The sequence below is a fragment of the Cytobacillus praedii genome (assembly GCF_001439605.1).
GTDB classification, from domain to species: Bacteria; Bacillota; Bacilli; order Bacillales; family Cytobacillaceae; genus Cytobacillus; species Cytobacillus praedii.
The window spans coordinates 1-57,671 of sequence record NZ_LMBX01000021.1 but is presented as its reverse complement, the minus strand read 5'-3'; the positions used below and the strand labels follow the sequence as shown (position 1 = coordinate 57,671).

Here is a 57,671-nt window from a genome sequence, read left to right as displayed (position 1 = left end):
TCACCGAGGATACAGCTGAACTATTGGCAAAACAAGATAAAGTGAAGGTTCGACTCTATATTCCGGCTGATGTAAAACAAAAGCTTGAAGCACAGGAGAAAGCAGGGAAAGAAGTACAATGGCCGTATCAGGCGGTACAGATAAACGGATATATTTATCAAATTCAATTAGGTAAAACAGTAGAAGTGCCGCAGTCGGTTGCTGATATCTTAGAACAGTCAGGGTTGATTTAATTCACCCTGGCTTTTTTATTAGGGGTGAGTAAATGAAGCTATCTGAATTAATTAAAGAGGTTAATAAGGATATTGATGATTCGCTGTCTAATGCAGAGATTACGCAATGGCTCAATCGAGGACTCGATGATTTAACGCCGTATGTGAAGCACCAGAAGCACCAAACATACGAAGTGATAGCAGACCAATCGAAATACCCTTTGCCAACTGATCTTGTAAATATCGTTTATCTATTTGACGAGAGTAATAAACGTGTAAACCTCGTTCAGTTTGATGATTTCTCTTCAACAGGCTATAAAATGTGGGGCAATGATTTAATTTTGCAGCCGACTCCAAAATTAGATAGTGAAATGAATCTGTATTATCATGCGCGATTACCGCGGCTTGTAAATCCAGATGATATTCCAGTACTGCCGGAACAATACCATGATCTCTTAGTCTTATATGCAGTTGCAAAAGCAAAATACCAGGATGAAGAATTGGAAATGCAAAGCAGTGCATGGAGTGATTATTTAAGGCGAAAGGATGAGTTTATCACTTTCAACCAATCCAATGAGATCTACACTATTCAAGAGGTGTATTGGTAATGGCTAAGAAGTTACTCTATCCTTTAAGAACATTTGAATTAGGTATTAACGATAAAACAGCAGCTAATCTTATTCCGGATCAAGCAGTAGTTGATGCGGAGAACGTGGTATTTGGTAAAGGGCCAATATCAAAGCGTAACGGCTATGTTAGATATTCCACCCAACTTCCACAGCCTATCACCAAGCACTATCAGCACAACAGATTTAATGGAGATAGGGCTTATTTGGCTGTCAGTGATAAAAAGGTCTACAGTGAGTCAAACGGCAATCTGAGCGCGATTACAGGCTCTCTAACTAGCTCTGAAGTACAAATGATTAGCTACAAAGACCGTAATATCGGGGATGTTGTGCTGTTTGCGGATGGTGGTAAGCTTAAACATTATCAAGCTGGGATTGTTTCTGAGGTTACTCCCCATGTCCCAGTTGTGGAAGGCACCGAGGGAACAGGGGTGAATGAAGAACAAGACCCCGGGCTTAATGATTTAGCTAATCTCACTAATTTTAGGGCATTGGCTATAAAACAAGACAGGATTTACGCTGCAGCACACCCAACAGTTAAGAATCGACTGTCATTCTGTCATCATGACCCAAGGATTGGTTATGCAGTATACGATTACTGGCCAGCAATCTTTTTCATTGATGTTGCTACAGATAATAACGATGTGATTAATCAACTTGAGATATTTCGCGATGGTTTAGTTATCCTTTGTGAAAACTCTGTCTGGTTCTTACGTGGAGACGGCCGGACTATTGATGCGTTTGACCTTCAGAAAATCAATGTACCTACAGGCTGCATTGCTCCAAACTCTGTTAAGATGGTTGGCAATGACCTTTTCTACCTTGCTGAAGATGGTGTATATGCTATGTATTCCACAGATCAAAACTATGTGAGTGCAAGGCTCGTATCTACGCTTGTAAGTCAAGGAAGAGTGCTTTCAAGCATTGAGAACACGTTAAAATCTATTCCTTTAGCTGATAAACGAAAAGCCGTTGGACATTATTTTGACAACAAATACTATCTTTCATTCCCAAGTGGATTAACACTTGTTTACGATACAATTCTTCAATGTTGGACCAAGTTTACCAACATAAAAGCAAACTCCTTTTTATCCAAAGAAGGGGTTTTATTTTTTACTTCTGACTCTGGATACATTTACCGTTTTGACGAGAAAGTTTATTCAGATGATGGAGAAGCAATTTCCTTCATGCTAAAAACTAAGAATTTTGATTTTGATAAACCTGTTCAAGATAAAAAATTCCGCAAGTTTTGGACTATAGCCCAGCAATACGATGAAGAAGATTCTATATTTAATCTTGCTGCCAAAATTGACTACATTGATGTGGAAATTGAAGAGGTTTCAACAGATGAGTCAGAAGGTTGGGGAAAAGCGGAATGGGAAGGATCGTATTGGGGTTATCGTGACGTGGTAGAAAACGAATTAAGAATTCAACAAAGAGGAAAACACATACAGTTGATTATTACGAATGATATAAAAGACCAACCATTAACTATTCTAGAGATGGTTTTTCAATACAAGCTAAAAAAGCCATAAAGGAGTTGATTCCATGGCAAAAGTTGATCGATTATATAAATTTAAAAATGGCACCAAAACTAATGCAGATGAAGTAAACGATGAGTTTGATAATCTTGTTAAAGCTCATAATGATCAGGATGACGAACTGCAGAAAAAGGTAGATGTAACAGGTGATTTTAAAGGTACATGGAATGGGATCAAGTTAGAAGAAGCTGATCCAGCGATTGCCGGGCGAGTCACAGCGATGGAAAACATGGTCAAGGAAGAAGAAAAGGTAACTGTAACCCTAAAGCGTGGAGAGAACACTATTGAAGCTCCTGGACATGCTGCCCTTGTACCTGTTGAGATTTTAGGGGATGAAGTTAAGAATCACTCTCTTGATTTCAATCATTGGACCTTACATGCAAACGTAGTTAAAAACAGTCCAGATAGAGTTACCTTGAATGCTGCGAGTGCAAAAGAAGTAAGTTCCATTAAAGTTGAAATCAAACGTAATCAAGATTATGTGTATAGCATGAAGCATACTGGAGCGATTGCAGTTCTAGACTCTACAATGAGTGAAACAGCAGTGGTAGCTTATACAGCAGATCAATTAATTAAATTTAATTCTGGCAACCATTCAACTATTCACTTAGCATTCAAAAATAAGAATGATGAACCTGGTACTTTCACTTTTGAAGGACCAATGCTTATTGAGGGAACAGTTGAAAGAGAATTCGTTCAGAACTATCAACCTGTTAGAGGGCCATATATTGAAGTAGATAATGGCTCATATTTATATTTTGATGAGTATCTCTATAAAGGAGATAAGCTATATCAAGATGGGCAAGGAAATTGGCAAAAAAAGCAGAACAGAATTGAATGTGAATTAACTGCTGATACCGTTAAGAACCCAACTATCAATAGCAGTTACACAGGTGGTAAGGCTATAAAGATTCCGTTAAGTGATTTTGCTAAAGGGATTGATATCTACGATGTAGAGGTTATTAAATTCAATAACTCATACTTCACTCGTACAGATTCGGCTGCCAATATCACAAACAATCGATTTTACCTTGATAACGATAGTTTAATATTGTTTGTTTCTGCAACAGACACAGGCTGGCAAGATGATCCGGCACCACCTTCCGCAGGGCAACCTACTCCTGAACCATTACCTAGAAAACTTGAAATAATGGCTTTTATTCTAGGTTGGAAGATGGCTCATACGGATGGTACTACTCCTTATGTTGAAGCAAACAAAGCAACAAAAGGTGAAAAGAAATGGATTCGTATAATCGGTACAGGTGAGAGTTTATCTTTACCACAGGCTAGTTATTATGGATGGAAGCCTTTAAAAATCATTTACAAAACTACTACTGAACAGGATGTTCCTGCTAAGTATGAAGGTGCATTACGATTAGTAAAAGGTACAAATAAAGTTACTCTTGGTGAAGGTGTAGTATTAAGAGAAAATGCGAATCCTGTCCTGTCAGGAGATAAATATTACATTGGTAGTACTTCTGTAAATGGCTCTGAAACAAAGTACACGCCCGAGAAAGTTATTGAAGTAGTTAAAAGTGGAAAACACGACAACTGGACACTGAGTACAGATGCACAACTAGAAAAACCTCTTTTTGACTCTTTAAGTTTTTATAGTGTTACTTACAAAGTAAAAGATAAGTTTTCTTTTTCTTGTAATGTAAGAGAAACACAAGCGAAAGGTACAGTTAACTTCCATATGGAGAGTGACGATCAGGTTACTCAAATTGAGGAATTGAAAAGAAAAGTATCACAAATTGAGCAAATTACTGTTAATAAACTTGGTAAACCATATGGCATTCCAGTGATAGGCAAAGATGGCTACCCTCTTATGCCTGATGGCAAGCCTGTAGGAAGGCTGAGATATCAAAGGATTTATTGGGAAGTTTACACCACTGATAATATAGATGTATACCCTGCCCATGTATCAACGGCTGATAAGCCGAACAAGTATATTAAAACTATTCCTTTAGATGGAATAGTGCCAAAAATTATTAAAGTGTATTTTAGTAATATAGCAAGTAAGCCAATGGGTTCAAATATAGAGCTAGCTACTACTAGAAGGATGAACCCAACATACGGCTACGAAATAGATGTAGAAGAATGGCTTACTACAGGAAGAGTATGGGGTTTTAACAGAACGAGTAGTACTAGTGGAATCAGGCAACAGTATGTACAGTTTAATAAGAATATTGACCCTAGAGCTACTATTACTACTCCTGGACATGATAATACTCAGTCATATGGGCAGGCAGGGTATGTAAACCTGACTAAATTCCATAATCTTGACCCTTCTTTTAACAACCTTTTTCTTGAGTTTACAAACACAATCGGCAATACGACTACCGCACCTTCCAGAGTATATGTTCAAGTAGAAGTGGAGGTATGGGGAATATGAGTATTAAAATTTATCGTAAATCTGATTTACAAATTGTTTCCACGGTTCCTGAAGGAATAGAACCTGAAAGGGATTTTGAGCTAAACGTAGGAGGAAACATAGAAGATTATGGATTTATAGACGTTCCATACGCTCACTTTAAGTTAGAAAAAGTGGATGAAGTAGTAGTGGCAATAGAAACTAAAGCACCCCCTATTCCAGAACCTGAACCACAACCACCAACTGAAACAGAAATACTCATGGATTATGTTGTAAATGTTGATTACCGTGTGACTGCTCTTGAACTAGGGATCATTTAAAATTGGAGGAATGAAAAATGAATTTAACTTATATTGGGTGTAAATCTGTTATTGAGAGAAAATCCTATGTGACAAAGGAAGATATGCAACAAAAGTTAGATATTTTCCTACTTGGAGATCGCATAACCCAAGAACAATATACAGAATTAGCTACATCGTTAAACGCTGCTTAATGTAGGCGTTATTTTTTATGCCTGAAGGAGTTGATTAAATGGCAATATCACCTGAAAAACAGGCGGGGTTAACAGTTGGACACGAATATGAAAAGAATAAAATTATCAACGGATGGTACGATGATCCAAATAACAGGAAGATGTCAACAACTGATGATCTAAGGAATGCCTATATTTATAAACAAACAGGCAACTTCGACCATATTGGTAATTATGATCCTAAGTATGATGATCTAATGAAATATTACAATTGGACAACTGAACAGCGAAATAATATGAGCCAATCTGAAAGAGAAAAAACGATACAAGGCAAGGTGAATGAAGAGTATGCTAAGCCAGAAGTAACCTATACAGGCGGCGGAGGTAGTAGAGGTTCTTTCACACCTAATCAGAGAAATGCCTTAACCTATGGTGAAGCAGCAGACCGCGCTAAGCAACAACTTGATCCTCTTTATGAGCGTGCTCTTGATAATGTTCGTAAAACACGGTACCAAAACGAATTGAATGCTTCTGAGGTTGCGAGTGCTCGAGGATTGGCTCATTCAGGTCTTGCTGCAGACCAAATGAATAAGATTGGTATTGCTGCTCAATCGAATATATCTGATCTTGATGCTCAACGTGCTGCAAAGACTGCAGAGATGGCTCAACGTATGATGGAATTTGACCAAAACTTGGCATTGCAAGAAAGAGGACAAGCGCTTAGTGAATATTTGGGCATTGAAGGACTTAATCTCAACCGTGAACAGTTTGATTGGGGTAAATACACTAATCAACGTGATTTTGATTATGGTAGATCAAGGGATTTAATAGGTGACCAAAGATATAATCAGGAATCTGATTATCAGAGGGCAATTAATGATCGTAACTTTAACTATCAAAAACAGCGTGACCAACGTCGGGATGCTGAGTGGGAATCTGAGCAAAAGGATGCTCGAGCATGGCGGAAATATGCTTATGAAAATATGTCTGCTTCTGAAAAAGCTCAACTTGAATGGGCTAAGGCTCAATATGGAGAAGAACAAGCTTGGAGAATGTATGAAATGGAGTATAAGGGTAATCTTGATCAATCAATGAATCAAGCCATGATTGATTACTATAACAACGCAAATTTTAATACAGAGGTGAAAGGAGATGGTTGGATACCCAACTTAAAAGACTACAAGATTACTTCACGTCCTGGTACTAGAACACATCCTGTTACTGGGCAGAAAAACTCAAACCATAGAGGAATGGATATTGCAGTTCCTAAAGGTACTCCCGTTTCTTCTACTGTTAGTGGAAAGGTTGTATCCACATCTGGTAGCTCAAGTTATGGGAATACAATTGTGATTCAAGATGCGAATGGTCTTTTACACCGTTATGCCCATCTTGACAGCATTGGGGTAAAAGTTGGCCAGAACGTTTCAAGAGGAACTCTTGTTGGAAAATCGGGGAATACTGGACGTTCAACAGGTCCGCATTTACATTATGAATTAACTAATGCTAAAGGTGTCGTAATGGACCCATCGCCATATTTAAAATAAGAGAGGTGCGACATGCCTTCTAATTTCGACTCAAGTAAATACAAAAAAATATTTGAATCACGTTTCGGGGCCGGCTCATATGATGCCGGTCTTTCTAATGCGCGAAATATTGGAGCAACCAAGGCTCAGGTTGATATTTCTAAAGACGAATATAATCAGCGTTTAAAGGAATACCAGAAGGCTCAGAAGGAAGCAGAAAAGAAAGCTTCCAAGATGACCTACGAAGACGCTCTTGCTTATTGGAAAGAGCCTGAAAACAATGCGGCACTTCGTGAACAAGGAGCTAATAGGAATGCTGAGAACATTCGTAATGATCCTATGTTACAAGCGCAAATTAAAGAGCAAGGATTTACTGTTAGTGATTATATCAACGCTATGTATAACGCTTCTTCGAATGGGCAATTCCGTTCCGAAAGAGAATTTAAGGAATATACAAAGCAATTGACAAAGGATGTCAAAGCAGAAAAAAATAATGTTTATAAAAAATATAACCTTGAAGATCCTACTCCCAAAAAGAACGAGCAAAAAAAAGGTGACTTGAGTCTCTTAAAAAAAAACAGTGATAACAAGAGCAAGAAGGATAAAAACAATGGATCGTTATTAAATGACATCATGACTCCGTTAAAAAACTTTGGTCAAGCGATTAATCCATTTGATGATGTTAGCTTTACAGAAGCCTTTAAAAACAACGTAGATGATGCGGTGAGTACGGATAGAAGTAAATTTACCAAAGAATCAACGAGAGGGCTTACAAGGCTTGCTAACACAGCAACCTTAGGTACACTTGACCAAGTTTATAAGAAAACAAACGATGGCCAACGGGCAGCACAGTTTACAAATGAAGATAGATCATTAGCAGGAAAGATAACTGACTTTGGGTATGATGCATTGGGTTATCTTGTTCCTGGTATGGGAACTTATAAAGCAATCCGTGGAGCTGGTTTAGGATTAAAGCCAGGTTCAAAAGGTTTAGATAAACTTAAGCAATTAGCTCAAGAAGGTGCAATTGCTGGTGGAATAATTGGTGGGGGCGAAGTAGGTGTTCGTGAAGCTCTAAACCCACAAGATACCAACTACACAGATAATCTAAAACATGTATTTTTAGGTGCAGGACTAGGTGCAATCGCTGACCCTGCGTTATATGGTTTAGGGAAAGGAATAAGTAAAGCTGTTCAAACTAGCTTGGCACCCTTTGCTAAAGGGGATGTACCGACATTCTCAGGAGCACCTAGAGAATCAGTAATAAATAGTTTGCCAAATGGTAATCAGGCACCAAGTAATTCTGCAGCAAATAGCTTACCAATTAGTAATCCAGCCAATTCAAGGGTATCAAGCGAATTGTATAATCGTTTATCAGTTCTAGCGCGCCCTAAAGGTGAAATGCTTCCAGTCGATAACATTCCCACTGCAAATCGTTCAAGACAAACCACTAATAATCCAGAGGGTTACAATAATACTGTTCGAGATACTGATCTTCTAGAAAATGCGGAACTAATGAGAATGGTTGAAGATGCTGTTGCTGCAACGATTGAACAACCTTCATTGTCTAGGTTGAGTGAATTGCGGACTCCTGAACCTACTCAACAACCATCTTTAGCAAGGTTGAGTGAAATACAAAGTTCCCAACCAACCCAGCAACCTTTGCGTCCTGGAAGGGATTTCGAACCTATTGAATCAGGTGTAAATGCGTCTGAGCCACCATTGAATCGTGTAAGTGAAACACTATTAGATACTCAAGCACAAGCACAAGGTAATGCGAATTCCTTTAGAATGAAAATAAATGACACACCTCAGAAAAAAGACAGCATCTTTAAAGGTTTACGTACACAATTTATCGACGATGTTGCACCATTAGAAGCCATTGAAAAGCAAATAGCAGGAAAAGTCGGAAGCGCAGAGAATAGTTTATATAAACAATCAAGGCTATTTAAGGGAAGTCCTGAAAAGGCTCATATGATTGTCCAGGAGCAATTAAGTCCTATCTTCCGAGATTTACAGAAAAGTAAAATCAATTATAAAGATTTACGCGACTATGCCCTTGCGGTCCATGCGAAAGATGTTAACTCGAAAGGGATTAACTCAGGCTTCACGACTGCTGAAATTGACGATGTTATTAGCAAATTAGGTTCTGAACAGATGGAAGCAATGAGGCAGAAGCTATTAGGAGTTAATAATCATGTTCTTGATATGCTTTCAACAGGGGATAAACCTATTCTTAGTGGTGAGCAAGTGGCTGCCATGAAAGAAAAATGGCCTAATTACATGTCACTCTTCCGTTCATTTGATGATGATAAAATTGAATTCGCCAGTGGAATTAATAAGGCTATGACCAATGCAGCAAATCCAATTAAAAAGTTGGAAGGTTCAAGCCGTGATGTAATCGATCCGATGGAAAGCATGGTTAAAAATATCTTCAAGGCAGTGAATGCGGTTGAGAAAAATAAAGTGGCCGCACAAGTTGGAAAGTTAGCTGAAAAAGATGTAGAAGGTAACTTTATACGTCAGTTGGCAGATAATGAAGATGCAAGCCGATTAAATGTAATCAGCCTTTTGGATAATGGAAAGAAAGTAAAATATGAGGTGCCGCCAGATGTGTATCGAACATTAATGAACTTAGACAAAGAATCTACGAATACATTAATAAAGATACTTCAAAAGCCAGCTTCTTTACTTCGGGCCGGAGCAACCCTGACGCCTGAATTTAGTTTGCGTAACCCATTGCGTGATGTACCACATGCATTTATCGTGTCAAATTCGGGATTTAATCCTATTACTGATTTCCCTGTTGGTCTATGGCAGTCTATTTGGAAGGGTAGAACAATAAAAATAGGTAATAAAGAATTTAAAACTTCTGGCGATTTGTACAAACAATGGGTAAAAGAAAACGGTGGATATGGTAATATTATTTCAATGGATAGAGAACTGCATAAGAAGACCCTTCAAAAGGCTCTAAAAGAAGTGAATTCTAACTATGTAGATATCTTGGACCCCAAATCTTATACATCATTAATGAAGAAGTTGGCTAATCCTATCGGTGTTCTACGTACCATTGCGGATACGAGTGAATCAGCAACAAAAGTTGGTGAATTCCGTGCTGCTTTAAGAAAAGGAGTTACTCCACAAGAAGCAGCATATCGAGCAAGGGATATAATGGACTTTGGTCGTGCTGGGGTTAGTATTAGAGAAGCAAATAAAGTTGTAGCATTTCTTAATGCGAACATTCAAGGTAAGAGTAAGTTATGGAGAGCGTTTAAAGAAAACAAAGCTCAAGTCATTGGTAAATCAATTGCTTCAGTTACAATTCCGACAATTGGTGCAATCGTTGCTCAACACAAGCTAGCTAATGATAAGCAGAAAGAAATTCTTGATGATGCACCACAATGGCTGAAAGATACTTTTTACCTTGTGCCTATTCCAGGTACAAACCAAATTGCACGTATTCCCAAGCCTTTTGATTTAGCATTTGCTTTTTCTAACACTTTCGAACGCGCTGCAGACTTTGCTTTTAAGCATGACAAGAAAGCATTTGATGATTGGATCAAGCAAGGATTCTCGACAGCTGCAGTACCAACGATGTTAACTGGAGTTGCACCAATCGTTGAAGGGATGGCGAATTATTCATTCTTTAAACAAGGTCCAATTATTCCGCAACGTGAACAAAGCATGGAATTTCCTGACCAATATGATATCAATACAACTCAGACAGCAAGATTCATAGGAAACCAAGTAAATAAAGTCACTAATGGCCAAGGAGCATTTAGAAACTTTGGTTCCCCTAGGGTGATTGATAACACTATTCAAGGCTTTACAGGTGGTCTAGGAACATATGGTACAAGTGCAATAGATTGGCTTGTAAATAATGTTTCAAATGCTGACCGGCCGGAGAAGCCGACGAAAAGCATTGACCAATCACCTTTAACAAAAGCTTTCTTAGTGAATCAATCTTCAACAGGTGAATCGATTGACAAGCTTTACAAATTAAAAGATACACTTTCTAAACAACGTGGTTCTGCTAAGCAAAATGAACAGGAATATCAGAAAGAAGATCTTTATAAGTTTGTCAATGAGGTAACGAAAGACATCGCTGAAATTAACAAGGAAATAAGAGCAGTAGAAAACTCACCGGATTTATCAGGTGATGAAAAGAAGCGAGCAGTTGATGATCTAAACAAAATAAGAAATGATATTGCTCGTCAAATTATGCAACGACTAAATAACGTGGAGTGATTACATTGGCGTGGTATCACTGGATTGCTGCCTACTTGATTATCATAGGCGGTGTGCTATTTACAATTATTCCTGATAAACCTTTTTGGTTATGGGGAGTAATCGCTTTATTAATAATCGGAGGACTTCTTATGGGTGTGTTGTTACCTCACAAAGAAGATAAATATGCTAGTAATAATCAAGAGGGCTGATATTCAGTCCTCTTTTAATTTTGGGAGGGAATGAAAATGTGGGAAATGTTTAAAGAAGCAGCTAGTTTGTACGGGCTCCCCTTTGCGTTATTTATCGCATTATTGGTTTGGGTGTTGTGGAAGAACGACCAGCGTGAGGGTAGGTATTTATCAGTTATACAAACATTATCTGAAGATGTGAAAGAACGATTAACTAAAATCGAAACAAGAATTTTTGATGGAGGTAATAGAGAATGAATAAATTAAAGAACTACGGGCTGTGGGTTGCTATTGCAGCCCTTTTTTATATGATCCTTGAGGATTTAGGTTTCTCGATTGATCCTACTCGATGGGAAACATACGTAACCCTTATTATTGCGATATTGATTTATTTAGGAATTGTGAGCAATCCAAAGGATGGAAAATGGTTTAAAGATAAGGGTGATCAAGAGTGACTATACCTGTTCGAAAAATGCTTGTTCAATCTAAAAATCATAAAATCAAGTGTCCAAATATTATGGCAGCTGAATACATTACTGTCCATAATACTTACAATGATGCGAGCGCAAATAATGAAGTGCAATACATGATTAATAATACAAATCAAGTATCATTTCACTTCGCGGTAGATGATAAAGAGGTTGTTCAAGGGATTCCGGTAGATCGTATTGCATGGCATTGTGGTGATGGAAAAGGCTCAGGTAATCATAAATCAATAGGTGTAGAAATTTGTTACAGCAAGTCAGGCGGTACGAAATACTATCAAGCTGAAGGATTAGCAATACAGTTTATTGCCCAGTTGTTAAAAGAGCGCAGCTGGGGAATTGACCGAGTTAAAAAGCATCAAGATTGGTCGGGTAAATATTGTCCACATCGAATTTTAGATGAAGGTAGATGGCAATCGTTTTTAGATGCTATTAAGGCTGAATTAAATAAAAAGGATGTGGTTAATGTGGAACAAAAATTATCTGATGTTCAAGAAGCTGTTAGGCAAGAAGCGATAAGTCTTGGAATTACAGATGGAAATGATCCATTTCGAGTAGTGAATCAATATTATGTTTGGAATGCACAGATTCCATATGCTAAACAGGTTAAGGCATTGACCGAAAGGGTTGAGGATTTAGAAAAGATGATGAAATAAAAAAAAGCCCTTCTTTTGAGAGGGGCTTTGTTAATTTAAATCTCTATCAGTACCACCTTTGTCGTAATCCCAAATCCCATCATTATCCATGTCTCTATCGGTACCACCCTTATCATAATCCCAAAAACCATCATTATCAGCATCTCTGTCGGTGCCGCCAAGGTTATAATCCCATATCCCATCACCACCGGAATTGCTACTTTCATCATCAGAATCACCAAAGATGTTACCTGGATATTCTGTAGGTATATCAATGGTTCTACTGTTATTCTCCATTTCATCTACTCTTGAAGTAAGTATATTTATTAATATTTCATTTTCGTCGTTAGTGGATACTAATAGTTGGTAATCATCTTTTAGTGTTTCTAATTCGAGTGTTAGTTCCTCGTTTTCTGATTCTAATGTTTTAATTATATTTTCTAATTCTTCAATAGTTGTCTCATAATCAATAGATGCTTCTTGTTCTACAGTTGTTTGGCTACTACATCCACTCAGAATAAGTATTGATATCAATAATAATCTTTTCATTTTCATCATCTTCCTTCTTAGAAAGGTAAATCATCCGGTGGATCTATTGGTTCTATTTGTTTCACAAGCTCTGTAATATCGTGCTTCTCATCCCACACGACTTTATGAATTATTATTTTTCTACAGCCAAATTCTCTCCATCGTTGTTGAATCCACTCATAAGCAACAATTCCAACTGCCCAATCAGCATCTTTTTTAAAGTCTTTATCTTTAACGTAAAATGATGCTCGACTGGCACTAATGCTGTCTTCTACATTCAACTGTATTTCGATTTGTACCCTCATTCTCTCTCTTCCTTATCTTCAACCCAATGGTATAACTGATTGACATTTATCTCTAATAAATCTGCTAACAAAAACAACTCCGGTCCATTAGGATGTGTTTTTCCTATACACCAATTTGATAATGTCCCTCGCGATACATTCAATTGTTCCTGTATATATTCCCTTTTTAATTTACTATTTGCTATTAGTTCACCTATTTTACTTTGGTACATTTGTATCACCCAATCTAATAATTCGACAAGTCTGTCCTAATACCTTGAATAAATTTTTGTTCATTTTTGATTAAAAAATTATGCAAGACACGCATTATTTAGGCGAATATCCATACAATGCACTATACAAGGAAGGAGGGAAAGAAGTTGGACCCCTTTACATTCGGGATTACATTTGTCGGGGTATCAGGTGGAGTATTCATGATATTACATGCATTAGAGCAGTCCGGTCTTTCGATTAATAAGGACATGATTCACCTTATGATGGAAGCAAGCAAGTTTGGGGCGATCCTATGGTTGTTGAAAGAATTAAGCAAGGTATTCTTCTAAGAATGGTGCGAAAAATGAAGTGTTCATTGTAGTGTGCAATTTTTAGATTTATTGATGATTGGTTTGTTTAATTTTGTTCTTTATTTTAGGGCTTTAATATGTTATCACATATCTTTTTTATTCCATGTCTCTCATAAAAAATTAAGAGGGTGTTTTAGTGATTGAATGGTTCGTTTTGCCGTTAGCGATAGCTGGAGCTGCATTCATACCAAAGGGTAAAATGTCCGATAAAAAGAAAATGGAACAAATATTTATTAATTTAAAAATCGGGATAGAAAAAGAAGAAAACATGAAATACCCTAAATTAATTCGAAGAGTAACAAATGAAACTTATACCACTTATCTATACTCCCTCCCTTTAGGAATCCCATCGGAAACTTTTGAATCCTTAATGCCAGCAATTAAAGATGGACTAAATAAAGAAGTTGATTTTGAATTTGATGGATTACTAAAAATCCATGTGTATGATAAAAAATTGCCAACAAAATGGAATTACAATTATGAATTATTAAGACCAGGAACATGGGAAGTACCAATTGGGCAGAATCATCAAGGAGTCCTTTATCATGATTTTGAAAAGTATTGTCACTTATTAAATGGGGGAGTTACTCGATTTGGAAAAACTGTGTTTATGAAAGGAGTATTAAATACACTCATCCTTAACAATCCAGCAGATGTTGAATTTTATATTTTGGATTTGAAAGCAGGGCTAGAGTTTTACAAATACAAATCACTGCCACAAGTGAAAGAGGTTGCTTGTGATGTATATGAATCTGCTGAAGTATTAGCTTATCTTACTGAACAATTAAAACAGAAAGAGGTTATGTTTCGTGAAAAAGGTTACTCAAATATCATTGATACGCCCATTAAAAAGCGTACTTTCATTATCTTGGATGAAGGGGCCGAACTATCTCCAAGTATCGTCAAAACAAAAGAAGCGAAAAAATTCGCGGAGTTTTGTCAGGCAGCATTAAGTGAGATTGCTCGGATAGGTGGAGGTTTAGGGTATCGACTCATTTATGCAACTCAGTACCCTACAAAAGAAGCTGTCCCGATGCAAGTGAAGATGAACATTGTTGCGCGGTTATCCTTTATTTGTGCTTCACAAGTAGCTAGTAGGGTGCTTTTAGATGAAACTGGAGCTGAGGATTTGCCATCTATTCCAGGAAGGGCAATTTACCTTATTGAGAAGAAAAGAACCGTACAGGTGCCGTATATTGACGATAAGATGATGTTTAAAATGATGGAGGAAAGAGAAGATGAAATACTCAACTCAGGAAAGGATAGAAAGCCTGTTAACGACAATAGATCAACTGGACATGGTGAAGATCAAACACCTTCAGCAAATTCATGATTTAAAAAGTTATCGTAATGCTTGCCGAGTAGTAAAGCAATTAGGGCCATATGTTAATGAGGCATATTATATGAAGGAAAAGGTTATTTATCTGAATAAACAGGGAAAAGAATTAATCGGTTCAACCAAGGAAGATAACAAAAGGCACTTCATTGCACACACTTTTCTAAGAAATGAAGTGTTCATTTATTTTAAATGCCCGCATGACTGGAAAAATGAACATCTGTTAGAAACCATATTAGTTCCAGAAAATTCTTTTGGAATACAGTTTAAGCATGTTAACTTAGGGACAAAAAAGAAAGTAATCAGTGATGCTTCATTTAAACGTAACGGATACTTACATTTAATTGAAGTTGATAATGCAAGGAAGATGATTGATAACAAAAAGAAAATTGAAACCTATAAAAATGTACTGCCAGCTTTTAAAGAACAAACCCCTATTCTTTACTTTTTTACTACAACAGAGGATAGAAAAAGGAAGTTAAAGGAACAATTACAAGGTGTAAGAAATCAAGTTTTTACATTTAAAGATATAAGATGAATCCTCGAAGAGAACAAAGGTAAAAAAAGATGGCCACCGTTTGACCACAACGATGACCACACGCTTGTTGCAAAACATGCAAACAAGGATATAATACTAGGAGTAAGAACTTCTGAACATGCTGATAACGCTACATTATGCATTTTATGCACGTTACTAGGTGTAAAGAAAAAATATTGACAAATAATTATATGACAGCTATAATTACCTTTGTTGCCTTGGGGTGATTCGTATGAAATGGACTTTAAGTCAGTTACAAAAATATCGAAGCAAGGATTTTCCGTTTGATGAAACTGTCAATGTCGATGAGATCAAAAACACTGATCCAACGATTAGAGACGCTTCACCAATGCATATAACGGGTCGAGCAGATATTGACTCTGCTAAGGTGACTTTTCATTTAAAAATAAACGGTCACTTAATACTTCCTTGTTCTCGTACTTTAGTTGACGTAAAATTCCCAATTAATGTGGAAACAACAGAAACTTTCCTCTTAAAAGGTTTGGATTATGAAACCGAAGAGGAGGTTCATCAGGTAAAGGGTGAAGTGATTGATCTTATGCCGGTCATTCAAGAGATCCTAATACTTGAGGTTCCCATGCAAGTGTTCTGCACCGATAGCAGTGAAGAAGGCGCTCCGCAATCCGGAAAGGATTGGGAGGTTATTCAAGAGCGAGACAAAGAGGAAAGAATTGATCCTCGTCTTGCGGGACTTGCTCAATTTTTTGATCAAAATGATCCTTCTTCCGATTCATAAAAGCGGAAGAAAACAAGTAACTATTTGAAGAATCCAGCATGATCTGGCCTTCATAACTTTTTAAGGAGGTGGGAAGAATGGCTGTACCTTTTAGAAGAACTTCTAAAACTGCAAAAAGAAAGCGTCGTACCCATTTTAAATTACAGGTACCTGGTATGGTATCATGCCCAAACTGTGGTGAAATGAAACTTGCTCACCGCGTATGTAAAGCTTGCGGAACATACAAAGGAAAAGAAGTTGTTAATAACTAATTTCCAACTGACATAAAAAGCACAAGAACAAATTGTTCTTGTGCTTTTGTCGTTTTCTAGGTAATTAAATATTTGAAAATGTTGATAACTAATAATTGAGCTGGTTAGAAGTCGTGCTCCTGCCTCTCAGGTTTTCCGAGATAACAAGCTAATCTTAAAGGATACCTTTCCGGCAGGATGTCTTGTTCTTGATGGGAAATCAATGCGCTATTACATTTGATTTTTGTTAATATATACATAAAAACGTTGAGGGAGATATTCATGAAACCATATATGTTAGAAGTACATGAGGATGGACTAGCGGTTTTTACAATTAACAGACCTGAAAAGAGAAATGCCATAAGTTATGAAATAATGGATGGGCTAGGGGAAGCACTGGCAGCAGCAGAAGAAGATCAGATAAAAGCATTAGTGATTACTGGTGCAGGTGACAAGGCGTTTTGCTCAGGAGGAGATTTATCTTCCTTTCACCAATTAAAAACCGAGGAAGAGGCATTTGAGATGTTAAATCGAATGTCTGAGCTGCTCGTTCGATTGTTTTTCTTACCCAAACCAACTATTGCCCTATTGAATGGGATTGCTGTAGGCGGAGGCTGTGAGCTAGCTTCTGCTTGTGATTTTCGGCTGGCAAGGAAGGAAGTCAATGCTGGATTTATACAAGGTACGCTCGCAATCACTACAGGATGGGGCGGAGGGACCTTTCTGTCTGAAAGGGTCACTTCTTCAAATGCAATGAAAATGCTAATGGAGGCTTGTTTGTATAATAGTGATGAATTAAAAGATATGGGTTTTATCCAATCGGTATATACTGGTGATCCGATAGAAAGCTGCCGAACCTTTTTAAATAAAATGCTAGTACTAGAAGGGGATGTATTAAAATCTTATAAAGGGATGTTTATAAGGAAATGGAAAGAAGCAGGAGTGGAAGAAAGAGTGAAGCAAGAAGTCAGAAATTGTGCAGTATTGTGGCAAGGGGAAGCTCATCATAAGCAAGTAGATAAATTTTTGAAAAAGTAAAAACCAAAGATAATTGTGAAGTTTCAAACAGGATATCAGTCTATCTTTTCTAGCATAAGCATATTATTAATAAAAAACACTAGGAGGATGAACTGATGTCATCAACTCGACAAGATGCATGGACTCATGATGAAGATTTGCTGCTTGCAGAAATTGTGCTCCGTCATATAAGAGAAGGAGGAACGCAGCTGCAAGCATTTGAAAAAGTTGGCAAAGAACTAACAAGGACAGCTGCAGCATGCGGCTTCAGATGGAATTCATATGTTAGAAAACAATATAAATCTGGGATTGAGCTTGCAAAAAGACAAAGAAAAGAAAGAAAACTGAATAATCTGCCCTTAGAGGATAAACAGCCGGATACAAACCAGATTCTTGAGGCAGAGACAGTTACGTCTCAAGAAGAGAAGAAGGTGTGGGGGTTTGAGGAATTAGTTGCTTACTTAAAAGATTTATATGAAAAGGCTGAACAGTCAAGCATGCAAGATGAAAATATTAAAACAAATGAAGAACGGATTCAAAGCCTTGAAAAGCAATTGTATTACCTTGCTTCCGAAAATGAAAAATTACTTAAAGACTTAAACTCTATTCAAGCAGATTACAAGGCGTTAATCAATATAATGGAAAGAGCAAGAAAGCTTGTTGAATTAAAGGATGAGGATCATGAGCAGAAAGTATAGATGTTAAATGAAAATTATTTATTAATTGAGAAAAGCGGACATATACATTGTCCGCTTTAACATTAATGAAATAGACTTTTTAATGTAATTGCTCCTTAACACCGTCTGGATACCAAACAAGCGGATTTTCTCCACGGTCTCTTTCCATTTCATAAGCGACAGAAGAGAACCCCATCTTATCCCAAAAGTCTTTGGATTTAACTCTTGGATTTGTTTTAATAGGAAGCCCGAAGCTTTTTGCATATTCAACAAGTGCTTTTCCATACCCTTTATTTTGATAATCAGCAATGACTTCAAGTTTCCAAAGCTCTAAATAATCTTGAGCAGGTTCAAAATAACGGTCAAACTTTTTCTCTACTTGATAGAGGCTCATCCTAGCAACGAGTTTATCCCCGAAATAAATCCCATAGAAAGGAGAAACGCTATCATCTTCAATAATATTCGCCTCAAGATCTTCAAGCATTGAAAGCTCTTGTAAACCATATTCTCTAAATTTTTTAAACTCTTCAAGTGTTTTGTAATTTACTTTTAACTTTTCAACCTTATACATCATCGCTTTCCTCTCCTTCTTTGCTGCAATAGATGAATAAATTAATTATTACTATTTAAGTTAAAATTTCGATGAAAATATATCTTTCTATAATTCTTATTATATAACAAAGAAACAAAAAATTCTGCACTTATATCTCTAGTTACTTTTAAACTTTATAAAAAAATAGGAAGCGTTTTCAAATTTAGCAGGAAAAAGAGAAAAGATTGTAGAAATATATTGTATTGTAGAAAGATTATGAAAATAATAATGAAATAGATAATCTTTCTATGCTTGAAATGCAGATCACTTTTAAATAAACATCAAAGATAGAAGGGGGATCTTGGGTGAAGAAAATTCTAATTGCAAATAGGGGAGAAATCGCCTTACGGATTATGGATACTTGCCATCAAATGGGAATTGAAACCGTTGCTGTGTTTTCTGATGCTGACTCGGATATGCCTTTTGTTAAAAAGGCAACATATGCTTTCAATATTGGCGAACCAGCCGTAAATAAATCTTATTTACGAGCAGAGGTTATCCTCGAGATTGCCAAAAATGAAGGAGTAGATGGGATTCATCCAGGATATGGTTTTCTTTCTGAAAATGCAGCTTTTGCAAGAGCTGTGAATGAAGCTGGAATTACTTTTATCGGACCCGATCCAGAAACGATCGAATTAATGGGTGATAAAATTGTTTCAAGAAAGACAATGATGGATGCTGGGGTTCCGGTTGTACCAGGCAGTGAGGAAGGAACTTCAACACTAGAAGAAGCAATTAGACTTGCAGAATCTATGGGCTACCCTGTCATGCTGAAAGCTAGTGGCGGAGGCGGTGGAATTGGGATGGTGCGCTGTGAAAATGAGCAAGCGCTCGCTAAGTCATTTGGCTCAACAAAAGCACGTGCGAAGGCGTATTTTGGTTCTGAAGAGGTATTTGTAGAAAAGTATATTAATAATGCCAGACATGTAGAGGTTCAAGTTTTTGGTGACCAGTATGGAAATATTGTTCATCTCTTTGAAAGAGATTGCTCCATTCAAAGAAGACACCAAAAGGTTGTGGAAGAGTCGCCGTCGCCATTTTTATCAAACTCAGCCAAGCAAAAAATGTATGAGACGGCCATAAGGGCTGCTGAAGCCGTAAATTATAAAAATGCAGGAACCATTGAGTTTATTGTTGATGAACAAGAAAACTTTTACTTTCTGGAAATGAACACACGATTGCAGGTCGAGCATCCTGTAACAGAGCAAATTACGGGACTAGATTTAGTAAAGTGGCAAATTCTTGTAGCAAGAGGGGAAAAACTGCCGCTTGCTCAAACTGAGATACAGCAAAAAGGGCATGCGATTGAATTTCGCTTGTATGCAGAAGACCCAAGAAGCTTCCTCCCATCACCAGGAAAGATGGAAGAGTTTCAATGGAAAGAGTTTCAGGGTGTACGTGTGGATTCTGGGTATGCGTCAAGTTCAACCGTTACTCCCTATTATGACCCGATGATAGCTAAATGTATTATTTATGGAGACACACGAAAAGAGACAATTGAAAGAGCAGATCATTTTTTCAAGGATCTGATTATTACAGGGATTAAAACAAATGCTCCGTTATTTAAGGAAATTATAAAGGATTCAGATTTTATTAATGGCAATTATTCAACAAGCTTTTTAACGAATAAAACATTCATCGCAAACTAGGAGGAATAGATTATGAAAGAAATTACATCATCAATGGCGGGAACTGTATTAAATATTATGGTTGGCAATGGGGATGAAGTAACCGCAGGTCAAGAAGTATTAATGATTGAATCAATGAAAATGGAGATTCCGATTGAAAGTCAAACAGAAGGAAAAGTATCGGAAGTGAAAGTGAATATTGGCGATTTTGTAAATGAAGGAGATGTGTTGTTAGTCCTGGAATAACTTGGACTAGTGTTCGCCATTTTTAACGAGCAAGGAGGATGATTTGAATGACAGCTGCAAATACATTAATAGAAAAGCTTAAGGAAAAAAGCCGTGAAATTGAAGCGGGCGGGCATTCGAAATACCATGAAAAATTGCTAGAGCAAAATAAATTATTTGTTAGAAAAAGACTTGAACTCCTTTTTGATAATGGAATGTATGAAGAAGATGGGAAATTTGCGAATTGTGCAGAAAAAGATTTGCCAGCAGACGGAGTTGTTACAGCGACTGGTAAGATTAATGGCCAAACTGTTTGCGTAATGGCCAATGATTCTACGGTCAAAGCAGGATCATGGGGAGCAAGAACGGTTGAGAAAATCATCCGTATTCAAGAAATGGCCGAAAAATTAAAGGTACCTCTTCTTTACCTTGTGGACTCTGCTGGTGCAAGAATAACAGACCAGCTTGAGATGTTTCCGAATAGACGAGGAGCGGGACGGATTTTCTATAATCAAGTTAAGCTTTCAGGGATGATTCCGCAAATTTGTTTATTATTCGGACCTTCTGCCGCTGGAGGAGCGTATATACCGGCTTTTTGCGATATTGTGATTATGGTCGATAAGAATGCTTCTATGTACCTCGGTTCACCAAGGATGGCTGAGAAGGTAATCGGTGAGAAAGTTACCCTTGAAGAAATGGGTGGAGCAAGAATGCATTGCTCGGTTAGCGGTTGTGGTGATATTCTCGCATCGAATGAAGAAGAAGCGATTAAACTTGCGAAAACTTACCTTACATATTTTCCTGCGAGTTTTAAAGAAATGCCTAAGAATCATGAGCCTGTTGAACCAAAACAAGGTCGAGATTTAGAGGAAATCATTCCTAAAAATCAAAATGCACCATTTGATATGTATGAATGTATTGATGCATTAATTGACGAAGGCAGTTTTTTTGAGATCAAAAAGCTCTTTGCTGCGGAGATCGTAACTGGCCTTGCACGAATAGGCGGGCGAACAGTAGGAATTATTGCAAATCAACCGCGTGTAAAAGGCGGAGTTCTCTTTGTTGACTCTGCTGATAAAGCAGCAAAATTTATCCAGCTTTGTGACGCATTCCATATTCCATTGCTATTTCTTGCTGATGTCCCAGGCTTTATGATCGGTACAAAAGTTGAGAAGGCTGGTATTATCCGTCATGGAGCAAAGCTTATCGCGGCGATGAGCTCTGCAACGGTTCCGAAAATATCAGTAATCGTTAGAAAAGCATACGGAGCAGGATTGTATGCCATGGCAGGTCCTGCATTTGAACCAGATTGTTGTATCGCCTTACCTACTGCTCAAATAGCAGTAATGGGCCCTGAAGCAGCGGTAAACGCGGTTTATTCAAATAAGATTGAAAAAATTGAGGATCCGAAAGAAAAAATAGCATATATTCAAGAAAAACAGCGGGAATATAGTGAGCATATTGATATATATAAATTAGCTTCAGAATTAATCGTTGATGATATTGTCTCTCCATTTGACTTAAGAAATGTACTTATTGAAAGATTTGATTTGTATGAAACAAAAGAATTAATATTTAGTGTTCGTAAGCATCCTGTATATCCTGTTTAATCCTTCTTGGCTCCTTCCTCTTTTGATGAGAAGGAGTCTTTTTGCATTGATTGAGTCATTCTGTAACTTTCTTCCCAACATTTTTTAGTTTTCTGTTAAAATATGACTAAATACTTAAAATATAAGAGGTAATTATGAAAATAGGGATCATTGGTGGAGGATCGATTGGTCTGTTACTTGCTCATTATTTAATGAAGCATCATGAAGTTCACGTTTTTGTCCGTTCAAAAAGGCAAATGGACATATTGTTAACAGAAGGTTTAATTTTTGAAAAGAAAAAAAAATTGATCAATGAAAAGATAAATGTTTCATTATTTTCAAGCTGGGATGCTGAAGAAGAATTAACCATAATAGCGGTGAAACAGTACCAGCTTTCTTCAATTATTGAAAAAATTAAAGTTTCAAATAAGTTAGCAAACGGCTCATTCGTGTTTCTCCAAAATGGAATGGGACATTTAAAAATGCTGAAAGAGCTATATAATAAAACGATTATTGTAGGTACTGTAGAGCATGGTGCAAATAAAATAAAAGACAATCATATCTTGCATACAGGGGAAGGGCAAATTAATTTAGCCCTTTATCAAGGAAATAACAGAACAGAATTAGCTGAATTATTAGCAATCCCCATTGAGAACTTTCCATTTATGTTTCAGGAGGATTACTATGAGATGCTATTACAAAAGCTCATTGTTAATGCAGTTATTAATCCATTAACGGCTGTGCTAAATGTAAATAATGGCATGCTCCTTGAGAATTCTCATTATTATTATCTTTTTAAAAAATATTATGAGGAATTAAGTGTAATTTTGAATATAAATAATAAGGAAAAAACCTTTCGGCATTTAGAAGATATTTGCAGAAGCACATCAGAAAATCGTTCGTCTATGCTAAAGGACCTGGATGAACATCGTCCGACAGAAATTGAAGCAATTCTCGGCTTTGTTCTTGAAGAAGCAAGAGAAAAGCAATTAAAAGCTCCGTTTTCAGAAAATTACTATCATCTGATTAAGGGAAAGGAGTATGAAGGGAGGAAGAATTAGAATGGGTTCTATTTTTTCATCGATTATTGCTACTTTTGCGACAATTCCGCTATTAGGCTATTTAATAGTCTTTATTATTTGTAAACAAATTACGAAGAAACATCGTCGTTCCGTACATATTGCTTTAGATATCACTACATTATTGTTTATTTTTTCAGTTCATCATTTAATTCTAACGATCTGGGAACATAATTATTTTTGGTTGATTATTTTGTTTATGCTAATTATCGCCATTGCTTTTGTGCTTGTTTTTTGGAAAATAAAGAAAGAAATTGACTTCTCGCGAGTTTTCCGAGGCTACTGGCGTTTTAATTTTCTTTTGTTTCTTATGGCGTATGTCGTTCTAACTATTATTGGTCTTGTTCAAAGTGTAAATACATTTGTTGCAATGCAATAATATTCCTTTTATATGAAGCAGTAGTTGTTTATTCTTCTTTTGAAAATTCTGCAAGACAAACTTTTTTCTTTTCATTACGGACAATGATATACTCTTATGGTAATAATGAGAAATGAAAAACTCCATTTGATTCAAGAGAGAATGGAATGAAAACTAATGATAAGAAAGGAAGTTCAAAAATGGAGATTCTAAATCTCTCATTACCGGCTACGAACCGGTTTGCAACTGATTATCTGGCACAGACACCAGAAATTCAGAGCTATTTTCATTATCGATTTAATGATCATTTAGAATATGAAAAAAGATTAATCGAAATACAACAACGTTCGTACATGAGGAATGAGCTTGCAGCACACATTGAAGAATACATGGACAAATTTCCTGCATCGGAAAAGGTTAAAGAGTCAATTGAGAAGTTTAAGGAAAGTAATAGCACTGTCATTATAGGTGGTCAGCAGGCTGGGATCTTAACTGGCCCTTTATATACGATACATAAAATTATTTCGATCATTGCTCTGGCTAAGCAGAAGGAAGAGGAACTGAATGTTCCTGTTGTTCCGGTATTTTGGATAGCTGGTGAGGATCATGATTACCAAGAGGTTAATCATGTTTTTGTTGAAAGAAATAACAAAATAGAAAAAAAGATATATCCAGAAAAAGTACTTGATAAAAGAATGGTTTCTACAATTGACCTGAACCATAACCTTTGTTATCAATGGGTTGAAGGGATCATTAAATCCTTTGGTGAAACAATCCATACAAAGGATTTACTACAGGTTTTTGATAAGGCTATACACGAATCAAAAACCTTTGTAGATTTCTTTGCATGGATTGTAATGCATCTTTTTAAAGACTCCGGGCTATTAATCATTGACTCAGGTGACGAGAAAATCCGGAAACTGGAAAAAGAATTCTTTATTAAGCAAATTAATGATTGTAAGGAAATCACGCAAAAAGTGAAAGCGCAGCAAGAAGAGCTAAAATCGAATGGATTTGAACGTACGCTTGATATTAGCGATCAAGCTGCGAATCTTTTTTATTATGATCAAGAAAATAATGAAAGAATATTACTTGATTATAACGGTGAAAGCAAACAATTTATTGGCAAGAATGGTCAAGTTCAATTGACGCTTGAGCAGATGCTCGAATTAGCTGGTGAATTTCCGGAGAGGCTCAGTAATAATGTTGTTACGAGACCGTTAATGCAAGAGTGGCTTTTTCCGACCCTTTCATTTATTGCTGGACCAGGGGAGATTGCATACTGGGCTGAGCTAAAACAAGCTTTCGAATGGTTTGGATTGAAAATGCCGCCGATTGTGCCGCGGTTAAACATCACACTATTGGATCGCTCAATTGAAACAGACATGGCTGAACTTGGATTAGATTTACGAGAAACCTTACTGGTTGGAACAGAAAAGAAAAAAAGAGATTTCCTTCAAAATTTAAAGGATGAAAATCTTGATAAGCTTTTTGAGAAAATGAAGCAAGAGTTACTTTTTAATTATGAAAAGCTTGAGGCTTATATAACAACGGAAAATATAGGAATGCTTCCCTTACTTAAAAAGAATGAAGGAAAAGTAATTGATCAAATCGTGTTTATGGAAAATAAACTGGAAGAGTCCGTACAAAGGAAATACGAAGTTGTTATTAATAAATTTGATAGGGTAGAAAATGCTCTTTGGCCAGCTGGATCACCGCAGGAAAGAACACTAAATAGTTTTTACTTTATTAATCAGCATGGCCCAACACTTATTAATGATCTTCTTAATGGCAATTTTACTTTTGATGGCACACACAAAATCATTCGTATTTAACCAAAGATGGACCCTTTCTTTAAAACATAAAATAATAATTATCAACAAAAAAAGACTGCATCTCTTAATTGATGCAGTCTTTTTTTGTTGAAGAGAAGAAGTCAAGCGAACTACCTGCATTCTTTTGTAGGGAAAAGACGAACGAAAAAATGGTGAAATTCTAAAATTTGTAAAGGGGATTACAACTTTCAATAGAATATTAAAAATATGTGGAGGAAAGTGGGGGAATGTGGTACATTTGAGTAAGAAAGTGGGGTTAGTGGGCATGTTCATGGGTGAATATCATCATAACGTTGATAGCAAAGGCCGATTAATCGTGCCAGCCAAATTCCGTGACAATCTAGGAGAAACCTTTATTCTGACAAGAGGTCTAGATCAATGCTTATTTGGCTACCCAAAAGATGAATGGATATTGTTAGAGGAAAAGCTAAAAGGCTTGCCGCTAACGAAAAAGGATGCCCGAGCCTTTACCCGTTTTTTCTTTTCAGGTGCAACTGAATGTGAAATTGATAAACAAGGAAGAATAAATATTGCTTCCCCGCTCCAGCAATATGCAAAAATTGAAAAAGAGTGTGTCGTTTTAGGTGTATCAAATCGTATTGAAATATGGAGCAAGGGAATTTGGGAAGATTATTTCTCCGATTCAGAGGAATCTTTTTCCGAGATTGCAGAAAATATGATTGGGTTTGATATCTAAATGGCCGAAAAGCCTCCAGAAAGGTGGACAACTATGTTTGAACATACAACAGTGTTATTAGAGGAAACGGTAGATGGCCTAAATATTCATCCTGACGGAACCTATGTGGATTGTACGTTAGGAGGGGCTGGACACAGTGAATTAATCTTGTCCAAACTCTCAGATAAAGGCAAGCTCTACGCTTTTGATCAGGATGATACGGCAATCGCACATGCAAAAGAAAAACTAGCTAAATACGGTGATCGAATAACTATCATTAAGAGTAATTTTCAGTATCTTCAAGAGGAATTAGAGCAAATAGGAGTTAAGAAAGTTGATGGAATCTTATATGATTTAGGTGTTTCTTCTCCGCAATTGGATACCCCAGAGCGAGGGTTCAGTTATCATAATGATGCTCCCCTCGATATGCGAATGGATACGGAAGCAAAGTTTTCCGCCTATGATGTTATCAATCATTGGAGTTATTCTGATTTAGTGAAAATTTTCTTTAAATACGGAGAAGAGAAATTTTCGAAGCAAATTGCCAGAAAAATTGAAGCGGCAAGGGAAACGGCACCAATTGAAACAACAGGTGAACTTGTTGAATTAATCAAAGAAGCTATCCCGGCTCCTGCAAGAAGAAAAGGCGGTCACCCAGCAAAACGAGTTTTTCAAGCGATCCGAATTGCTGTTAATGATGAATTAGGTGTTTTTGAAAAATCATTGCAGCAAGCGATTGATTTGCTAAATACAGGTGGAAGAATTAGCGTGATCACCTTTCATTCGCTTGAGGATCGTATTTGTAAAGCCACGTTTAAAAAAGCGAGTGAGACACCTAATCTGCCACCAGGGCTGCCAGTAATTCCGGATGAATATAAGCCCATTCTTAAACTAATTACTAGAAAACCAACTCTTCCATCTGAAGAGGAGCTTCTGCAAAATAACCGGGCGAGATCTGCAAAACTGCGTGTAGCTGAAAAATTATGAGATCTCAAATAAAAAAATGAAACAGGAGGGAATTTATGGGTAACCTAGCACGAAAGCTTCATCAGGAACAGCATCAAGAGCAGCAAAAACAAATGGTAAAGGCTCCAAAAAAAGTAAAGGTAAGAAGTCCATGGCTTTCTCCTGGTGAAAAGATATTGGGGATTATTTTTACAGGAATGGTTTGTTTTGGAGCAGTTCATATTGTTTCTAATCAAGCGGATATATATGGAGTGAACAAAGATATTCAAGATACAAAAAAGATGATTCAAGAACAGCAAAAAGTGAATGGTGATCTTGAAATGCAAGTGGGAGAACTAAGTACATACGAACGTATTTGGTCAAAAGCAAAAGAATTAGGACTAAAATTAAATGAAAATAATGTGAAGGTTGTGCAAGATTAATGATAAAAAAACAGCCGAATATTAATTTTGGAGCAGCGATATTATTTGTAATATTTGGCCTGCTCTTTTTTGTCTTACTGTATCGTTTTATTTCAATTCAAATTACTGGGGAGGCAGGTGGAGAAACACTTGCTGTAAAAGCTCAGCAAAAGTATGAAAAGGAAAGAACAATCGAAGCGAAGCGCGGAACTATTTATGATCGCAACGGTGAAGTCATTGCAACCGATACAAACTCATACAAATTGATTGCGATTTTAGATGAGAGCATGACAACGAATAAAAAAAATCCAAAGCATGTGGTCAATCCGGATAAAACAGCAAGAGAGCTTTCTAAAGTAATTGATATGGGAGAGTCGGAGATTTATAGACTCTTAACGAAATTAAATGATAAAAATGAGCTGCCCTTTCAAGTAGAGTTCGGGAAAGCAGGAAGAGACTTATCTAATCAAAAGAAAAGGGAAATTGAAGAGTTAGAACTGCCGGGCATCACTTTTATTAAGGATACTAAACGATTCTATCCCAATGGAGTTTTTGCGTCTCATTTAGTTGGATATGTAGAGAAGAAGGAAAACAAAGATAATAAAACAGAAACTGTCGGCATGTTAGGACTTGAACAAAGCCTGAATGATGTTCTGACTGGGAAAAATGGAAAAGTAAATTATGAGAGCGATATTTGGGGATATTTATTAGCTGATACGAAGGAAAAAGTAACACCTGCTGTTGATGGCAAGGATATTTATTTAACACTGGATAAGAAAATCCAAACGTTTCTTGAGGATTCAATGAGTAAGGTGGATGAAAAATACAAGCCAGAAAAGATGATTGCAATTGTAGCTGACCCGAAAACAGGGGAGATTCTGGCAATGTCACAAAGACCTTCTTTTCACCCGAAAACAAAGGAAGGAATTTCTAAAACATGGCATAATGAAGCAGTTGAGAACTCCTTTGAGCCAGGCTCAACAATGAAAATTTTCACATTAGCTGCTGCGATTGAAGAAGGCGTCTTTAATCCGAATGAATTATATAAATCAGGCCGATATGCTGTTGACCCGAAATCAAGACCTGTCGGTGACCATAATAATGGCCAGGGCTGGGGAACTATATCCTATTATGAAGGAGTACTTCGTTCCTCAAACGTTGCTTTTGCAAAAATTGTGAAAGAAAAACTTGGCTATGAAACTTTCCGTGAGTATCTCACAAAATTTAAATTAGATCAGCCTACTGGTATTGAATTGCCTAATGAGGCGGCAGGGAAAATTCAATATGAATGGCCGCGGGACAAAGCAACAACAGGCTTTGGGCAAGCATCGGTAATCACTCCGATTCAGCAAGTTCAAGCAGCAACAGCAGTTGCGAATGGTGGAACGATGATGAAGCCACATGTTATAAGCAAAATTGTTGATCCAAATAATAAAGATTCTGTAGAAAAAACGGAACCGGAAGTAAGCGGAAATCCAATTTCCGCCAAAACAGCAAAAGAGGTAAGAGATATTTTGGAGGATGTCGTTTCCACTCCAAAAGGGACTGGTTATAAATTATTTAATATTGATGGCTATGAGGTTTCTGGGAAAACAGGAACAGCACAAATACCGAAACCAGGCGGAGGATATTTGACAGGACGTCAAAATCTTTTCTTTTCTTTTTTAGGAATGGCTCCGACTGACGATCCTAAATTAATTGTGTATGTTGCTGTCCAACAGCCGCAAATCGATCTTCATACGAGCGGCGCACAGCCAGTGGCAGATATATTTAAACCAGTTATGAAGAGCAGTCTTCAATACTTAAATATCGAGCCTGAGGAACAGAAAAAAGTTCAATACGAGAAAATTCCAAGTGTAATTGGGTCATCTGCAGAGGAAGCAAAAAATATATTAAGTAAGAAGGGCGTAACTCCGATTATAATGGGCAAAGGAAAGAAGGTTATCGATCAGCTTCCAGCAAAGGACACCAAACTGATGACAGGGGAAAATGTTGTGCTGCTAACAGATAATGAGCAAATGATTCCTGATATGACTGGCTGGTCGTTAAGGGATGTCATGAAGGTTGCTAAATTAGGTAATTTAGAGCTGAATTCTGTTGGCAATGGCTATGTTGTGAAGCAAAACCTGAAACCTGGATCAACATTTAAAGAAGGAGATTATTTAATTGTAGAGCTGGAGCTTCCGAGTAAGAAATATATGAAGGCAGAAGGAGATGAAGAAGAAGCTGGTGAAGATAATGTAGATTCCGAGGAAGAAAACGTTGAAGTTCAAGATTAAATATTCTATTCAAAAAGGTACAAGCATATATTGGAACGAGCCATAATCTAAGGAGGTTCGTTCTTGCATGCGTGTTTCAAATGTGACAGTAAGAAAACGCTTAATGATTGCTTTAGTAGTTGGGATCCTTGTCTTCTTTATCATTGATTTACGTCTTGGGTATGTCCAGTTTTTTCTTAGTAATGCCTTAACTGATGGAGCAAAGGAATTATGGAGCAGGGATATTCCTTTCGAGCCTGAAAGAGGAGAAATAGTGGATCGGAATGGAGTGCCACTTGCTACAAATGTAAGTGCACCAACGATATATGTTGTTCCGAGACAAGTAAAGGATTCGAAAGATACAGCCGAAAAATTAGGTTCTGTTCTAAATGCCTCTAAAGAAAAGATTCATACAGACATTACAAAGCGTGAAATGTACGTAAGAATATCTGGCGGAAGAAAAATCTCTCACGAGAAAGCGAAGGAAATAAGGGCATTAAATCTTGAAGGTGTCTATATTGGCGAGGATTCTAAACGTCATTATCCTTTCGGAGACTACCTTTCACATGTGCTTGGCTTTGCGGGGATTGATAATCAAGGACTAATGGGACTTGAGTTATATTATGATAAAGAATTAAAGGGGAAGAAGGGATCTGTTCAGTTTTATGCGAATGCAAAGGGTGAACGGATGAATGATATGGCCGATGATTACCAGGCGCCTGTCGATGGATTAGATTTAAGACTAACAATTGATTCAAAGGTTCAGACCATTATGGAACGAGAGTTGGATATTGCCGAAGCAACGTATAATCCAGATGGGATTATCGCTATCGCAATGAATCCAAATAACGGTGAGATTCTAGGGATGGCAAGCAGACCAGGATTTGATCCTGCAAATTTCCGCAATGTTTCCCCAGAAATATTTAATCGAAATTTGCCGATTTGGAGTACGTATGAACCAGGATCAACCTTCAAAATTATCACATTAGCTGCCGCTTTAGAGGAAGGAAAGGTTGACTTAGAAAAAGATCATTTTCATGATCCAGGCTTTGTCAAAGTCGGAGGTGCACGCTTAAGATGCTGGAAGAAAGGCGGACATGGAAGCCAGTCTTTCCTAGAGGTTGTCCAAAATTCCTGTAATCCTGGTTTCGTTGAGCTTGGCGAACGTTTAGGGAAAGAGAAACTGTTCAAGTATATTAAGGATTTTGGATTTGGAGAAAAAACGGGAATTGATCTTCAAGGTGAAGGAACCGGAATCTTGTTTAATCTTGATCGTGTTGGTCCGGTAGAACAAGCAACAACTGCATTTGGCCAAGGGGTTTCTGTTACACCGATTCAACAGGTAGCTGCCGTTTCAGCAGCAATAAACGGGGGTACCTTGTATACACCTTATGTTGCAAAAGAACTGGTTGATCCTAAAACAGGAGAAATCGTAATGAGGAAAACCCCAAATGCGAAACGAACAGTTATTTCCAAAGATACGTCAGATAAAATTAGATACGCATTAGAAAGTGTCGTCGCTCAAGGCACTGGCGGAAATGCATTTATTGAAGGGTATCGAGTAGGCGGGAAGACGGGGACTGCACAAAAGGCGAAAGGTGGAAAATATCTAGAGAATAATCATATTGTGTCATTTATTGGGTTCGCCCCTGCAGATGATCCAGAGCTAGTTGTGTATGTAGCTGTTGATAATCCGAAAGGAACAATGCAATTCGGCGGAGTAGTCGCGGCTCCAATAGTTGGGAATATTATGAAAGATAGTTTAAGAGCGATAGGTGTAGAACCTAGAAAAGATCAAATAGAAAAAAAATATAAGTGGCCTGATGTTCCGATGATTGAAGTGCCTGATTTAGTAGGAATAACAAAACAAGAGTTGGGTGAATTATTTATAAACTTGAAAATTGATGCAAGCGGAACAGGTAATAAAGTAGTAAAACAGACACCTGAAGCAGGCATAAAATTAAAAGAAGGTTCAACAATTCGACTATATTTTGATGAGGAATAAATCTTTCTAAAGGGCGGCCTCATTGCTGCCCATATTTCCACTGTCTTTTCCAATTATAAACAAATAGCTAAATAGGTAGATTTCATGTAAAATGAAAATCGCGATGATTGTGGGGGTGATTGAGATGAAATTACATACGCTCATTTCTTATTTGCAGCCATATAAGACTTACAGCGGAGAAAACCCAGACATATCTTCAATTGAAAATGACAGTAGAAACATCCAGAAAGGCAGCCTGTTTATTTGTATTAAAGGATTTAATGTTGATGGACATGACTATGCAGAATTAGCCGTTCAAAATGGTGCAGCTGCAATTATAGCGGAAAAGGATATGAACCTTCCTGTTCCTGTCATTGTAGTTCCTAATTCAAAAAGATCAATGGCTGTGCTAGCTGATGCCTATTTCGGACAGCCAAGCAAGAAGCTCCATTTAATTGGTATTACTGGTACAAATGGAAAAACAACCATAAGTCATATAATCGAAAAGATCATTTTTGATTCAGGGAAAAAAACAGGGTTAATTGGCACCATGTATACTAAAATTGGTGGAAAAGAATATGAAATAAAAAATACGACACCTGATAGTTTAACCTTGCAGAAAATTTTCAAACAAATGGTCGACGCTGGTGTAAGTTCTACAGTTATGGAGGTTTCCTCACATGCCCTTGATGAAGGACGGATTCATGGGTGTGACTTTAATATTGCTGTATTTTCAAATCTAACCCAGGATCATTTAGATTACCATAAAACAATGGAAGCCTATAAACAGGCAAAAGGGCTGTTATTTTCTCAGCTTGGCAGTTGTTTTCAGCATAATCCTCCTAAATTTGCAATAGTAAATAATGATGATGAAGCGTCAACATCGTTTATAAGGGCAACGGCGGCACATATATTAACATATGGAATTGATAAAAAGTCAGACCTGCAGGCGAAAAATATTCAAATGACTTCTAATGGAACAACATTTGAGTTAATAAGTCCGTTTGGCAGCTATAGCGTATCCATGCAGCTGATCGGTAAGTTCAGTGTGTATAATGTGCTTGCAAGCATTGGAGCAGGCATCGCAACTGGGATACCTATTGAAAAAATTATTCAATCAATCAAAGAAGTAAAAGGGGTTTCAGGACGTTTTGAAACGGTAGATGCAGGGCAGGACTTTTCTGTTATTGTCGATTATTCTCATACCCCAGACAGTTTGCAAAATGCTCTTACTACAGTAAAGCAGTTTGCGAAGAAAAGGGTATTTGTCATTGTTGGCTGCGGAGGGGATAGAGATCGTTCAAAACGCCCGCTTATGGCAGAAATTGCTTGCCGCTATAGTTCTGATCCAATCTTTACATCTGATAATCCAAGGAGCGAAGACCCAGAACAAATCTTAAAAGATATGGAAGAGGGAGTTCAAGGATATCAATACAAGACTATAATTGATCGAAAAGAAGCCATTAATTACGCAGTCAAAGCGGCAAATGCAGGGGATGTTATTTTAATTGCTGGGAAGGGGCATGAAACATATCAAATAATAGGTCATCAAATTATTCACTTTGATGACCGAGAAGTAGCAAAAGAGGCGATAGAGGGGCGATAAAATGTTTTTAACGTATGGTGATTTAGCGAAACTGTTTCCAAATAAATATGGGATACAGGATAATGAGCTGTATTTTCATACGGTCGCGTCAAATTCAGCTGTATTGCAGCCGAAGGGAATATTCATTCCTTTTGAAGAAGGATCAGGGAAGCTGAGTCAGGCGATAGAAAATGGAGCAATTGCTGCATTATGGGATCAGAGAGAACGTATCCCTTCCTATACTCCTAATCATTTTCCAATTTTTATTACAAATGACTTATTGAAAGGCTTAAAGGACATGATGGAACTATATATAGAAAATATAAGTAATGTGAATATGAATCAAACACGAAAAGAAGTAACGAATTTTCTTTTTTTAGATGAAGTACGTCTGAAAGAAAACGAATCAACATATGATATTGCTGTAATGGCAGAAAAAATACTTACTGTAAAGGAACAGCTCCAGATCGGAAAGGAGGGAGCAAAATGATGGAGAAGGTTATTATTTTCACAATTATCATGGGCTTTTTAATATCAGCATTGCTTTCTCCGCTTTTTATTCCCTTCTTACGGAGGTTAAAGTTCGGGCAAAGTATTCGAGAAGAAGGTCCGCAGTCTCATCTGAAAAAATCAGGGACACCAACGATGGGGGGAATTATGATTCTTCTCTCCATTACAATTACAACGTTGGTTATGACTAGTAAATTTTCTGAACCAACAATGAAAATTTATTTGCTTCTGCTAGTAACACTGGGATTTGGCTTACTCGGATTTTTAGATGATTTTATCAAAGTAGTTATGAAGAGAAACTTAGGTTTGACTTCATTGCAAAAATTGCTTGGGCAAATTGTTATATCCGTTATTTTTTACCTTGTTCTAAGACAAAATGAGTTTTCAACGGCGATTCATATCCCCTTAACAGATTACTCTTTTGATTTAGGGTGGTTTTACGTATTCTTTATTATTTTCTGGCTTGTTGGTTTTTCAAATGCAGTAAATCTTACCGATGGCTTAGATGGTCTGCTCTCTGGGACTGCAGCAATCGCTTTTGGAGCGTTTGCTGTTTTGGCGTGGAATTTGTCTCAGTTTGAAATATCGATCTTTTCTGTTGCAGTTTCTGGTGCAGTTCTAGGTTTTCTAGTTTTTAATGCTCATCCGGCAAAGGTTTTTATGGGAGACACTGGCTCGCTTGCATTAGGTGGAGCGATTGCGGCGGTCGCGATTTTAACAAAGCTGGAGATCATATTAATTATTATTGGCGGCGTATTTGTTATCGAAACGCTTTCAGTAATTCTTCAGGTTATTTCTTTTAAAACTACGGGAAGAAGAATTTTTCGCATGAGTCCATTACATCATCACTATGAGTTAGTTGGTTGGTCAGAGTGGCGTGTAGTTGTTACATTTTGGACTGTTGGTTTGCTGTGTGCAATTCTTGGAATTTATATCGAGGTGTGGATGTAATTGAAACAGATTAATCACTATCTTCATAGAAAAGTACTAGTCCTGGGACTAGCAAAAAGCGGGGTTGCTGCAGCTTCTTTATTACATAAGCTTGGTGCATTTGTAACCGTAAACGATTTTAAGCCTTTGTCAGAGAATGTTGAAGCACAAGAGCTTCTTGAACAGGGGATTACGGTAATTTGTGGGGGGCACCCTGTAGAATTGCTTGATGAAGGGTTTCAGCTAGTTGTTAAAAATCCAGGTATACCTTATCACAATCCAATGATTCAAAGAGCGATTGAGATGGGAATCCCTGTTATTACTGAGGTCGAGCTTGCCTATCAAATTTCTGAGGCTCCTTTTGTTGCTATTACTGGAACAAACGGAAAAACAACAACAACTACGCTTGTTTTTGACATGCTTAAAAAAGGTGAAAAACTCCCGCTTATCGCTGGGAATATTGGGACTGTTGCTTCAACTGTTGCACAGGAGGCATCACCTGAAAACACGATTGTTATTGAACTTTCCTCGTTTCAGCTAATGGGCATTGAAACATTTAATCCAAGGATCGCAATATTAACGAATCTTTATGATGCACATCTCGATTATCATGGGACAAGAAAAGATTACGTGCAAGCAAAAGCAAATATTACTAAAAATCAGACTTCAAGCGAATTTTTTATCGTCAATGCTGAGCAAGAGGAAACGATGGCTGTTGCAAAAGAGTCAAACGCCAAAATTATTCCTTTCTCAACTAGACGAGTATTGCAGGAAGGTGCTTATATCCGGGAAGGCTGGATTTATTTTAATGATGAACCAATCATGGAAACTAAAGATATTCTTTTGCCTGGGGCGCATAATTTAGAGAATATCTTATCTGCAATAGCGGCTTCAAAGCTTTCAGGTGTTAATAATCAAGCAATATTTAATGTGTTGAATACATTCTCAGGAGTTAAACATCGCCTGCAATTTATTTCTGAATTTAAGGAAAGAAAATTTTACAATGATTCAAAGGCAACGAATATGCTAGCAACACAAAATGCAATTGCTGCCTTCAAAGAGCCGATTATTCTATTGGCAGGTGGATTGGATCGGGGAAATGAGTTTGATGAGCTAATTCCCTATTTAAAAAATGTAAAATCGGTTGTTACATTCGGACAAACAGCAGAAAAAATCGAACGTGCAGCTAAAAGTGCAGGAATAAAAACAATTAAGCGTGTCGATAATGTGGAAAAAGCCGTACCCGTAGCCTACCAGCTATCTGAACCAGGGGATGTGATCCTTTTATCTCCTGCTTGTGCAAGCTGGGATCAATATAAAACTTTTGAGGTCAGGGGAGACATTTTTATACAAGCGGTGCATATGCTTAAGTGAGGGCTTGGACACGATTTATTAGAAATACAGCATGGTGAGTCATCTTATTCGCTTGTATGCGAGTTAAAGCTTTCGTTACAAAGCCCTAAAACTTGCATTCGAGGTGTTTTAGTTGCCAACAAAAAGAACGACTCCCGATCTAATATTAATAATCGTAACACTTACATTGCTTGCTGTAGGACTGACAATGGTATACAGTGCGAGTGCAGTATGGGCAGAGTATAAATTTAACGATTCCTTTTTTTTCGCAAAAAGACAAATGCTTTTTGCAGCTGTTGGGATCGCGGCCATGTTTTTCATTATGAACATTGATTACTGGACTTGGAGAACTTGGGCTAAAGTTATTATTATTATCTGCTTTGTTTTATTAATAATAGTACTAATACCAGGGATTGGGAATGAAAGAAATGGATCAAGGAGCTGGATTGGTGTAGGTGCTTTTTCTATTCAGCCGTCCGAATTTATGAAGCTTGCAATGATTTCGTTTTTAGCCAAATTTTTATCTGAAAAGCAGAAACTGATTACTTCATTTAGAAAAGGATTAGTTCCCTCCTTAGGATTAGTATTTTTAGCTTTTGGACTTATTATGCTGCAGCCAGATTTAGGAACAGGGACGGTAATGGTCGGTACATGTATTGTTATGATTTTTATTGCTGGTGCAAGGATACGCCATTTCGTCATTCTAGGACTCATTGGTTTATCTGGATTTGTCGGCCTTGTTCTTTCAGCTCCATATCGGATGAAGAGAATTACCTCATTCTTAGACCCATGGGAAGATCCATTAGGAAGCGGTTTTCAAATCATACAATCCTTGTATGCGATTGGACCAGGCGGATTATTCGGATTAGGTCTTGGACAAAGCAGGCAGAAATTTTTTTACCTGCCTGAACCGCAAACAGATTTTATTTTTGCTATTTTGTCCGAGGAACTAGGGTTTATCGGCGGTTCTTTCGTCATCTTATTATTTGCTCTGCTGCTATGGAGGGGAATAAGGATCGCGCTTGGGGCACCAGATTTATATGGGAGCTTTCTTGCAGTAGGAATTGTGGCGATGGTAGCCATTCAGGTAATGATAAACATTGGGGTTGTTACCGGATTAATGCCAGTAACTGGTATTACTCTTCCGTTTTTAAGTTATGGGGGATCTTCATTAACCCTTATGCTGATGGCTATTGGTGTATTATTAAATATTAGCCGTTACTCAAGATTTTAATGACCAACCCTGTGCAGCAGGGTTTCTTTTTATTTTTCTTGTGTAATAAAACTTTTTTGTTGAAAATTAAGCTCTCTGAAAAACAGTAATGGTTGCCAGAGAGTCAGCTCCTCCTATATCGCTGTATGAGAGTGGCTGCAGCAAAATCAACAGCGTATTTAACTAAGCCATTAAAAAAAAGACATAATGCAGGATGATATACCTAAAATTTATTACATTTACATATCAAAACGTTTTCTGTTTTTAATCATGGGTTTTTATATAGTAGAATAGTGGAAAGTGGAGTCACTATTTTTTTATATTTATAATTTACTCGACTTTTGAGGTGAAATAATGAAGATTGTTGTTAGCGGCGGCGGAACGGGTGGACATATATACCCGGCTCTAGCCCTTATTCGTGAAATTCAAAAGGAAGAAAAAAACGTAGAGTTTTTATATATTGGTACTGAAAAAGGTTTAGAGAGTACGATCGTTCCAAGAGAAAATATTCCTTTTCAATCGATACATATAACAGGTTTTAGGAGAAAGCTTTCATTTGAAAACATAAAAACCGTGCTTAGGTTTTTAAAGGGAGTGCGTGAGAGTAAGAGAATGCTGAAGGAGTTTAAAGCAGATGTTGTTATTGGTACAGGAGGCTATGTATGCGGCCCTGTCGTATATGCTGCTGCAAAGCTTGGCATACCGACAATTATTCATGAACAAAACAGCGTCCCTGGTTTAACGAATAAATTCCTTAGCAAGTATGTTGACCGTGTGGCTGTTTGTTTTGAAGAAGCAAAGCAGTATTTTCCTAAAGAAAAGGTGGTCCTAACAGGAAATCCGCGTGCTTCTGAGGTTCTTGGAAAGGACGGAATAAGGGGACGACTTTCGGTTGGTTTAAAAACCAATGTGCCGCTTGTATTAATCGTTGGCGGAAGCAGGGGGGCAAAACCAATCAATGAAGCAGTCTTAAAGTCTTTGACCGAACTTGGTGAAAAGCCTTACCAGATATTATATGTAACTGGGGAAGTTCACTATGAAGAAGTGAAAAAGGAAGTTGATTTAATAGGAAGTCCGAATAACGTCATTATTAAACCTTTTGTACATAATATGCCTGAAGTGCTTGCGGGAACAGATTTAACAGTTGCAAGGTCAGGTGCAACAACACTAGCAGAATTAACTTCTTTAGGAATACCAAGTATTTTAATTCCAAGCCCATATGTAACAAATAATCATCAGGAGAAAAATGCAAGAGCATTAAGTGATCATGGTGCTGCTGTTCTTTTGTTAGAACAAGAGTTAACAAGTAAAAAACTTGTTGAGTGCATGGATCACATTTTAATGGATGATAAGAAAATAATGGAAATGAAAAAATCTGCAAAAAAACTCGGAATACCTGATGCGGCAAAGAGACTTTATAAATTAATGGAAGAACTTGTGAAGAAGTAAAACGTTTGCATAGAAGGGCAGTAGCCCTTATATGCATTTATGCATAAAGTAGTATTATTTATTGAAGTTTGGAAGGGCGGGAGATAGCAGTGAATGAGTTCATTTCAAAGCTCCAAGAATTAAATATTGGCATTGTGAAGGAGAATGAACCTTTAGCTAACCATACAACCATGAAGATAGGCGGTCCAGCTGATATATTTATTGAACCTTCGTCAATTGAAAATATGATAAAAACGATGGAACTAATAAATGAGTATAAAGTGAATTGGACATCAATAGGAAGAGGATCGAATCTTCTTGTGTCAGATTTAGGGATAGAGGGTGCAGTAATTAAACTTGGACGAGGAATGTCCAAGCTGGAGATAAACGGAACAGAAGTGACCGCAGGCGGCGGTTATTCATTAGTGAGTCTATCTACACAACTGAGCAGGCAAGGGCTAAGCGGGTTAGAATTTGCAAGCGGCATTCCTGGTTCTGTTGGAGGAGCCGTCTTTATGAATGCTGGCGCTCATGGTTCTGATATTTCCAAAATATTAACAAAGGCGCTCATACTCTTTGAGAGCGGAAAAGTTGAGTGGCTTTCAAATAAAGAGCTGATGTTTTCGTATCGAACCTCTGTGCTCCAAAAGGAACGTCCCGGTGTTGTTCTTGAAGCGGTTTTCCAGCTGCAATCAGGAGACAAAGACATTATTTTCTCGGAAATGCAAAAAAACAAGGAATATCGCAAAGAAACACAGCCATGGAATTTCCCGTGTGCTGGAAGCATATTTAGAAATCCTCTGCCACATTACGCTGGGAAGCTTGTTCAGGATGCTGGATTAAAAGGGCATTCAATCGGAGGAGCAAAAATTTCCGACATGCATGGCAATTTCATTGTAAATACAGGCACTGCAACAGCACAAGATGTGTTGTCTTTAATAAGTTTTATTAAGGGAAAAATTTATGAGTTATACCAGATAGAGATGCATACGGAAGTGGAAATAATCGGTCGAAAGTAACGGGAAATAATCCTTACTTATTCCATTTCATGTGATATAATTATACTCTAAAGACCTAGATTTATTTTGGGGAAAAGCGGCATGTATAAAACGTGCCGTTGTTTTCTCAATTATTGCATCCTAAAGGCATGTGCTCGCTTTTAGGATGCAATAATTGGACAAGTAATTTCGTAAGCTCTTGAGGTGAATGGAATGGAAAATGGGAAAATTGTATCTCTTGAGGATCGGATTCCTAAACTTAAACAACAAAGGCGAAAAAAAGCAAATAGAAGGCTTGTTTTTTTACTGCTTCTTTTCTTTTCAATTATTGTTTTTATCGTTTATTTCCAATCACCATTAAGCCATGTACATAAAATTGAAGTTTTGGGAAATTCTTTTTATAGTGATCAAGAATTGCTTGATTCTGCTGGACTTTCAGAGAATACAAATATTTGGAAGGTGAAAGAAAAAACAGTTGAGGAAAAACTAAAAAAGCTTCCTGAAATTAAAGATGCAACTGTCAAAGTTCATTTGCCGAGTTCAGTTTCGATTACTATAAAGGAATATAAACGGATTGCCTACATAAAAAAGGACAAGAGTTATTTACCTGTGAATGAAAATGGAAAGATATTGAAGCATATTGGCAAGAATGGGGAAATTCCTGCGAATGCACCGATACTTATCGGATTTTCGGAAGGAAATGTCCTGAATGAAATGATTGAGGAACTGGGGAAATTGCCAGATGAAGTGTTTAATTCTATTTCTGAGATTCATCATTCCCCGAAAGAGACCGATGCCTATCATGTGACTCTTTTTATGAATGATGGATTTGAGGTAAGTGCAACGATAAGAAGCTTTTCAGAAAAAATGGCACATTATCCTTCTATTGTAAGCCAATTAGACCCGGCAAAAGAAGGAGTTATTGACATAGAGGTCGGCTCTTATTTTAAAGCTTATGAACAAAAGGGAGCTGATGAAAATGAAGATAAAGAAGAAGCTGAAGGTGAAGGGTAATCATGTAATATTTTCACTAGTTTTTCTTGTTCTCGGCTATATAATTGCCTTTTCATATCATGTGACGAAGAGTGAAGGGGAGAATGCGGCTATTACGGGAAAACAGTGGGATAGAGATTTAGAGCTTCGCCATCAATTGGTTGAATTGGAGAAAAAAAATCTCACATTACAAAAGGAACTGCACGAGAAACAAGAGCGGGTTCGTGATATCGAAAATGAATTATCTCAAGAAGCCCAAGTTTACTTCAATCTTGCGGAAGATACAGAGAAATTAAGAATGTATCTTGGGAAAATAGATGTAAAGGGCCAAGGCGTTGAGGTGACGCTTTCTGACGGCGCCTACAACCCAGATGAGGAGAATATTAATAATTACATAGTGCATGAACAGCATGTCTTTAAAGTTATTAATGAACTGTATATTTCTGGTGCTTCAGCCATTGCTATCAATGGACAAAGACTTACACATAATTCATATATTTTATGCAATGGTCCTGTAATAGAAATTGATGGTTACCAGCATCCTGCTCCATTTGTTATAACGGCTATTGGAGATGCTGAAGTTTTATCTTCTGCTTTGAATTTAACAGGAGGGGTTAAGGATTCCTTAGTTAATGAGAATATCCAATTTACCTTAGAAGAAAAAGCTGAAGTAATAATGGAGCCATTATTGCAGGCTTCTTAATTGAAAGCGAAAGGTATTGCAGAGGGAAAAGCCACCCTTTCGACTTCAAATATAGTAATCGTCCACTTTTTAAATAAAGTTTGGAAAGCAAGGTGAAAAACGTGGACAAAAGGAAGAAAAATCTTAGTTTTACGTTAATTGCTATCGTTATAGGTTTTATGATAGCAATCCAGTTTCGAACAGTAAAAGAACCGGAAGTCCGTGATACGCGCGATACATGGCAGCTTCGTGATGATATCTTGAAACAAAATGAGCTTCAGCTTAAATTGATCCGAGAGGTTCAATCACATGAAGCAAAAATTGCCCAATATGAAACGGAGCTAAAACATAGCAAGGAACAAGTATTAAGAGACACATTAGAGGAATTAAAAGAAGAAGCAGGACTAACAGAGGTGACTGGATATGGAATTATTCTCTCTATTGAGCCTGTCATGGAAGATTTACTCATTGGAAAAACCGTTTCAAACGTTTCTCCCGATTTATTAAAAAGACTAGTTAATGAACTAAATATGTATGAAGCATCACATATAGCGATAGACAATCAACGTCTAATAAATACGACAGTTATTCGCGATATAAATAATGAAACAAAAATTGATGGCCATTCCATTAAGAAACTGCCATTTGAAATAAAGGTCATTGCTGAGGATGCGAAGGGAGCTGAGAAATTATACAACAGGATGCAAGTTTCAAAATCAGCTGACGAATTTTTTGTTGACAATTTACGGGTAAAAGTTATTAAACCTGAAGGGAAAATAACTATTCCTGCTTATCAAAATGCAATTAGAATTAGGGATATGAAGCCTGTGGATCCTGAAAAAGGAGGCAATTCATAATGTGGCTTCCGGTGTTAGGCTTGATTATTGGTGTAATTCTCGGATTATTTACAGAAATAAAAGTATCTGAGGAATACGCGAATTATTTATCGATTGCTGTGCTTGCAGGTCTTGATACTCTTTTTGGAGGAATTAGAGCTCAACTGCAAAATATTTATGATGAAAAAGTCTTTGTATCAGGTTTCTTTTTTAATATTGTACTTGCTGCAAGTTTGGCTTTTCTAGGTGTCCATCTTGGTGTAGACTTATATTTAGCGGCAGTATTTGCATTCGGGGTGAGATTATTCCAAAATATTGCAGTTATTAGAAGAATCTTATTAACGAAATGGACAAGCAACAAGGAAAAAACAGAAAAAAATTAATTTTAAAAAAGGGAATAAGATAGTTTTGACGAATAATTTTATAGTATAAATAAATTAATATAAGGAAAAATCGGGGCAAATCAAGTGCTTTAATGTCCATTTTAATGGATTTTTGCTCCGATCCCGCCTTTTATTCTCGTTTTTATTCTAAAAAAGAGAAGTAAACCAATTCTATATAGTTTTTAAACAATTAAAGTTTAAATAAATAACACGCTCAAAGTTATTGGGTTATGGAAATGTAAAAAAGGAGGTGCCAGAGAATGAACAACAATGAAATATATGTAAGTCTTGACATCGGTACATCCAGTGTAAAGGTTATCATTGGAGAAATGGTCAATGACTCTTTAAATATTATTGGTGTCGGCAGTGTAAAGTCCGAGGGCTTAAGAAAAGGCTCCATTGTTGATATAGATGAAACCGTTCATTCGATAAGGAAAGCAATTGAACAGGCTGAGAGAATGATAGGAATGGAAATTACTAGTGTAATAGTTGGGATTACCGGAAACCATGTCATGCTTCAGCCTTCACATGGTGTTGTAGCAGTATCAAGTGAGAATAGGGAAATAACTAACGAAGACGTTGCAAGAGTCATTGATGCAGCACAAGTCGTTTCGATTCCGCCAGAAAGAGATATTATTGATGTAATTCCCCGGCAGTTTATTGTCGATGGGTTAGATGAAATTAGTGATCCTCGAGGGATGATTGGTGTTCGGCTAGAAATGGAAGGAACAATCATTACCGGATCGAAGACTATCTTACATAATACATTACGATGTGTTGAACGCGCTGGGCTCGAGATTATTGATATTACACTTCAGCCTTTAGCAGCTGGTGCCTATGCTTTATCCAAGGATGAAAAAAATCTTGGTGTTGCCCTTGTTGACATTGGCGGTGGTTCAACAACCATTGCACTTTTTGAGCAAGGGGTCCTTAAGGCTACAAGTGTCCTGCCTGTTGGCGGTGAGCATATTACTAAGGATTTATCAATAGGTCTCCGCACATCTACAGAGGATGCCGAAAAGATAAAAACAAAATATGGATATGCATTCTATGATCATGCGTCAGAAGATGAAGTGTTTAGTGTTCCGATTATTGGAAGTGACCAGCATCAGCAGTTTAATCAGCTGGAAATATCTGATATTATCGAGGCGAGAATGGAAGAAATCTTTGATCTCATTCAAAACGAAATTAGACGACTTGGTACTCATGATTTACCTGGCGGGTATGTATTGTCTGGCGGGGTAGCAAACACTCAAGGAATACTAGAATTAGCACAGGATGTATTTCAAAATCGGGTTCGTATTGCCATTCCAGATTATATTGGTGTTAGAGAGCCGCAATATACAACAGCAGTAGGACTCATAAAATTTGCTTATAAAAATGCGAAGATGCAAGGCAGAAAGATGGGGGGAACTGCCCCTGTCAATACCCAAGAAATGAAAGAAAAACGCGTACAAAAACAACCGCAACCGAAAGCAAAGCCGGAAAAGCAACCGGAAGAAAAAATTACATCAAGAGTGAAGAAGTTCCTTGGATACTTTTTTGAGTAAAAATGGTGTTCTTTAGGAACATCGACGAATTAGGAGGATTTGTCATGTTGGAATTTGATACTAATTTAGATTCATTAGCAACGATAAAAGTCATCGGCGTTGGCGGCGGCGGTAACAACGCGGTTAACCGAATGATTGAACACGGGGTACAAGGTGTAGAATTCATAGCTGTTAATACGGATGCCCAAGCTTTAAATCTATCAAAAGCAGAAATAAAAATGCAAATTGGCGGAAAGCTGACTCGTGGGCTCGGAGCTGGTGCGAATCCTGAAGTTGGAAAAAAGGCAGCTGAAGAGAGTAAAGAGCAAATTGAAGAAGCATTAAAGGGAGCAGACATGGTTTTCGTTACTGCTGGAATGGGTGGAGGAACAGGAACGGGAGCAGCTCCCGTTATTGCCCAAATTGCGCGTGACTTAGGTGCTCTGACAGTTGGTGTTGTTACTCGTCCATTCACATTTGAAGGCCGTAAGCGTTCAACACAAGCTGCTGGTGGTATTGCTTCAATGAAGGAAGCAGTTGACACACTTATTGTTATTCCTAATGACCGATTATTAGAGATCGTTGATAAAAGTACACCGATGCTTGAAGCTTTCCGTGAAGCAGATAATGTTCTTCGTCAAGGGGTACAAGGGATTTCTGATTTAATTGCTACTCCAGGATTAATCAATCTAGATTTTGCTGATGTTAAAACGATTATGTCTAACCAAGGATCAGCCTTAATGGGAATCGGGATTGCTTCAGGTGAAAATCGTGCAACTGAAGCTGCGAAGAAAGCAATTTCGTCTCCATTGCTTGAAAAGTCAATTGATGGTGCTCAAGGGGTTCTTATGAACATTACTGGCGGCACTAACTTAAGTTTATATGAAGTTCAAGAGGCTGCTGATATCGTAGCAACTGCATCTGACCAAGATGTAAATATGATCTTTGGGTCGGTTATTAATGAAGACCTAAATGATGAGATTCTTGTAACAGTTATTGCAACAGGATTTAATGAGGATGTCATTCAGGTAAAACAGCAACAGCAACAGACTAGACCTTCATTTGGACAGCAAAAGCCAAATACAATGGGTACTGTTAAGCGGGAGCAAAAGAGAGAAGAGATTTCGCATGAACCAGTAAGAAATACTCCATCTCAACAAGCAGAAGAAACTTTAGACATCCCAACTTTCTTACGCAATCGAAATAGAAGACGCTAAGTAAATTTATAAATAAAAAGGACATGCTCCTAAATGGGAGCATGTCCTTTTTACTATGCGTGTTCAGGTTCCTTCAGTTCCATTGCAGGGCCAAAGAATTCGTAGCGAATATTTTCTCTTTTAAATCCTGCTTGCAATAAAGTTTCAAACATGGCTTGCATAAAGACAACCGGTCCGCACATATATACGATTGAATCTTTATCACTTACAATTGTTTTTAGCCAGTCAGCAGTAATAAATCCTTCTTTATCAAATCTTTTTTCTTCCCTGTCAAGCGCAGTTGGCTTTTCATAGCAGATAAAGCTTGAAATGGCATTATTATTGAGGTCAATTTGTTTTACCTCATCTAAAAATGCATGGACGTGTCCGTTGATTGCAGCATGAACAAACACTGTTTGCTTATTTTTATCTTCCAGGTGATTTAGCATACTAAGCATCGGTGTAATTCCTACACCACCGCTTAGAAGCAGAATGGATTTGTCATTGCTTTCTTCTAGTACAAAATCGCCAGCAGGTGCACTAATTTCAACGAAGTCACCGATTTTCAGTTCGTTATGCAAGAAGGTAGAAACGATGCCAGCCGGTTTAGTATTTATTTCATCTTCTCTTTTTACTGAGATGCGATAATATTCGCTATTTGGAGAAGTGGATAAGCTATATTGACGAATATGTGTAAAGTGTTGTCCTGGAATATTTGTAAGCTTTAAGCTTATATATTGTCCGGGGATATAATTTGAAACTTTTCCCCCATCAGCAGGTTTGAAATAAAATGATTTAATGCATTCGCTCTCTTGAACAATTTTTTCTACTTTGAAATTCTTGAAATCCTTCCATCCGCCTAGCTGATTTTCAGCTGCCTCGTACATGCCCTTTTCAACGCTAATAAACGTATCTGCAATAACACCATAAGCTTTTGCCCATGCATCAATAATTTCTTCAGTTGCTGCATCTTGAAGGACTTCTTTAATTGCTAATAATAAATGCTCCCCGACAATCGGATAATGCTCAGGCTTAATACCTAATGAACGATGCTTATGTGCGATTTGTGTAACAACTGGAATAATAGCGTCGAGCTGATCAATATACTTAGCAGCTGCATAAACTGTGCTGGCAAGAGCCTTTTGCTGACGGCCTTGTTTTTGATTTGCATGATTAAAAATGTTTAATAATTCTGGGTGTTTTTTGAACATTAACTCATAGAACGTTTTTGTGATGGCTTCTCCATGCTGTTCCAAAACAGGGACAGTACTTTTAATAATATCAATTGTTTTTTGTTCTAACATGTTGAAAAACTCCTTTTTTCTATTTTCCCTGTCATTATAGTGAATTGAAATTTTAATTACCGTGATGTACATCACACTTTTATATAAAGAATTTTGTTTGTAATGAATGAAAAAGATAAATAATGACAAAATCCGAAAAGAATAGTGAAAATTTCTATCGTTTTCATTACAGAAAGTGACACACTCCTTCTAGTGGAGTGCGCTATACTTTTTTTAACAGATTAATAGGGTGAAAAATAGAAGACATATCCATTCTTGTATAGTCCGAATTATGGAAGTAGTTAAAAGGAGGAAGAGGATTGGAGGTTTATTTAGATATTATTTGGGCTCTGAATTTTTTATTTGATAGCCTCCTCCTTTATTTGACAGCAATCATATTAAAAAGAGATGTCCGGCTATGGAGGATTTTTGCAGGGGGATTGATTGGGTCAGTAATTATTCTATTATCAATTACCCCATTACATTCCTATGCTGGCCATCCAATTACAAAATTGTTATTTTCAATTGTCATGGTATTGACTTCACTTGGATTTAAGAGGATTCGTTTTTTTCTAAATGGTTTAATGACTTTTTATTTAGTGACCTTTTTGATTGGAGGATCCTTAATAGGTGTCCATTATTTTTTGAAATTTGATTTCAAGCTATCTTCCTCCGTTTTAATTGCAAGCGTCAAAGGATTTGGTGATCCGATTAGCTGGCTTTTTGTTCTCATAGGTTTCCCAATTGCCTGGCATTTGTCTAAACGCAATATGGAAGCGATTGAAATAACAAAAATTCAATATGATTCATTGATAAAGGTAATTATTCAGATAAATGATGTGTCTTATTCATTTAAAGGCTTAATTGATAGTGGAAATCAGCTCTATGATCCGATTTCAAAAATGCCAGTTATGTTCGTTTCGATTAGAGAAAGAGTAACAGACTTTCCTGAGGACCTAGTTGAGATGGCAAAGAACCCTGAAAAAATTATTCTTGGTGCTGAAGAAGTAGCGCCTGATTGGGAGAATAGAATGCGGATTATCCCGTATAGTGTACTTGGACAAGAGCATCAGTTAATCATAGCGATAAAGCCAGATAAAATTCTCATTGAAAAAGAAGATGAGCTTTATCATGTGGAAAGTGGACTGGTATCTTTTTCTATACAGCAGCTTTCTCCGGACGATGCATTTCAGTGTATCGTTCACCCAAAAATGTTAACGAGTACTAGAAGAGCTGAGGTAAAACACGCTTAATCGAGGATAATCTATTAATTTTCTATACAGAGGAGGACTTTACATGAAAAGATTAAAGCTTCGCATCTCATACTATTGGTATAAATTTCTAATGAAACTCGGTCTGAAAACAGATGAAGTATTTTACATCGGCGGAAGTGAAGCATTGCCTCCTCCTTTAAGTAAAGAAGAAGAGGAAGTATTATTGGAAAAACTTCCAAATGGTGATAAGGCAGCCAGGTCCATTCTTATCGAAAGAAATTTACGCTTAGTTGTCTATATTGCGAGGAAATTTGAAAACACGGGAATCAATATAGAAGATTTAATAAGTATCGGTACGATTGGATTGATTAAGGCTGTCAATACCTTTAATCCTGAAAAAAAAATAAAGCTAGCTACATATGCATCAAGATGTATTGAAAATGAGATCCTTATGTATCTAAGAAGAAATAACAAAATTCGATCCGAAGTTTCATTTGATGAACCTTTAAATATAGATTGGGATGGAAATGAACTGCTGCTATCAGACGTACTTGGAACAGATGAGGACATTATCACAAAGGATTTAGAGGCAAATGTGGATAAAAAGCTGCTATCAAAAGCATTGCATCAGTTATCTGATCGTGAAAAGCAAATAATGGAGCTTCGCTTTGGTCTTGGAACTGGGGAAGAAAAGACACAAAAAGATGTGGCAGATATGCTTGGTATTTCTCAATCTTATATTTCCCGATTGGAAAAAAGAATCATAAAAAGATTAAAGAAGGAGTTTAATAAAATGGTGTAAGCCATTTTATTTTTTTGGGATACAAAAATATTTTTTTTAAAATATATAGACTAAAAAACAGCTTATTTTATGATGTTTAAGTCAGTTTTCTTAAAAATAGTAAAAAGAGACAAGTGCATATTTTTCCTTCTCAAGGAAATACTGTTTTTTGTACAGCAGCTCCTGTGAGGAGGGAAAAGGATTGACTCGAAATAAAGTAGAAATTTGCGGTGTTGATACTTCAAAGCTTCCAGTATTGAAAAACGAAGAAATGAGAGAGCTCTTCAAGCAAATGCATAAGGGGGATATATCCGCGCGGGAAAAACTCGTCAACGGAAATTTACGTCTCGTACTAAGTGTTATACAGCGCTTTAATAATAGAGGCGAATTTGTTGATGACCTATTCCAGGTCGGCTGTATCGGCCTAATGAAATCTATTGATAATTTTGATTTAGGTCAAAACGTGAAGTTTTCCACCTATGCTGTTCCGATGATTATCGGAGAGATTAGAAGATATTTGCGTGATAATAATCCCATTCGAGTTTCTCGTTCTTTAAGGGATATTGCTTATAAGGCACTTCAGGTGAGAGAACGACTAATGAGTAAAACATCCAAGGAGCCGACAGCTGCTGAAATTGCGAAAGAGCTAGATGTCCCACATGAGGAAATTGTTTTTGCATTAGATGCTATTCAAGATCCAGTCTCCTTATTTGAGCCAATCTATAATGATGGCGGAGACCCAATCTATGTTATGGATCAATTAAGTGATGAAAAAAATAAAGATATTCAATGGATTGAAGAAATCGCACTAAAAGAAGGGATGAGGAGGTTAAATGATCGGGAAAAAATGATCCTGAGAAAACGATTTTTCCAAGGGAAGACCCAGATGGAGGTTGCTGAGGAAATTGGTATTTCACAAGCACAAGTATCTAGACTTGAAAAAGCGGCAATTAAACAGATGAATAAAAATATCCAAAGCTAAAGCTGCCAAGTTGGCGGCTTTTTTTGTCTAGCAGGGGCTCTTAGCCCTTTGAGGTCATAGGCCAACTTTCCATCCAGCCCGCTTTATGCATGTCGGATCTTATCAGTCGTCTCCGCTTTTCGATTTTCATTAATAAAAACATGTTTGTTACCAATAATTTTGCATATGTAATCATATATTTTATGTAGAATGAAATACTGGGGGCGCGAGAAATGATTAAAATCTCTGAATTCCAATTGAAAGATGTAGTAAATGTATCAAATGGAAAGAAATTAGGAAATATTGGAGATATTGATATTAATATTCAGACAGGGAAAATAGATGCTGTGATTATTGGGGGAACGGGGAAGGTTTTAGGCTTTTTTGGACGTGATGAAGATATTGTGATTCCTTGGAAAAACATATTAAAAATTGGCGAAGATGTGATATTAGTGAGACATAAAGATAATAATATGTTGAATAATGCTGAGGAAGATGCATAAATATGTCTTTTAAAACTGTGAAGACAATGATTGTTATGGTAAACTAAAGAAAATATACAGCGAAAAGTATCTTATTCACTTCTGACATTCTTGTATTCAAGTGGTAGGTACGCTGCGCTAGAAGAAAAGCTGAGGGGCTATCTAATGGAACCATTTATCTTGAAAGATACTAGACATTTTCTTATTAAGGAATGGATGGATAAATTTCCGAAATTAGTCGCAGGATTCACGTCTAAGAATGGCGGATTTAGTGAATCTTATTTCTCCACTTTGAATCTTGGTTTACATGTGAATGATTCTATCGCGAGTGTTCGAGAAAATCGTCAATGTATGGCTGAGACACTCCAGTTCCCAGTTGAGAACTGGATCGGAGCCGAACAAACCCATAAGATAAATATAGAAGTGGTAGCTGAGAATGCTGCAGGTAAAGGTTCACTAAGTTATGATGAATCATTCAAGGACACAGACGGTTTTTTTACGTTCGATAAAAACATTTTACTAACACTCTGCTTTGCTGATTGTGTCCCTTTATTTTTCTTTCATGAAGAAACAGGGGCAATGGGTGTAGCGCATGCAGGCTGGAAGGGAACTGTAAATGGAATAGCAGCGGAAATGCTGACGTTATACAAAAAGAATGGCATAGGAGAGAAAGACGTTCATGTCGTTATCGGTCCTTCAATATGCCGTAATTGTTATGTTGTAGACGAACCAGTGATCACTTTAGTTAAGAATCGTCTAGGTGATCAATTGGATGTTCCATTTAATCAAATACAAGAGAATCAATATGAATTAGATTTAAAGGAAGTAAATAAAGCAATCCTCTTACAAGCAGGTGTATTAGAAGAAAACATCCAAGTTTCGAATTTTTGTACCAGCTGTCATGAGGAACATTTTTTCTCCCATCGAAGAGATAAGGGAAAGACGGGGAGAATGATGAGTTTTATCGGCTGGAAGGAGGATTAACCGGTTTGAAGGTAATAGAAAATCTGCAAAAGATTCAAGAAAACATCGAGTTGGCTTGTAGAAGGTCTAACAGACATTCTAGTGAAGTAACAATCATTGCTGTTACTAAATATGTAACTATTGAAAGAGCCAAGGAAGCCGTTGAAGCGGGTATTGTCCATTTAGGAGAGAACCGGGATGAGGGTCTCCTTGCTAAATGGGATGTATTGAGGGACAAGCCAATGTGGCATTATATAGGAACCCTGCAATCACGAAAAGTAAAAAATATTATTGATAAAGTCGATTATATTCACTCCTTGGATAGAATGTCACTTGCAGAAGAAATAAATAAAAGAGCTGAAAAAGTTACGAATTGCTTTGTTCAAGTAAATGTTTCTGGTGAGGAATCAAAGCAAGGGTTATCTCCTGATGAAGTAGGAGAATTCGTTTTAAGCTTAAGCAAGTTTGAAAAAATACGAATTTGTGGTTTGATGACAATGGCGCCATATATAGAAGATGAACAAGTACTTCGTTCATGTTTCCGAAAACTAAATGAATTACAGAGAAAAATCAAAAACTTAGAACTTGATTATGCGCCTTGTACAGAATTGTCAATGGGAATGTCAAATGACTATGAAATTGCCATTGAAGAAGGGGCGACCATGGTACGGATAGGCACCGCATTGGTAGGCGAAGAAGGAGTAGGAGGTTGATAGAAAATGAGTATCAAGAATAAATTTAAAACATTTTTCTTCTTAGATGATGAATATGACTATAAGGAAGAGGAAATCGTCGAAGAAGAATTGGAGGCAGTAAAACAAACACCAAAAGCTCAGCCTGCACAAAAAAATAATATTGTCAGCCTGCAAAGTGTCCAAAAGTCATCTAAAATGGTCCTGGTTGAACCACGTGTTTATGCCGAAGCACAGGATATTGCTGACCATTTAAAAAATAGACGTGCGGTTGTAGTTAATTTACAAAGAATTGAAAAGGATCAGGCAAAAAGAATCGTGGATTTCCTAAGCGGAACCGTTTATGCAATTGGTGGAGATATTCAAAAGGTTGGAACAGATATTTTCTTGTGTACACCTGATAATATAGAAATTTCCGGAAACATTTCACAAATGATGCAAGAGCAAGATTTTGAAAATACGAGGTGGTAGCACTAAATGGTACTATTATTCAACATTATCGCAACCGTAATTAATTATTATTCATGGGCATTAATTATTTACATTCTATTGTCTTGGTTTCCAGGTGCAAGAGAATCTGCAATTGGACAATTTTTAGCAAAGATTTGTGAGCCATATTTAGAGCCATTTAGAAAAATAATTCCTCCACTTGGAATGATCGATATTTCTCCAATTGTTGCGATATTAGTTCTTAAATTTGCTATAAGCGGATTAGGGCAATTATTTGTATGGATAAGTTGAACAATGAAAGAGGGCTTATACTCGGCCCTCTTTATTTTGGGGTTGAAAAGGGGTTAATGAATGACGATATACCAGCATTTCCGTCCTGAAGAGAAGGAGTTTATCGATCAAGTCCTTAACTGGAAGAATGCCGTTGATGCTTCCTATGCACCGAAGTTAACTGATTTTCTTGATCCAAGGGAACAGGGAATTGTGAGGTCAATCATAGGCAATCAAACAGAAGTGAAATTTGAATTTTTTGGCGGTACACTCACTTCAGAACGAAAGCGTGCGATTATTTATCCAGATTATTTTCAAGTGACAGAAGATGATTTTCAACTTTGTTTATTTGAAGTAGAATACCCTAGGAAATATATTTCACTTCAACATCCTCAAGTACTTGGCAGCTTAATGTCATTAGGCTTAAAAAGGGGCAAGTTTGGTGATATTCTTGTCCACAACGGGAGAATTCAGTTTTTTGTTTCAAAAGATGTGGAGGATTATATTTGCTTGCAATTAGAATCGGTTGGTAAAACAACTGTTAGCTTACATTCGCAGCCACTTGCAAATGCCGTTCAGCCAGAGGAAAATTGGTATGAAGTTTCTGTTACAGCATCTTCTCTGAGATTAGATACTGTTATTTCAGCAATTTATAATATATCTAGGCAAAAATCACAAGGTTATATCCAGCAAGGTCTGATAAAATTAAATTGGAGTTTAATCGAAAACCCTGCTTTTGAATGCAAAGAATATGATATGATATCTGTCAGGGGCTATGGACGCTCTAAAATCATTTCCATTGAAGGAAAAACAAAAAAAGATAAATGGAAAATTACCGCAGGGAAGGCAAAGTAATTATATTACTGGCAAATTGGAATACATTTATACATGACTTGTTTAGATATTTTCATGTATATTGCCTTTTTCTATGATTGGTTGCTTTTAGTCATTTTCTAATTGACCTTGCATGCAAAAAAAGTTAGTTGATTGGAGCGGAAGGTGCGTGACTCCTCGAAAATGCTGTTGTATTTCATTTGTGCGATGAACTATTCACTGCAGCTAATTCAAAGTCCTGCTGTAGGATTGGGACAGGTGAGACCCCGCAGGCACTAATGTGTCTAGGAGGCTAATCGTCTACCACGCGGAAAGCGAGTTGCCTGAAGTGGAAATCAACCTCTGTATATATCATACTAATTTGTTTCATGTTAGGGTGAATGGCTGTTATAAAAATTATTTTCAATTTGCAGGAATATGCTGCAAGTTGTCGAATAATAGCTTTATACATAATTGAAGGATTTTGGGAGGTGGCCATGATGCCATTAACACCGTTGGATATTCATAATAAGGAATTCAGCAAAGGATTCCGAGGCTATGATGAAGACGAAGTGAACGAATTTCTTGACCAAGTGATAAAAGACTATGAAATTGTCATTCGGGAGAAAAAGGAATTAGAAGAAAGGCTAAATGATCTCAACGAACGCATTGGCCATTTTACTACGATTGAAGAAACATTAAACAAATCAATTGTCGTGGCGCAGGAAGCAGCTGAAGAAGTGAGGAGAAATGCGCAAAAAGAAGCAAAGCTCATCATTAAGGAAGCTGAAAAAAATGCTGACCGGATTGTGAATGAATCGTTATCTAAAGCTAGAAAGATTGCTCTTGAAATTGAAGAGCTAAAAAAACAATCAAAGGTATTCAGGACTCGATTTAAGATGTTAATTGAGGCACAATTAGATCTATTGAATAATGATGATTGGGATCATCTTCTCGAATATGAGCTTGATGCAACTGAATTAAAATCTGCACAAGAAGAAGATTCATTAGCTTGACGAAACTCTAATAAATGCATATAATTTTTAAAACAAAGTAAATAGGAAATACGAACTGTGAGAGGGACAGTACAATATTTATATGCTTTAATCAGTGCATAAAAATTGCATTGTTAGCGATTCGGGGATGGTGGAAGCCCGGAAGAAGCGAAATATTGGAAAATCACCCTTGAGTTCCTTGCTGAACGTTCAATTGAATTATTAAGCATAGGCGATTCATTCGCGTTAAGAATGCTTGAGAGGATAGAAAATGATTGAATTTCTATCTACAAGGGTGGTACCGCGGGAGATAAAACCTTCTCGTCCCTTTTTGGGATGAGAGGGTTTTTTTATTTACTTTACAGTAAGTTTTATTGTGCAAAAGAAATGGCAATCATGGAGCTAATGATCGAAATTGGAGGAATGGACATGGATTACAAAGACACGTTATTGATGCCAAAAACAGAATTTCCAATGAGAGGGAATTTACCGAAGCGTGAGCCGGAAATTCAAGCTAAATGGGAAGAGATGGATATTTACAAGAAAGTACAAGACCATACGAAAGGCCGTCCAATGTTCGTTCTGCATGATGGACCACCATATGCAAATGGTGATATCCATATGGGGCACGCATTAAACAAAATTCTTAAGGATATTATCGTTCGTCATAAATCAATGACTGGCTATAATGCCCCTTATGTTCCAGGATGGGATACACATGGTCTGCCAATCGAGCAAGCCTTAACAAATAAAGGGGTAAAACGCAAGGAAATGACGGTTGCTGAATTCCGTAAGCTATGTGAAGAGTATGCCTATGGACAAATCGACAGCCAGCGCACACAATTTAAACGTTTAGGTGTTAGGGGAGATTGGGAAAATCCTTATATCACGTTAAAACCAGAATATGAAGCACAGCAAATTAAGGTTTTCGGAGATATGGCGAAGAAAGGCTATATCTATAAAGGGAAAAAGCCTGTTTACTGGTCTCCTTCTTCTGAATCTGCTTTAGCAGAGGCAGAAATTGAATATAAAGATAAACGCTCTCCTTCAATCTATGTTGGATTTAAAGTGGCAGACGGCAAGAATGTTCTTGATTCAGATACGCAAATTGTCATTTGGACGACAACACCTTGGACGATTCCAGCAAACCTAGGAATTTCTGTACACCCTGAACTAACTTATGTTGTCGTTGAAGAAAAGGGGAGCAAGTATCTAGTAGCCGAAGATTTATTAGCGGCAGTAACAAAAGAGATTGAATGGGAAAATCCGCAAGTTGTTAAAACTGTGAAGGGCGCTGAGCTTGAACATATTCTAGCTAGACATCCATTCTATGACCGTGATTCACTTGTTATGCTTGGGGAACACGTAACAACAGATGCTGGAACTGGCTGTGTGCATACAGCACCAGGACATGGAGAAGATGATTTCTATGTCAGTCAAAAATATGGTCTAGATGTATTATGCCCAGTGGACGATCGCGGGGTTATGACGAACGAAGCTGAAGGTTTTGAAGGATTATTCTATGATGAAGCAAATAAGCCGATTACTGAAAAGCTCGATGCTGTTGGAGCATTACTAAAGCTTACATTTATTACTCACTCATACCCGCATGATTGGAGAACGAAGAAACCAGTAATCTTCCGTGCGACAGCTCAATGGTTTGCTTCCATTAAAGATTTCCGCAATGAGCTTATGGACGCAGTAAAGGAAACTAAATGGGTACCTGCATGGGGAGAAACGAGATTATTTAATATGGTTCGTGACCGTGGCGATTGGTGTATTTCCCGTCAGCGTGCTTGGGGAGTACCGATTCCAGTATTCTATGCTGAAAATGGAGAAGCCATTATTACAGATGAGACAATTGATCATGTTTCAAACCTCTTCCGAGAGCATGGTTCAAATATTTGGTTTGAACGTGAAGCGAACGACTTGCTTCCTGAAGGTTTTACACATGCTGGAAGCCCGAATGGAAAGTTTACAAAAGAAACAGATATTATGGATGTTTGGTTCGATTCAGGTTCTTCCCATCAAGCAGTTCTTCTAGAACGTGATGATCTGCAAAGACCAGCTGACTTATATCTTGAAGGCTCAGACCAATATCGTGGATGGTTCAATTCTTCTCTGTCAACAGCTGTTGCTGTAACTGGAAAAGCTCCATATAAAGGGGTTTTAAGCCATGGGTTTGCCCTTGATGGTGAAGGAAGAAAAATGAGTAAATCAATTGGAAACGTTGTTGTTCCCGCTAAAGTTATGAACCAGCTTGGTGCAGATATTTTAAGACTATGGGTTGCATCTGTTGATTATCAAGCAGATGTCCGCGTATCTGACCCAATTTTAAAACAAGTGGCTGAAGTATACCGAAAAATCCGCAACACATTCCGTTTCTTGCTTGGAAATCTAGATGATTTTGATCCTTCCGTAAACAAAGTGGCTTATGAAGATTTACGCGAAGTGGATCAGTTTATGCTTGTAAAGCTAAATAAATTGATTAAAACTGTTCGTAATGCCTATGAAAATTACGAGTTCGCAGGGATTTATCATGCAATTAACAATTTCTGTACACTCGATTTAAGTGCCTTCTACCTTGATTTTGCTAAAGACATTTTATATATTGAGGGAACGGATCAAAAAGATCGCCGTGCAATCCAAACTGTTCTTTATGAAAGCTTGCTTGCATTAACAAAATTGGTGGCTCCGATTCTTTCTCATACTGCTGATGAGGTTTGGGGCTTTATTCCATCAGTTAAAGAGGAAAGTGTACAATTAACAGATATGCCAGATTACGAAGAACTTCCGAAAGCAAAAGCTCTCGAAGAAAAATGGACTTCTTTCATGAAGCTTCGGGATGATGTCTTAAAGGCGCTAGAAGAAGCTCGTAATGAAAAAGTCATCGGTAAATCATTGACTGCAAAAATTACATTGTACGTAAATGAACAAGTAAAAGATTTGCTTGACTCAATTGATGAAAACTTAGAGCAGCTATTTATCGTTTCTGATTTTGAACTTGCTGGTAAATTAGAAGATGCTCCTGAAAATGCTCTTAAATTTGAAAATACAGCAATCGTTGTTACAAAGGCTGAAGGTGAAACTTGTGAGCGCTGTTGGATTGTTACACCTGAGGTAGGAAAGAGTAAGGAATACGAAACTTTATGCCCACGTTGTGCAGATGTCGTAGAAAATCACTATAGTCATCTTGTATAATTGTATGAGTCCCTGTTTATACAGGGGCTCAGATTGTCGACAAAAGGGGTTCGGAATGGTCTCATTCCGAACCCCTTTTTATAAAAAAGTCCTTAATTTTTT

Annotated in this window: 58 protein-coding genes, 1 pseudogene and 1 other annotated feature (1 of these 60 running past the window's edge); of the genes and pseudogenes, 54 read left to right on the top strand and 5 right to left on the bottom strand. The window is 37.3% G+C overall.

Translation table 11 applies throughout. The features are described from left to right. The 12 genes and pseudogenes from ASU02_RS19405 to ASU02_RS19355 form a co-directional block, all read left to right on the top strand. Positions 1-233: the 3' portion of a hypothetical protein gene (locus tag ASU02_RS19405; protein ID WP_057766695.1), read on the top strand. It extends 43 nt beyond the left edge of the window; the window shows 233 of its 276 coding nt (coding positions 44-276); its start codon lies beyond the left edge, outside the window; its stop codon occupies positions 231-233. Between the two features lie 32 nt (positions 234-265). Beyond that, positions 266-820, top strand: a complete 555-nt coding sequence (locus ASU02_RS19400; protein WP_057766693.1) for a phage adaptor protein — start codon at positions 266-268, stop codon at positions 818-820. Beyond that, positions 820-2,373: a hypothetical protein gene (locus ASU02_RS19395; protein WP_057766691.1), complete on the top strand. Its 1,554-nt coding sequence runs from the start codon at positions 820-822 to the stop codon at positions 2,371-2,373. The genes ASU02_RS19400 and ASU02_RS19395 overlap by 1 nt, the downstream gene beginning before the upstream one ends. Positions 2,374-2,386: 13 nt before the next feature. Next, complete coding sequence (locus tag ASU02_RS19390) at positions 2,387-4,774, top strand: hypothetical protein (RefSeq protein ID WP_057766689.1); 2,388 nt, start codon at positions 2,387-2,389, stop codon at positions 4,772-4,774. Next, positions 4,771-5,073, top strand: a complete 303-nt coding sequence (locus ASU02_RS19385; protein ID WP_057766687.1) for a hypothetical protein — start codon at positions 4,771-4,773, stop codon at positions 5,071-5,073. Before ASU02_RS19390 ends, ASU02_RS19385 begins: the two co-directional genes overlap by 4 nt. A gap of 17 nt (positions 5,074-5,090) precedes the next feature. After that, entirely contained in the window at positions 5,091-5,246 is a 156-nt protein-coding gene (locus ASU02_RS26740) for a hypothetical protein (RefSeq protein WP_198317467.1), read from the top strand. Positions 5,247-5,284: 38 nt separating this feature from the next. Further along, a complete protein-coding gene (locus tag ASU02_RS19380; RefSeq protein WP_057766686.1) occupies positions 5,285-6,769 on the top strand; it encodes a M23 family metallopeptidase in 1,485 nt (494 codons plus the stop codon). A gap of 12 nt (positions 6,770-6,781) precedes the next feature. Then, complete coding sequence (locus ASU02_RS19375) at positions 6,782-10,996, top strand: LPD38 domain-containing protein (RefSeq protein WP_057766684.1); 4,215 nt, start codon at positions 6,782-6,784, stop codon at positions 10,994-10,996. A 5-nt stretch (positions 10,997-11,001) separates the two neighbouring features. Continuing rightward, positions 11,002-11,187 carry a hypothetical protein gene (locus ASU02_RS19370; RefSeq protein ID WP_057766682.1) on the top strand — a complete coding sequence of 62 codons (186 nt, stop codon included), beginning with the start codon at positions 11,002-11,004 and terminating at the stop codon, positions 11,185-11,187. Between the two features lie 36 nt (positions 11,188-11,223). Continuing rightward, positions 11,224-11,424: a hypothetical protein gene (locus tag ASU02_RS19365; protein WP_057766680.1), complete on the top strand. Its 201-nt coding sequence runs from the start codon at positions 11,224-11,226 to the stop codon at positions 11,422-11,424. Then, a complete protein-coding gene (locus ASU02_RS19360; protein ID WP_057766679.1) occupies positions 11,421-11,621 on the top strand; it encodes a hypothetical protein in 201 nt (66 codons plus the stop codon). The genes ASU02_RS19365 and ASU02_RS19360 overlap by 4 nt, the downstream gene beginning before the upstream one ends. Continuing rightward, positions 11,618-12,097 (top strand): annotated as a pseudogene (locus ASU02_RS19355) (peptidoglycan recognition protein family protein); the annotation flags it as partial. The gene ASU02_RS19360 and the pseudogene ASU02_RS19355, both read left to right, overlap by 4 nt. A 240-nt stretch (positions 12,098-12,337) precedes the next feature. Here ASU02_RS19355 and ASU02_RS19350 read toward each other — a convergent pair. The 3 genes from ASU02_RS19350 to ASU02_RS19340 are packed head-to-tail and all read right to left on the bottom strand — an operon-like array spanning position 12,338 to position 13,331. Next, complete coding sequence (locus ASU02_RS19350) at positions 12,338-12,835, bottom strand: hypothetical protein (RefSeq protein WP_157684540.1); 498 nt, start codon at positions 12,833-12,835, stop codon at positions 12,338-12,340. Positions 12,836-12,852: 17 nt separating this feature from the next. Continuing rightward, complete coding sequence (locus tag ASU02_RS19345) at positions 12,853-13,119, bottom strand: hypothetical protein (protein WP_057766675.1); 267 nt, start codon at positions 13,117-13,119, stop codon at positions 12,853-12,855. Beyond that, entirely contained in the window at positions 13,116-13,331 is a 216-nt protein-coding gene (locus tag ASU02_RS19340; RefSeq protein ID WP_057766673.1) for a helix-turn-helix domain-containing protein, read from the bottom strand. The genes ASU02_RS19345 and ASU02_RS19340 overlap by 4 nt, the downstream gene beginning before the upstream one ends. Before the next feature lie 147 nt (positions 13,332-13,478). On the opposite strand from ASU02_RS19340, the gene ASU02_RS19335 reads away from it, so the two are divergent. The 7 genes from ASU02_RS19335 to ASU02_RS19305 all read left to right on the top strand — a co-directional run bounded on the left by ASU02_RS19335 (position 13,479) and on the right by ASU02_RS19305 (position 18,258). Further along, positions 13,479-13,661 (top strand): hypothetical protein, encoded by a 183-nt coding sequence (locus tag ASU02_RS19335; RefSeq protein WP_057766671.1) that lies wholly within the window; start codon positions 13,479-13,481, stop codon positions 13,659-13,661. 157 nt (positions 13,662-13,818) lie between these two features. Further along, positions 13,819-15,015, top strand: coding sequence for an FtsK/SpoIIIE domain-containing protein (locus tag ASU02_RS19330; protein ID WP_057766669.1), 1,197 nt, complete (start codon positions 13,819-13,821; stop codon positions 15,013-15,015). Continuing rightward, positions 14,921-15,556, top strand: coding sequence for a hypothetical protein (locus ASU02_RS19325; RefSeq protein ID WP_157684539.1), 636 nt, complete (start codon positions 14,921-14,923; stop codon positions 15,554-15,556). The genes ASU02_RS19330 and ASU02_RS19325 overlap by 95 nt, the downstream gene beginning before the upstream one ends. Positions 15,557-15,788: 232 nt before the next feature. Beyond that, positions 15,789-16,313, top strand: coding sequence for a YceD family protein (locus ASU02_RS19320; RefSeq protein ID WP_057766665.1), 525 nt, complete (start codon positions 15,789-15,791; stop codon positions 16,311-16,313). Between the two features lie 77 nt (positions 16,314-16,390). Continuing rightward, positions 16,391-16,564: a 50S ribosomal protein L32 gene (gene rpmF / locus ASU02_RS19315; protein WP_053475556.1), complete on the top strand. Its 174-nt coding sequence runs from the start codon at positions 16,391-16,393 to the stop codon at positions 16,562-16,564. A 261-nt stretch (positions 16,565-16,825) separates the two neighbouring features. After that, complete coding sequence (locus tag ASU02_RS19310; protein WP_057766663.1) at positions 16,826-17,581, top strand: enoyl-CoA hydratase/isomerase family protein; 756 nt, start codon at positions 16,826-16,828, stop codon at positions 17,579-17,581. A 95-nt stretch (positions 17,582-17,676) separates the two neighbouring features. Continuing rightward, complete coding sequence (locus ASU02_RS19305; protein WP_057766662.1) at positions 17,677-18,258, top strand: RsfA family transcriptional regulator; 582 nt, start codon at positions 17,677-17,679, stop codon at positions 18,256-18,258. 79 nt (positions 18,259-18,337) lie between these two features. Here the strand turns inward: ASU02_RS19305 and ASU02_RS19300 are convergent, their stop codons facing one another. Further along, on the bottom strand, positions 18,338-18,811 hold the full coding sequence (locus ASU02_RS19300) for an N-acetyltransferase (RefSeq protein WP_057766660.1): 474 nt from the start codon (positions 18,809-18,811) through the stop codon (positions 18,338-18,340). 323 nt (positions 18,812-19,134) lie between these two features. On the opposite strand from ASU02_RS19300, the gene ASU02_RS19295 reads away from it, so the two are divergent. The 24 genes from ASU02_RS19295 (at position 19,135) to ftsZ (ending at position 45,485) form a co-directional block, all read left to right on the top strand. Beyond that, positions 19,135-20,478: an acetyl-CoA carboxylase biotin carboxylase subunit gene (locus ASU02_RS19295; protein WP_057766658.1), complete on the top strand. Its 1,344-nt coding sequence runs from the start codon at positions 19,135-19,137 to the stop codon at positions 20,476-20,478. A 12-nt stretch (positions 20,479-20,490) separates the two neighbouring features. Beyond that, positions 20,491-20,703, top strand: a complete 213-nt coding sequence (locus tag ASU02_RS19290; protein WP_057766656.1) for a biotin/lipoyl-containing protein — start codon at positions 20,491-20,493, stop codon at positions 20,701-20,703. Between the two features lie 47 nt (positions 20,704-20,750). After that, entirely contained in the window at positions 20,751-22,292 is a 1,542-nt protein-coding gene (locus ASU02_RS19285) for an acyl-CoA carboxylase subunit beta (protein ID WP_057766654.1), read from the top strand. Positions 22,293-22,426: 134 nt separating this feature from the next. Next, positions 22,427-23,332: a 2-dehydropantoate 2-reductase gene (locus tag ASU02_RS19280; RefSeq protein WP_057766651.1), complete on the top strand. Its 906-nt coding sequence runs from the start codon at positions 22,427-22,429 to the stop codon at positions 23,330-23,332. A 1-nt stretch (position 23,333) separates the two neighbouring features. After that, on the top strand, positions 23,334-23,729 hold the full coding sequence (locus ASU02_RS19275) for a DUF3397 domain-containing protein (protein WP_057766649.1): 396 nt from the start codon (positions 23,334-23,336) through the stop codon (positions 23,727-23,729). Positions 23,730-23,875: 146 nt separating this feature from the next. Next, positions 23,876-25,543, top strand: coding sequence for a bacillithiol biosynthesis cysteine-adding enzyme BshC (gene bshC, locus ASU02_RS19270; protein WP_232426301.1), 1,668 nt, complete (start codon positions 23,876-23,878; stop codon positions 25,541-25,543). A gap of 265 nt (positions 25,544-25,808) precedes the next feature. Continuing rightward, positions 25,809-26,240: a division/cell wall cluster transcriptional repressor MraZ gene (mraZ, locus tag ASU02_RS19265; protein ID WP_057766647.1), complete on the top strand. Its 432-nt coding sequence runs from the start codon at positions 25,809-25,811 to the stop codon at positions 26,238-26,240. A gap of 33 nt (positions 26,241-26,273) precedes the next feature. Continuing rightward, positions 26,274-27,206: a 16S rRNA (cytosine(1402)-N(4))-methyltransferase RsmH gene (rsmH, locus tag ASU02_RS19260; protein WP_057766645.1), complete on the top strand. Its 933-nt coding sequence runs from the start codon at positions 26,274-26,276 to the stop codon at positions 27,204-27,206. Between the two features lie 35 nt (positions 27,207-27,241). Continuing rightward, on the top strand, positions 27,242-27,607 hold the full coding sequence (ftsL, locus tag ASU02_RS19255) for a cell division protein FtsL (protein ID WP_057766643.1): 366 nt from the start codon (positions 27,242-27,244) through the stop codon (positions 27,605-27,607). Next, positions 27,607-29,865: a penicillin-binding protein gene (locus tag ASU02_RS19250; protein WP_057766641.1), complete on the top strand. Its 2,259-nt coding sequence runs from the start codon at positions 27,607-27,609 to the stop codon at positions 29,863-29,865. Before ftsL ends, ASU02_RS19250 begins: the two co-directional genes overlap by 1 nt. A 67-nt stretch (positions 29,866-29,932) precedes the next feature. Then, entirely contained in the window at positions 29,933-31,849 is a 1,917-nt protein-coding gene (locus ASU02_RS19245) for a stage V sporulation protein D (RefSeq protein ID WP_057766639.1), read from the top strand. Positions 31,850-31,973: 124 nt separating this feature from the next. Then, positions 31,974-33,434, top strand: coding sequence for a UDP-N-acetylmuramoyl-L-alanyl-D-glutamate--2,6-diaminopimelate ligase (locus ASU02_RS19240; protein WP_057766637.1), 1,461 nt, complete (start codon positions 31,974-31,976; stop codon positions 33,432-33,434). 1 nt (position 33,435) lies between these two features. After that, a complete protein-coding gene (locus ASU02_RS19235; protein ID WP_057766635.1) occupies positions 33,436-33,903 on the top strand; it encodes a hypothetical protein in 468 nt (155 codons plus the stop codon). After that, positions 33,900-34,874: a phospho-N-acetylmuramoyl-pentapeptide-transferase gene (gene mraY / locus ASU02_RS19230; protein WP_057766634.1), complete on the top strand. Its 975-nt coding sequence runs from the start codon at positions 33,900-33,902 to the stop codon at positions 34,872-34,874. Before ASU02_RS19235 ends, mraY begins: the two co-directional genes overlap by 4 nt. Next, positions 34,875-36,227, top strand: a complete 1,353-nt coding sequence (gene murD, locus ASU02_RS19225; protein WP_057766632.1) for a UDP-N-acetylmuramoyl-L-alanine--D-glutamate ligase — start codon at positions 34,875-34,877, stop codon at positions 36,225-36,227. Positions 36,228-36,339: 112 nt separating this feature from the next. Then, positions 36,340-37,440 (top strand): stage V sporulation protein E, encoded by a 1,101-nt coding sequence (spoVE, locus tag ASU02_RS19220; protein ID WP_057766630.1) that lies wholly within the window; start codon positions 36,340-36,342, stop codon positions 37,438-37,440. 333 nt (positions 37,441-37,773) lie between these two features. Further along, on the top strand, positions 37,774-38,868 hold the full coding sequence (gene murG, locus ASU02_RS19215) for an undecaprenyldiphospho-muramoylpentapeptide beta-N-acetylglucosaminyltransferase (RefSeq protein ID WP_057766627.1): 1,095 nt from the start codon (positions 37,774-37,776) through the stop codon (positions 38,866-38,868). Between the two features lie 89 nt (positions 38,869-38,957). Then, positions 38,958-39,866 (top strand): UDP-N-acetylmuramate dehydrogenase, encoded by a 909-nt coding sequence (gene murB, locus ASU02_RS19210; RefSeq protein WP_057766625.1) that lies wholly within the window; start codon positions 38,958-38,960, stop codon positions 39,864-39,866. Between the two features lie 192 nt (positions 39,867-40,058). Continuing rightward, positions 40,059-40,859 carry a cell division protein FtsQ/DivIB gene (locus ASU02_RS19205; RefSeq protein WP_057766623.1) on the top strand — a complete coding sequence of 267 codons (801 nt, stop codon included), beginning with the start codon at positions 40,059-40,061 and terminating at the stop codon, positions 40,857-40,859. Beyond that, a complete protein-coding gene (locus tag ASU02_RS19200; RefSeq protein ID WP_057766621.1) occupies positions 40,825-41,541 on the top strand; it encodes a DUF881 domain-containing protein in 717 nt (238 codons plus the stop codon). Before ASU02_RS19205 ends, ASU02_RS19200 begins: the two co-directional genes overlap by 35 nt. 101 nt (positions 41,542-41,642) lie before the next feature. Beyond that, the gene (locus ASU02_RS19195; protein WP_057766619.1) at positions 41,643-42,377 is read left to right on the top strand and encodes a DUF881 domain-containing protein; all 735 of its coding nucleotides are present in this window, start codon (positions 41,643-41,645) and stop codon (positions 42,375-42,377) included. Continuing rightward, complete coding sequence (locus tag ASU02_RS19190) at positions 42,377-42,739, top strand: small basic family protein (protein WP_057766618.1); 363 nt, start codon at positions 42,377-42,379, stop codon at positions 42,737-42,739. Before ASU02_RS19195 ends, ASU02_RS19190 begins: the two co-directional genes overlap by 1 nt. Before the next feature lie 260 nt (positions 42,740-42,999). Continuing rightward, positions 43,000-44,289 (top strand): cell division protein FtsA, encoded by a 1,290-nt coding sequence (gene ftsA, locus ASU02_RS19185; protein WP_057766616.1) that lies wholly within the window; start codon positions 43,000-43,002, stop codon positions 44,287-44,289. 44 nt (positions 44,290-44,333) lie between these two features. Next, the gene (gene ftsZ, locus ASU02_RS19180) at positions 44,334-45,485 is read left to right on the top strand and encodes a cell division protein FtsZ (RefSeq protein WP_057766614.1); all 1,152 of its coding nucleotides are present in this window, start codon (positions 44,334-44,336) and stop codon (positions 45,483-45,485) included. Positions 45,486-45,538: 53 nt separating this feature from the next. Here the strand turns inward: ftsZ and hmpA are convergent, their stop codons facing one another. After that, the gene (gene hmpA, locus ASU02_RS19175; protein WP_057766612.1) at positions 45,539-46,768 is read right to left on the bottom strand and encodes an NO-inducible flavohemoprotein; all 1,230 of its coding nucleotides are present in this window, start codon (positions 46,766-46,768) and stop codon (positions 45,539-45,541) included. A gap of 299 nt (positions 46,769-47,067) precedes the next feature. Between hmpA and spoIIGA the strand changes: the two genes are divergently transcribed. The 11 genes from spoIIGA to ileS all read left to right on the top strand — a co-directional run bounded on the left by spoIIGA (position 47,068) and on the right by ileS (position 57,569). Then, positions 47,068-48,000 carry a sigma-E processing peptidase SpoIIGA gene (gene spoIIGA, locus ASU02_RS19170; RefSeq protein ID WP_057766610.1) on the top strand — a complete coding sequence of 311 codons (933 nt, stop codon included), beginning with the start codon at positions 47,068-47,070 and terminating at the stop codon, positions 47,998-48,000. A gap of 43 nt (positions 48,001-48,043) precedes the next feature. Continuing rightward, entirely contained in the window at positions 48,044-48,763 is a 720-nt protein-coding gene (sigE, locus tag ASU02_RS19165; RefSeq protein WP_057766608.1) for an RNA polymerase sporulation sigma factor SigE, read from the top strand. Positions 48,764-48,944: 181 nt separating this feature from the next. After that, complete coding sequence (gene sigG / locus ASU02_RS19160; RefSeq protein WP_053475586.1) at positions 48,945-49,724, top strand: RNA polymerase sporulation sigma factor SigG; 780 nt, start codon at positions 48,945-48,947, stop codon at positions 49,722-49,724. 212 nt (positions 49,725-49,936) lie between these two features. Next, complete coding sequence (locus ASU02_RS19155) at positions 49,937-50,206, top strand: YlmC/YmxH family sporulation protein (protein WP_057766606.1); 270 nt, start codon at positions 49,937-49,939, stop codon at positions 50,204-50,206. 144 nt (positions 50,207-50,350) lie between these two features. Next, positions 50,351-51,169, top strand: coding sequence for a peptidoglycan editing factor PgeF (gene pgeF / locus ASU02_RS19150; protein WP_057766604.1), 819 nt, complete (start codon positions 50,351-50,353; stop codon positions 51,167-51,169). A gap of 5 nt (positions 51,170-51,174) precedes the next feature. After that, positions 51,175-51,861 carry a YggS family pyridoxal phosphate-dependent enzyme gene (locus tag ASU02_RS19145; protein WP_057766602.1) on the top strand — a complete coding sequence of 229 codons (687 nt, stop codon included), beginning with the start codon at positions 51,175-51,177 and terminating at the stop codon, positions 51,859-51,861. Positions 51,862-51,867: 6 nt separating this feature from the next. Then, positions 51,868-52,311 (top strand): cell division protein SepF, encoded by a 444-nt coding sequence (locus ASU02_RS19140; RefSeq protein WP_057766600.1) that lies wholly within the window; start codon positions 51,868-51,870, stop codon positions 52,309-52,311. Positions 52,312-52,317: 6 nt separating this feature from the next. Next, positions 52,318-52,581, top strand: coding sequence for a YggT family protein (locus ASU02_RS19135; RefSeq protein ID WP_057766597.1), 264 nt, complete (start codon positions 52,318-52,320; stop codon positions 52,579-52,581). 60 nt (positions 52,582-52,641) lie between these two features. After that, positions 52,642-53,415: a YlmH family RNA-binding protein gene (locus ASU02_RS19130; RefSeq protein ID WP_057766595.1), complete on the top strand. Its 774-nt coding sequence runs from the start codon at positions 52,642-52,644 to the stop codon at positions 53,413-53,415. Positions 53,416-53,873: 458 nt separating this feature from the next. Beyond that, complete coding sequence (locus tag ASU02_RS19120) at positions 53,874-54,389, top strand: DivIVA domain-containing protein (RefSeq protein ID WP_053475593.1); 516 nt, start codon at positions 53,874-53,876, stop codon at positions 54,387-54,389. Positions 54,390-54,437: 48 nt separating this feature from the next. Beyond that, positions 54,438-54,700 (top strand) — a binding site (T-box leader). Positions 54,701-54,797: 97 nt separating this feature from the next. Continuing rightward, positions 54,798-57,569, top strand: coding sequence for an isoleucine--tRNA ligase (gene ileS, locus ASU02_RS19115; RefSeq protein WP_057766747.1), 2,772 nt, complete (start codon positions 54,798-54,800; stop codon positions 57,567-57,569). Positions 57,570-57,671: the final 102 nt, after the last annotated feature.

What these genes read in the sequence shown, in the direction of transcription:
- ASU02_RS19400 (WP_057766693.1), top strand. Translation starts at nt 266, where the DNA reads ATGAAGCTATCTGAATTAATTAAAGAGGTTAATAAGGATATTGATGAT.
- ASU02_RS19395 (WP_057766691.1), top strand. Translation starts at nt 820, where the DNA reads ATGGCTAAGAAGTTACTCTATCCTTTAAGAACATTTGAATTAGGTATT.
- ASU02_RS19390 (WP_057766689.1), top strand. Translation starts at nt 2,387, where the DNA reads ATGGCAAAAGTTGATCGATTATATAAATTTAAAAATGGCACCAAAACT.
- ASU02_RS19385 (WP_057766687.1), top strand. Translation starts at nt 4,771, where the DNA reads ATGAGTATTAAAATTTATCGTAAATCTGATTTACAAATTGTTTCCACG.
- ASU02_RS26740 (WP_198317467.1), top strand. Translation starts at nt 5,091, where the DNA reads ATGAATTTAACTTATATTGGGTGTAAATCTGTTATTGAGAGAAAATCC.
- ASU02_RS19380 (WP_057766686.1), top strand. Translation starts at nt 5,285, where the DNA reads ATGGCAATATCACCTGAAAAACAGGCGGGGTTAACAGTTGGACACGAA.
- ASU02_RS19375 (WP_057766684.1), top strand. Translation starts at nt 6,782, where the DNA reads ATGCCTTCTAATTTCGACTCAAGTAAATACAAAAAAATATTTGAATCA.
- ASU02_RS19365 (WP_057766680.1), top strand. Translation starts at nt 11,224, where the DNA reads ATGTGGGAAATGTTTAAAGAAGCAGCTAGTTTGTACGGGCTCCCCTTT.
- ASU02_RS19360 (WP_057766679.1), top strand. Translation starts at nt 11,421, where the DNA reads ATGAATAAATTAAAGAACTACGGGCTGTGGGTTGCTATTGCAGCCCTT.
- ASU02_RS19350 (WP_157684540.1), bottom strand. Translation starts at nt 12,835, where the DNA reads ATGAAAAGATTATTATTGATATCAATACTTATTCTGAGTGGATGTAGT.
- ASU02_RS19345 (WP_057766675.1), bottom strand. Translation starts at nt 13,119, where the DNA reads ATGAGGGTACAAATCGAAATACAGTTGAATGTAGAAGACAGCATTAGT.
- ASU02_RS19340 (WP_057766673.1), bottom strand. Translation starts at nt 13,331, where the DNA reads ATGTACCAAAGTAAAATAGGTGAACTAATAGCAAATAGTAAATTAAAA.
- ASU02_RS19325 (WP_157684539.1), top strand. Translation starts at nt 14,921, where the DNA reads ATGAAATACTCAACTCAGGAAAGGATAGAAAGCCTGTTAACGACAATA.
- ASU02_RS19320 (WP_057766665.1), top strand. Translation starts at nt 15,789, where the DNA reads ATGAAATGGACTTTAAGTCAGTTACAAAAATATCGAAGCAAGGATTTT.
- rpmF (WP_053475556.1), top strand. Translation starts at nt 16,391, where the DNA reads ATGGCTGTACCTTTTAGAAGAACTTCTAAAACTGCAAAAAGAAAGCGT.
- ASU02_RS19310 (WP_057766663.1), top strand. Translation starts at nt 16,826, where the DNA reads ATGAAACCATATATGTTAGAAGTACATGAGGATGGACTAGCGGTTTTT.
- ASU02_RS19305 (WP_057766662.1), top strand. Translation starts at nt 17,677, where the DNA reads ATGTCATCAACTCGACAAGATGCATGGACTCATGATGAAGATTTGCTG.
- ASU02_RS19300 (WP_057766660.1), bottom strand. Translation starts at nt 18,811, where the DNA reads ATGATGTATAAGGTTGAAAAGTTAAAAGTAAATTACAAAACACTTGAA.
- ASU02_RS19290 (WP_057766656.1), top strand. Translation starts at nt 20,491, where the DNA reads ATGAAAGAAATTACATCATCAATGGCGGGAACTGTATTAAATATTATG.
- ASU02_RS19285 (WP_057766654.1), top strand. Translation starts at nt 20,751, where the DNA reads ATGACAGCTGCAAATACATTAATAGAAAAGCTTAAGGAAAAAAGCCGT.
- ASU02_RS19280 (WP_057766651.1), top strand. Translation starts at nt 22,427, where the DNA reads ATGAAAATAGGGATCATTGGTGGAGGATCGATTGGTCTGTTACTTGCT.
- ASU02_RS19275 (WP_057766649.1), top strand. Translation starts at nt 23,334, where the DNA reads ATGGGTTCTATTTTTTCATCGATTATTGCTACTTTTGCGACAATTCCG.
- bshC (WP_232426301.1), top strand. Translation starts at nt 23,876, where the DNA reads ATGAAAACTAATGATAAGAAAGGAAGTTCAAAAATGGAGATTCTAAAT.
- mraZ (WP_057766647.1), top strand. Translation starts at nt 25,809, where the DNA reads ATGTTCATGGGTGAATATCATCATAACGTTGATAGCAAAGGCCGATTA.
- rsmH (WP_057766645.1), top strand. Translation starts at nt 26,274, where the DNA reads ATGTTTGAACATACAACAGTGTTATTAGAGGAAACGGTAGATGGCCTA.
- ftsL (WP_057766643.1), top strand. Translation starts at nt 27,242, where the DNA reads ATGGGTAACCTAGCACGAAAGCTTCATCAGGAACAGCATCAAGAGCAG.
- ASU02_RS19250 (WP_057766641.1), top strand. Translation starts at nt 27,607, where the DNA reads ATGATAAAAAAACAGCCGAATATTAATTTTGGAGCAGCGATATTATTT.
- ASU02_RS19245 (WP_057766639.1), top strand. Translation starts at nt 29,933, where the DNA reads ATGCGTGTTTCAAATGTGACAGTAAGAAAACGCTTAATGATTGCTTTA.
- ASU02_RS19240 (WP_057766637.1), top strand. Translation starts at nt 31,974, where the DNA reads ATGAAATTACATACGCTCATTTCTTATTTGCAGCCATATAAGACTTAC.
- ASU02_RS19235 (WP_057766635.1), top strand. Translation starts at nt 33,436, where the DNA reads ATGTTTTTAACGTATGGTGATTTAGCGAAACTGTTTCCAAATAAATAT.
- mraY (WP_057766634.1), top strand. Translation starts at nt 33,900, where the DNA reads ATGATGGAGAAGGTTATTATTTTCACAATTATCATGGGCTTTTTAATA.
- murG (WP_057766627.1), top strand. Translation starts at nt 37,774, where the DNA reads ATGAAGATTGTTGTTAGCGGCGGCGGAACGGGTGGACATATATACCCG.
- ASU02_RS19205 (WP_057766623.1), top strand. Translation starts at nt 40,059, where the DNA reads ATGGAAAATGGGAAAATTGTATCTCTTGAGGATCGGATTCCTAAACTT.
- ASU02_RS19200 (WP_057766621.1), top strand. Translation starts at nt 40,825, where the DNA reads ATGAAGATAAAGAAGAAGCTGAAGGTGAAGGGTAATCATGTAATATTT.
- ASU02_RS19190 (WP_057766618.1), top strand. Translation starts at nt 42,377, where the DNA reads ATGTGGCTTCCGGTGTTAGGCTTGATTATTGGTGTAATTCTCGGATTA.
- ftsA (WP_057766616.1), top strand. Translation starts at nt 43,000, where the DNA reads ATGAACAACAATGAAATATATGTAAGTCTTGACATCGGTACATCCAGT.
- ftsZ (WP_057766614.1), top strand. Translation starts at nt 44,334, where the DNA reads ATGTTGGAATTTGATACTAATTTAGATTCATTAGCAACGATAAAAGTC.
- hmpA (WP_057766612.1), bottom strand. Translation starts at nt 46,768, where the DNA reads ATGTTAGAACAAAAAACAATTGATATTATTAAAAGTACTGTCCCTGTT.
- sigE (WP_057766608.1), top strand. Translation starts at nt 48,044, where the DNA reads ATGAAAAGATTAAAGCTTCGCATCTCATACTATTGGTATAAATTTCTA.
- ASU02_RS19155 (WP_057766606.1), top strand. Translation starts at nt 49,937, where the DNA reads ATGATTAAAATCTCTGAATTCCAATTGAAAGATGTAGTAAATGTATCA.
- pgeF (WP_057766604.1), top strand. Translation starts at nt 50,351, where the DNA reads ATGGAACCATTTATCTTGAAAGATACTAGACATTTTCTTATTAAGGAA.
- ASU02_RS19140 (WP_057766600.1), top strand. Translation starts at nt 51,868, where the DNA reads ATGAGTATCAAGAATAAATTTAAAACATTTTTCTTCTTAGATGATGAA.
- ASU02_RS19135 (WP_057766597.1), top strand. Translation starts at nt 52,318, where the DNA reads ATGGTACTATTATTCAACATTATCGCAACCGTAATTAATTATTATTCA.
- ASU02_RS19130 (WP_057766595.1), top strand. Translation starts at nt 52,642, where the DNA reads ATGACGATATACCAGCATTTCCGTCCTGAAGAGAAGGAGTTTATCGAT.
- ASU02_RS19120 (WP_053475593.1), top strand. Translation starts at nt 53,874, where the DNA reads ATGCCATTAACACCGTTGGATATTCATAATAAGGAATTCAGCAAAGGA.
- ileS (WP_057766747.1), top strand. Translation starts at nt 54,798, where the DNA reads ATGGATTACAAAGACACGTTATTGATGCCAAAAACAGAATTTCCAATG.